Genomic DNA, 57,671 nt, shown 5'->3' with positions numbered 1-57,671 from the left:
AAGTTGGAACAGGTGGATGGCTGCCAGCATACCCATAAAACTCCCACTTTAGGTGTAGAAAATAGCCAGCGAAGGGCGGCGCTCAAATCCACAGCACGGGCGGCCTTGCCCGGGATAGCGGGTGCGAGCAGACTGGGCGGGCGCTGCTGGATCACAGAAGCAACGGCGCATCACCCATCGCGGCAGCCTTGCTGCATCGCGTTTCCGCGTAAATTGTTGCATCCATTCAGGCCTACGTGGTATCACATAACTCAGTTCAAGTTTGCTCCTCAGGAGCGAGCCTGGATTTCATGAAGAGTGGTTGAGGGACGGGCCCTGTGACGCCACGACAACCGGCCGGTGCAATTCCGGACAACGGTGTCAACTCTCTCCTAAAAGCCTTCGGGCTGGCGGGGAACATGAGATTCGGGGTGTTGAACGCCGCAGGCAGCACCGCCGCGTTCGCCATCTCGCTAATTTCCTAAGTGTGGTATCTGTTCGCCGGCAAAAACCGGGGAAGAGTTGTCGTCAGTCGTGCCCGTACCATCGGCTGCTCTCATTGCGAGGGCAAGGATGGCATTAGCTTACGAACTACGTTGTCGCGAATGCGGCAAGCGGTACGAGAACGCGCCGCTTTCGATCTGTGACGAGTGTTTTTCCCCGCTCGAAGTGTTCGTCGATCTGGATCTGGCGAAGGGGACTGTGACGCGCGACTCCATCGCGCAGGGTCCCACCTCGATGTGGCGCTACCAGTCGCTGCTCCCAGTTCCGGAAGACTACGTGCCGACCACGCCCTCCGGGTGGACTCCCCTGGTCAAAGCACCCAATCTCGGTGCGCGCATTGGCGCTAGCAATCTCTATATCAAGAATGATGCCGTGTGCATGCCGACCCTGTCCTTCAAGGACCGCGTGGTCGCGGTCGCCCTTGCCAATGCGCAGGCGTTCGGCTTCGACACTGTCGGTTGCTCCTCTACGGGCAACCTGGCGAATGCGGTCGCCGCGCACGCCGCCCGCCTCGGCCTCAAGACCTATATCCTCGTTCCCTCTGACCTGGAAGCTGCCAAGATCCTCAACACCGAGGTCTATGGCGCGAACCTCGTCCGGATCGATGGCAACTACGACCACGTGAACCGGCTGTGCTCGCAGATCGCGGATCGCTTTCACTGGGGCTTCGTCAACGTCAACCTGCGTCCGTACTACGCCGAGGGCTCCAAGACGGTCGGCTACGAGATCGCGGAACAGCTTGGCTGGCGCCTGCCCGACAACATCGTCTGTCCGATGGCCGGCGGATCCCTTATCACCAAGATCAAGAAGGCGTTCCGCGAACTGGTCGAACTCGGCCTGGTTGAGGATAAGCCGGTCCGGTTCTTCGGAGCACAGGCAACAGGCTGCTCGCCGATCTCGGTCGCGGTCAAAACAGGCGCGGACCATATCGACCCGCAGCGGCCAAACACAATTGCGCGCTCACTCGCAATCGGCAACCCGGCTGACGGCGTGTACGCAGTACGCGTGATCCGCCAGAGCGGAGGATGGGCCGAGGATGTTTCGGATGTGGAAATTGTTTCGGGTATCCGGGAGCTTGCCGAGACCGAGGGGATCTTCACAGAAACAGCAGGCGGGGTAACCACCGCCATCACGGCCCGCCTATACGCGCATGGCCGCATTCATCCGGACGAGGTAACTGTCTCCTGCATTACCGGCAACGGACTCAAGACTACCGATGCACTGGCTGGATGTTTCCCAGCGAAAGAAGCAGTGCGTCCCCGCCTCGTCGACTTCGAAGAGTATATCGATCGTAATCAGTTCGCTTCAGAATTAGTAACAGGGAGAAAGTAAATGGCTATTCGAGTTTTGTTACCAAATGCGTTTCAGAAGCACACCAACGGCGAACGCGAGCTGGCTTCCTCCGCAGCGCATTTGCCGCAGCTCATTGAAGATATCGAGACGAGCTTCCCCGCGTTGAAGAGCCACATCCGCGGCGAAGATGGACAGGTCCGTCGTTTCATCAACTTCTATGTAAACGAGGAAGATATACGCTTCCTAGGCAATGACAGCTACACCTTCAAGGATGGCGATGAGGTGCTGGTGATTCCGTCCATCGCCGGGGCCTGGATCGCGCGGAGTGCTGCTGTTCCTACTGCGGATGTGAAGAATGTCGATGTGGATAAAGAGGTAATGCCAAAAAGGAACCGGCGCCGAGGCGCCGGTTTTCTTTTGTGGCAATTTCTTGATCATAGTGAGTTACAAATTGCCGAGAACGGTGTTACAACAACGGTAACGCTTCGCGCATTCATTGGAATCGGTACCGCAGGTCTGCTGATGTCATCTGTCACCACGGCGATGGATGCGAAACTGTGTACGATGCAGCCACATGTAGCGTAGGGGCGAATATCGATGAAGGTTCTAATCCAATGACCCGTGAAGAGATGATTGCCGCCATTGAGGGTGAGATTACTCGCCTGGAGCAGGTACGCGAACTGCTGCGGAACTCCACCAGCGACAGGTTTACTGCTGCCGAGGGTGCAGCGCCAGGGGCCAAAAAACCACGCGTTCTGAGTGCGGACGCTCGGCGCCGCATCGCCCAGGCACAAAAGCGCCGTTGGGCCAAGCAGCGCAAAGAGACTGCGCAGGCAGCGGCCGAAGCTCGCTGAAGCACGCCTTCTGCTGTTAACGTTTTCTCATGATTAAAGTGAAGCTGCTGCACCCTGAAGCCCAGGTTCCTTCGGTGAACTACTCCGGACAGGACCTGGGTTTTGATCTTTATGCGATCGAGGACGTCCGCCTCGAGCCGGGCATTCCTGTAAAGGTGCGCACCGGCATCGCTGTAGAGGGACCAAGCGGCATGGGATTTGTGCTGGGTGACCGGTCCAGCATGGCAGCCAAGGGAATCACCTACGCCGGGGGCCGGATCGACGCCGGTTACCGCGGAGAAATCCTGGTCTGCCTGATCAATGTGAACCAGCCGCAATACACCTTGTCCCTGGAGCGGGGATCCGCAGGCCAGATCGAGGATGCGCGGTTGGTTCGGTCCGACGTGTCGGTCATGCTTCATGCCGGCGACAAGATCGTCCAGATGTCGCCGTTCCAGGCCATGACACACTTCGAACTGGTCGTGGTGGAAGAGCTGGGACAGACCTCGCGAGCCGCGCAGGGGTTCGGCTCAAGCGGCAGATAAGCAGGCGAGCAGCAAAAAGGGTGCCCTCAATGAGGGCACCCTTTTGTTCGCTGCAGCCTGTGACTAGAATGCAGCAGGTACGGATGGAACTAGTTCGCGACCAGAACCGGCTGCACCGCGATGTTCTCGGGGAGGTGCGTCACACCGGCTCCGCCGTTCGGACGGACCCGGAAACGCTTGATCTTGATGTTGAGCTGACGCTCGATCTTGCGCAGATCGCCGCGCTCGTTCGGCGTGGTGAAGGTGGAAGCGATACCTTTCGATGCCGCACGGCCTGTACGGCCGACACGGTGAACGAAGTCTTCTGCTTCCTTGGGCATGTCGTAGTTCACAACATGCGCCACGTGCGCCACGTCGATACCGCGCGCTGCGACATCGGTCGCGACGAGCACGCGCTGCCGGCCCTGGGAGAAGGAGCGGAGTGCCGCGTTTCGCTGTGCCTGGGTACGGTCGCCATGGATGCGTGCTGCCTCGATGCCGGCACGCTCCAGTCGCATCGCGATCCGGTCTGCACCGTGCTTGGTACGCACGAACACGATGAAGGAACCAGTCTCCGAGCGAAGCAGGTGCTGCAGCAGCTCGAGCTTGGAGTCGGCATCCACTTCAAACGCCTGCAGTTCGACATTCTCAGAGGGCTTGAGCACTGAACCGATCTCGATACGAACCGGGTTCTTGAGGTAGTCGCGAACGACTTCCTTGATCTGGTTGTCGAGAGTTGCGGAGTAGCACAGGGTCTGGCGATCCTGGGGGAGACAATCGGCGATGCGGCGAATCGCGGGCTTGAAGCCCATGTCCAGCATGCGGTCGACTTCGTCCAGAACCAGGATGCGGATGCCTTCAAGCTTCACCAGACGGCGGCCGATGTAGTCTTCCAGGCGGCCGGGGGTCGCCACGATCAGGCGGGCTCCACGACGGAGCGCCTCGATCTGAGGACCTTCCGCAACGCCGCCCACAACCAGCGCAACGCTGATGCCGGTGGTGAGCTGGCGGAACGCCTTCTCGACCTGCATCGCGAGCTCGCGGGTCGGCAGCAGGATCAGGGCGGCTGCACCACGGGTGGCCTTTACTTCTTCGAGCTTTTCGATGATCGGCAGCAGGAAGGACAGCGTCTTGCCGGTACCCGTCTGTGCGGTGGCGAGAATGTCCTTACCCTCCAAGGCCGGAGGAATAGCGCCCGCCTGAACAGGCGTAGGGGTAATAAAATTGCAGGCAGTAATGCGCTTCTTCAGTGTTTCAGAGATAGCAAAATCAACAAACTGTGTGACCGCTGCGGTCACGGGGGGTGTCATGGAATCAGTCATGAAAAGGTAGTTTCCTTTGAGAAACTGCGCTCATCGCTCGAGCCCGCGGGTGCACACGCACTTCCTGCGTGGCGGCTGGCGTCGTCCGATGTTTGCTGCAAGTTTTCGCACGCGCTTAATAGCGGAGGGCGAGAACAAAATAGATGTGCGTAGGGAAGTACCCAGGATCGGGATGAGCTGGAGTTGAATCCTGCTCGCTCTGCCACACGCAGCCACAAGCTAAGCGACACGTTGTCGCTGCTTCGACCACACCTCTTGAACCTGTGCAAGGTGCTGCAAGACCAAGGGGGGTACGCTTTAGGGCTTGGTGGAAGACATGTCCAGAATGTCTGGCTTTTCGGGCGAGAACCACTGACAACCAATCACTTGAGCGCAAGCTAAGAGTAGCACAGATCGATCACAGAACAATTGTTTTGCCTGCCTTTCCTGTGCAGATGGGCGTGTAGTCTCGTTCTGGACGCTCTCGCTGTGCCGAACATAACCGACTCATCCATGGAGTCACGGCGATCATTCGGCGCTCTCGCATGTCTGCCGAGGAAGTCCCGACCCGCAGCTCAACCTGCTCCGCCTCGATCTTCATGGCCTGTGAGGCTTCGCCCCCGGTACGCCAGCAGGCATCAGGGATCCGCATCATGACGGTGCGTGTCTCGCCGGCGTTCAGGTGAACCCGCGAGAACTCCTCAAGTTCCTCCACTGTGCGCAACACCTTGGATCCAGGACGGCCCGCGTACTACTGGACGACCTCATCGCCAGCCATCGTGGCTGTATTGGTCACCTCTACAGAAGCCTTGCTTGCCGCGGTCAGCGTGGATGTGTTCTCGCGAGGTGTGCGTGGGCGAAAGCTGGGGTAGCTCAGGCCAAATCTAAACGGGCACAAAGGAGCGGTGTTCACATAAAGGTAGGTGCGGCCACTGCGGATGCCGTAGTCCATCGCGGCGGCAGATCGCTCATGCTCGCGACCTAAGTTCTGCGGCTGGCGGCCCGTAGGGTTGTAGTCACCCAACAGAACGTCGGCAAGGCCGTTGCCCTGCTCCTCGCTGTTGTGTGTGATCTCGAGGATCGCCAGCACATGCTCCTGCGACCGGGTCGTAGTGTTCGAAAGGTGGCCTGCAGCACGACGACCGTGCGGGGGTTGACCGCATACACGCCCCTGGCGAGGTCCTCCTGCCCAAGCGTCATGGAAAGCCGGTCGATCGCCTCCTTGCCGTCGTCGATCACCGGGCACTGGAACCAGCCTGCATGGCAGGTAGGGTGGTTGCCGATAATCACGATGGCCACGTCTGCGTCCCGCGCGGCCGCGGCCGCTTACTGCGGTACCTCGCCCATGTAAGGCTGCACCGTCGCCCTGCGCCGAGCCGCTTCGTGATGCCGACCAGCGTCGCCACCGTACAGGGTGGCGACGCTGTACCAGTCCAGTGCGACGGCTTCTGACAGCAAGCCAAGCACTGCGACTTTCTTGACCTTGGTCGCGCCGAGCGGCCGCAGGTGCTGCTCGTTTCTGCAACGGCACGATGGACTCGTCCCTCACCTTACGTGCAAGCGCCTTGTGTTCGGGCCAGTTCCACGGGTGCTTTGACCAAGGGCTGCGGCGTCGAGCGCGAGAGATACTACGAAGGGCAAAAACAGGAACGAAGAGGCATGGAGGGATCCAGCGGAGCTGTGATGGCGTGTAAACACGAGCCGCCACAATCTGAGGCGTAGATTGTTCGACCCCGACGAGGGGAGCGGCGCCGCGCGACCCGCGCCCTTGCTCCAGCCGCAGCGCCCTTGTCTGAAGCGATGTCGAGGTCGATGACCGTGCACCTCGGCACGCCAGGCAGTTGCTCGAGTCGGAGGTCATGATAGCCGCGTGCTTCGATGAAAGCGTCGGGCTATCTTGCCCATCGTTGCGTAAAGACAGCAACGCGGCCACGCCGTTCCCACTCCACACATACAAAGAGGCCCCTTCGCGAGGGACCTCTTTGCACACAAGCGCGAACTTTGATTGCGACGCTGCGTCTGGCGGGTTGAAAGCAGGCACACAACGCGTGCGCAGGCGAAAGCTTACTTTGCCGCCTTCTTCAGCTTCTTGTGTGCAGCCCATCGTGCTTTTTGCGCCGCTGCGATACGAGCGCGGCCTTCTGGACTCATCAGGCGCTTCTGCGGGTTTACCTCCGCGGCCGGACTCTTTTCTTTCTTCTTGCCTGTCTCTTTCACTATGGTCTTCGACCGTACAGGGTCCACCTCTGAAAGGATGGTGCGTACTTGCTGCAGTCGTTCAATTTCCTGGTCTAGCAATTCAACAATGCTCGCTATCTTCATACATCTCCTCGTTCCTAAGACTACATCGCATGCTCTGCATTTTCCCACTTAGTCGCTTGCTCACACGCCTCATTGCTGCAGTCACAACCTGATAGTCACCTGGAGTGGCAAAGCGAGACAGTCATCAGTGTTTTAACCTGCAGAAACACGGCCGCAGCGTAGACGAAACGCGTCGGTCTCCCCGTCAGATGCATGCCTTCTCCTGATATTTGTCACCGGGGCGTGTCATAGCAGACAGGTCGAGCATTTTGCGTTCAGCCATAATGAAGCCATGTCGAAGGCTCCAGTACTGACCCATCCAGCGGCGGAGTATGCGCGCCGTGCAGGGCTGTTCCAGCGGACAGAGGACGATCTTTCGCGGCGCCACCGATCGCTGGGCTATGTGCGCCTGCTGCTTGTGCTGGTCGTGCTGGCGCTCCTATGGCATCTATGGGGCACGGGTTGGAGTCGTGCTTGGCTGTGGCTGCTTGTGCCGCTCGCGTCGTTCGTAGCGGTGGCCATGTACCACGAGCGCGTGCTGCGTGCTTCCCGCAGGGCTCGTCGTGCGGTCGAGTTCTACAACGACGGACTTGCCCGTATTGAAGACCGCTGGATCGGCAGGCACGAGCGCTCGACCCATGCGGACCTCACAGGCCCCAGCCTGTATGCCGCGGATCTCGACCTGGTGGGACGAGGAAGCCTCTTCGAGCTTCTCTGCACGGCGCAGACCAGCATGGGCGAACGCGTTCTATTGCAGTGGCTGCTTGCACCCGCCTCAACCCCGGAGGTGCTGCGCCGGCAGGCAGCCGTGGCTGAGCTCAGAGACCACCTCGACCTGCGGGAAGCCCTGGTGCTTGCCAATGAGCAGGGAAGCATTGCGCCTGCTGCCGAGCCATTGCTGCAGTGGGCTGAAGGGCCCGACACGTTGCCGCAGCAGTGGCCTCGCATCATGGCACTGGCACTGGCCGCGGTCGCGCTTGCCGCAATCGTACTCTGGTATACGCGCGGGCCGATCCTGCCGCTTGTCGGTGTGCTCGCAGTGGAATGGCTCTTTGCTCGATCTCTCAACCGACGCCTGCGCGCCAACCTTGCTGGGGTAGAGGCTGCTGGAAACTACCTGCAACTGTATGCGAAGCTGTTACGCCTTGTGGAAGCCGAGACATTGGACGCCCCGCTGTTGCGCACCTTGCAGCAGAAGCTTGGGCGGCAAAGCGCGAGCGCGTCGCAGGCGATCGCACGCCTCGCAACGCTGGTGCAATTGCAGGACTCGCTCGATAACCTCTTCATGCGGCTGCTCAACCTGCCCTTGCTCTACTCTGTGCAACTGGCCTATGCGGTACAGCGATGGCGCAGCCTGCACGGCGCGCACGTACGCGACTGGCTCAACGCACTCAGCGAGATGGAAGCACTGCTCTCGCTCGCGACATACAGCTATGAGCATCCCGACGATCCCTTTCCCACAATTGAGGAAGGCAAGCCCAGCTTCGCGGTGGAGGAGATGGGCCACCCACTCATCCCCGCGAACAAGTGCGTTCGCAACAGCGTGGCTCTTGGCAGCAACGAAGCCGACACACGCGTCCTGCTGATCAGCGGTTCCAACATGTCTGGCAAGAGCACGCTGATGCGCACGGCCGGCGTAAACCTGGTGCTCGCCCTGTGTGGTGCACCGGTGCGTTGCCGCAGCATGCGACTTACCCCGCTGCGCCTGGCAGCGAGCCTGCTGGTGAATGACTCCTTGCAGGCGGGGCACTCTCGCTTTTATGCGGAGGTGGAGCGTCTGCAACGCATCTGCGCCATGGCCGAAAACGCAACGGGCCCGCGTGTGCTGTTCCTGCTGGATGAGCTGTTGCAGGGAACCAATTCAAAAGACAGGTTGACCGGTGCGCAGGGCATCACGCGTGCACTGCACGCAGCCGGCGCGATCGGCATGATCACCACGCATGATCTTGCTCTTTCAGAGATGGCGGATGCGAAGCAGCTTGGCCTGCGGAATGTCCACTTTGAAGATCAGATTGTGGACGGACGGATGCAGTTCGACTTCGAACTGCGAGACGGTATCGTGACGCGCAGCAACGGGATTGAACTCATGCGCCTGATCGGGTTGAAGGTCTGAGAGCAAGAGGCGAGCGCACACGCCGACACCGGGACGCACAACGTCCCAGCCTGCATGGTTCAGCATGCAGGCCGGGCTGTTGCGCGTCCAAGGTCTGGCTTTTGACCAAGTGCGCCTGCTGATTTACTTAGCGGCGTCCTGGAACTCCGGGTAGTCCGCGCCCAGGGTCGTCTCGCGCCAGTCTTCAATAACAGACCGCAGTTGCTCCAGCTTCTTCATGCCCATGTCGAAGGCCGGCTTACCGAGCAGCAGGTGCAAAGGCGGATCCTCGGATTGTGCTGCATCGATGATGGCCTGCGCTCCGCGTACTGGATCTCCCGCCTGCTTTCCGCTACGCTCCCGGCTTTGCCGCCGGCGTTCGCCTGCGGTGGCGTCGTAATCCGCAATGGTCGTCTTGGATTCCAGCAGCGACCTGCCTGCCCAGTCTGTGCGGAACGGTCCCGGTTCCACGATCATGACCTGGATGCCCAGCGGCGCAAGTTCGAGCGCGAGCGACTCCGAGATACCTTCCACCGCGTACTTGGTGGCGTGGTAGTAGCCGGTCGCTGCAAAGCTCACGAGGCCGCCGATGGACGAGATGTTTACGATGCGGCCGCTGCGGCGTGCGCGCATACCGGGCAGCACCGCGTTGGTCATGGCGACCAGTCCAAAGAAGTTCGTTTCGAACATGGCCCGGACCTGGTCGTCTTCGCCTTCCTCCACCGCTGCGAGATAGCCGTACCCTGCGTTGTTGACCAGCACATCGATGCGTCCGAACCGCTCTTCAGCCTGCTGCACGGCAGCCGCTACCTGCGCCTTGCTCGTGACATCGAGCGCCAATGCGAGCGCGGTGTCGGGATAGTCGGCCACCACATCCTGCAGCTGCTCCGGCTTGCGTGCCGTCACCACCGCGCGGCCTCCCTGCGCGAGTACGAGCTTCGCCAGTTCCTTGCCAAACCCTGTGGAGCAGCCCGTGATCAGCCAGACGCGGGAATCCTGTTGTGGCATTGCAATCTCCTTGTATGTGGTTGGATGTTGCTGCCGCTCCGTGCGCATGCCGATCATCTGCGAATCCAGTGTTTGTTTAGCCTGAATGAAGACCCGCTACTCAATTGGGAGTGTCGCAGGCTCTGTCTCCGAGAGCTGCGCGTGTGCCATGCGGGTACGTACCTGGTAAAAGCAGATGCCAGCCAGGTTGCTGCCAACCACCACGCCAATGATCTTGCCCGCGTACAGCCTCGCATTCACAACGTCGACAAACGGGTAAGCAGAGATGAGAAGGCTGAAGAGCGTCGCCACGAAGCCGACCAGGGAGCTCCAGCGCAGCCACCCTGGAAGAGCAGTGCGCAGCGCGCGACTACCAAGGAATGGCACCGCGAACATGAATAGGTACGCTACCTCGTAATGGGTCAGGCTCGCATTCGACAACAGCTGAAACGCCTCCTGCGCATGCACGCCGATGCTTGCCATCAGCACCAGCAGGCAGACCAGCGCGGACGTAAAAAGGATCGAGTTCGATGGCGTTTTCCAGCGCGGGTGCATGCGTGTAAACCACCGGGGAACCAGGCTGTCCCAGCCCGCGACCATCGGCAGGCGCGTGACGCCCGTGAACAGAAAGCTGGCCGCGCCCAGCAGGCGGATCTGCAGCAGCAGGATTGCCGCGGCAGCGAAAACACTGCCCGCACCAGTGCTTCCAAGCGCCAGGCGCAGCGTCTGCGGAATAGGTGCAATGTAGTCGATGGAACCGCGCGTGAACGCCTCGATGGAGCCCGTACCCAGGATGAACATGGCACAGATCACCGGCGAGCTGATCCACACGGATTGCCCGATCGTGCGCGCAGGGTTGCTGCTTTCTCCCGCCAGGATCGCGATGTACTCGAGCCCGCAAAGCGCTCCAAACAGCATCTGCCCAAAAAGCGCCAGCGAGTGAAGAGAAAGCGGCGGCAGCGCCATTGTGAGCGGACTCCAGCGCACGGGCTCGTGGTGCACATGCGCCCATAGCGGCAGCAGAATCAACGTGGCAAATACAACAAGAATGGCGAAGCCGCCCGCATTGTGGAGCCACTTACTGACTTCCAGTCCGCGCAGCGCCATCCCCGTAACGACAAGAATGGTGCAGCCTACAACGGCAAGCGAAGCACCGTGATTCTCCGGCAGCCACGCCGCTTTCGGACCGATCAGGTAAGCCAGCTCCGTGGGGATCGCGTACAGAATCGTCGCTGTGACGGCGATGCCGTAGACCCACAGGTTCCAGGCGGTGAGGAAACCAGCAAGCTCTCCAAAGGCAATGCGGCTCCAGGCATATAGGCCGCCTTCAAGCGGCATGTTGCGGTTCAGCGCAATCACCGAGCCGGCCAGCGGCGCATAGAACAGGATCATCGCTGCCGCCCACATCAGCAGCTCCGCTCGACCCAGACCGGCGGCTATCCCCACCCATGAGCTGCCGACCACGCACAGGATCTGCGTCAGCACCAGGTCGCGCAGCCTGAGCTGGCGCTTCAGCGAGTGTTCAGGAGAGGAACTCGTCTGCATACTTGCATGCCATGCTCGCACACAAAGGAGCTTCTGGCGCGGTATGCCGCTTGCTTTATAGAAGCCGCTGCTACTGCTTGACCGGCTCCTCGATGCTGTGGCCAGCGAACTCGCTTGTTGCTTCGACTGGCTCCATGTCCACGGCCACCTGCAGAGTATGGCCGCCGCCGCCCAGGATCAGCCCGCGAAGAGGACTGACGTCGCTGTAGTCGCGACCCCAGGCAAGCGTCACATGGCCATCCGTCGGAGCCACGTTGTTCGTAGGGTCCACATCCAGCCAGCCAAGCTCACGGCTGTATGCCGACACCCACGCATGCGACGCGTCAGCACCGATCAGGCGCGGCCTGCCCGGCGGAGGATATGTCCGCAGGTAGCCGCTCACATACCTTGCTGCGATGTTGAGAGAGCGCAGGCACGCAATCTGCACATGCGCAAAGTCCTGGCACACGCCGCGACGCTTGTTGAAGACCTCTTCCATGGTGGTGCTGACGGTGGTCACCTTGGAGTCGAAGCGAAAGTCCGCATGAATGCGCGCCGTGAGATCGAGCAGCGCTTCCCGCATGGGCCGTTCGGGCAAAAATGAGGCACGTGCATAGTCGGCGAAGTCGGCCCGCAGGCGAATCCGCGGCGACTCGAACTGGTACTGGTATGCCTCGAGCGCATCCGTGGATCGATCCTCCGCAAGCGATCGTGCCGAGTCCTCCCAGGGCATGGAGTCTCGCTGGCTGCGGGGTTTTCGGCCGGTGCTTTCTATCTGGCTCTTGGCCTCCACCACAAGCTCTTCGTGCGACTCCTGCACCGTGAAAAAAGATAGGGTATTGCCGAAGTAATCCACCCGCTCGCTGAATACCCTGGGAGTCGGGCTGATGTGCAGCTCACTATGCAGCAGGTGATTGCCCGGAAAGGAACGCGGTCTCAGGCACGCCACATGGTCCCCGACGGAGACAGGGTATTTGTACAGATACGTGGTTCGATGGCTGATCTTATAAAGCATTCACAGGTCGCTGCCAATGGTCACAGGTTGAGTGCGTGCATGGCTGAAGTATCTGCTCGAAAGGTGATTCGACCAGGAGAGCAGAAGATTCTCCAGGGTCCCAAGGTAACGGTGCAGCCCTGTGAGGGCATGGGAGGCTCGCGTTCTCGTGGGGCGCTTCGCTGCGCCACCTCCCTCGGCCACCCCACTCGTAGCGGGTGCTGCCATCTTGGGATAGATCAGCGCCTGCAGGTCCATGCCACGCAGGGTCGCAAGCGCTTCGCGCATCGACTCGAGCTCCACCTCTTCGCGCCGCGGAAGCTTCTCGTACAGCTCCACAAGGTGTTCCAGTTGAAAATCCAGCGACCTGGGATTCGTTTCATCCGCCAGCAGCACGTCCAGCACCGGCATGGGCTGCAAGGTCGTGTAGTACCGCGAGCGATACGTCATGGAGCTGTCGGCGACCTCGAGCAGCCTTTCCAGGAATGACCAGTCTTCCGCCGCCAGCGGGGTTGTGATCTCCCGAAGTTGACGTGTGATGTAGATCGCGCGCTCCAACCGGCGGCCAATGCTCATGAACAACCATCCGGCGCCGCGATTGATATTCTCTCGCTCCAGTCCGGAGAAAGCGGAAAGCAGCGCGAGACATGCTGTAAGAGCGCCCTGGTAGTCCAGCAGTTGCATGGTTGCTTCAGGCTGCATGGCACTTCGTAGTTGTCCTATCAGCAGCATCATGTCGGCTGATAGCCGTTCCCGGATCGAACCGCCGATCCTGGCCACCTCGGCGAGCGTGCTCGGCAGGCTGTCCGGACGCTCGGGATCGCTCAGCATCGAGAGCAACTCGTTCTCGAGCGCGACAAAGGTCAGAGGCCTGCGGTTGCGCTTGGGCAGCTTGCTGTGGCGCGATCGCAGGCAGCCATGCAGACGCAGCAGGCTGGGCAGGTCTGCTTCCTGCGCACTGCGCACATGCGGCACCATGGACCGCAGGATGCGGGCGATATTTTCACTGCGCTCGACGTAGCGGCCAAGCCAGAATGCATTGTCAGCAACGCGGCTCGGCACCCCGCGCGGAATGCGGCGCAGCAGTACCGGTTCGTCCCGCGAGCGCAGCATGCTGAAGGTGTCCACCCGGCCCGGGTCATCCGCCAGCACCCAGGCATCCTTGCTGTGACCACCGCGCTGCATTGAAACCACAGAGCCACTTGCCTCGGCCACGCGCACCAGGCCACCCGGTATTACCGCCCAGCCATTGCCGGTGTTGAGCGCATAGGTGCGCAGCACCACGCTGCGCGAGTTCAGCACGCCGCTTTCCCATACCGGCGCCGTGGACAGAGCGACCTGCTCCTGCGCCACATAGCGGTGCGGTTGTGCCTGCAGGCGCGCGATAAAGGCCTTGCGTTCGGCGTCCGGCAGTTGCGACCCAAAAACAGGCTCCATGCCAAGTGTCGGGAACGCAGGCTTCACGACCACGCGCTCCAGGTTCGCCAGCACCCACTCTCTGGCACTCTCCTGTCCGCACCACCAGGTGGCGACGGACGGAAGCTTGAGCTCTTCGCCCAACAGGTGCCGGGCCAGCCCAGGCAGAAACGGCATGATGGCCGCAGTCTCGATCAGGCCGCTGCCGAGTGCGTTGGCTACCTGCACATTGCCGGCGGCGATAGCGTCCACCAGCCCGGACACGCCCAGCAGCGAGTCCCCGCGCAGCTCCAGTGGATCGCAGAAGTTGTCATCCACCCTGCGCAGGATGACGTCAACCCGTTCGAGCCCGTCCACTGTCTTGAGAAACACGCAGCGGTCCCGCACCGTAAGGTCGGCGCCCTCCACCAAGGCAAAGCCGAGGTACTTCGCAAGATAGGAGTGCTCAAAGTAGGTTTCATTGTGCGGCCCCGGGGTCAGCAGCACGACCCGGGGATTCTCGCGCTTGCTCAGGCTGGTGAGCGCATCGCGCTGCGCCCGAAAGAACGGGGCCAGCCGCATCACGTTGGACGTGCGAAAAAGCTCCGGCAGAAGGTCCGAGACAATCGTGCGATTCTCAAGCGCGTACCCGCTGCCCGAAGGCGCCTGGGTGCGATCCGCCAACACCCACCATTTGCCGTCGGGCGATCTCGCCAGATCCACGGCCAGCATGTGCAGGTAGCTGTGCTCGGGCACCTTTACCCCTACGAGCGGACGCAGAAAGGCGGTGTTGCCGTACAGCAGCGCCGCCGGAAAACGTCCCTCGCGCACCAGGTCCTGCGGGCCGTAGAGGTCCTGCAAAAGGCGGCTGAGCAGCGTCGCCCGCTGAATTACCCCGGACTCGATGAATCGCCACTCCGCCGCCGGAATGAGCATCGGCACGATATCGATACGCCATGGACGGTTCGCACCGAGCGGGTCGCCGTAGATGTTGTAGGTAATGCCGTTCTCGCGGATGCGGCGTTCCGCGCGGGTCCAGCGTCGCCCCAGCTCGTCGGCTCCGACCGAGCGCAGCCAGTCAATGGTGTGCGCCCAATGCGGACGGGGGCTGGCACCATCTTCCGACCATTCTTCGTAGCTAGCGCCGTAGCGAAGGGAAGACTGGTAAAGATCACCAATCATGCGTCGGAGCCTGCTTTCGCGTTGCCTGCTGCCTGACCTCCCGGCGCGGGCCAGCGCAGGTCAAGCGTCATGGGGAAGCTCGGGTTCTTCTCAACGGGCGGTATGCGCACCGGGTCGCGCAAAGGCTTGAACGAAGGAGCGTCGATAACGAAACGCTCGAGCCGGCGTGCCCGGGCTTCATCCGCGTCCGCGGGCCGATCCGCATGCATGCGGCCATCCGGCGGACCAGCGTAGTACGTGCAGCGGCCCATGCGCTGATGGGTCCGCGTGTCGATCAATTCGAAGGTGAGTGGGGTGTGCACTGGGATAGTAGGATGCAAAGCTGCGGAGAGCTTCCGGGCCCGGTAGCGGATCCCGGCGATGGCTTCCCCCGGAACGTCTGTGGGAGTCATGGGTACGTACCGACCGTTGCAGGCCACCACGTAGTGCGAAGGGTCCGCGAAGCCCGAAAGCTTCACCTGCATCCGCTCAAGAGACGAGTCCACGCTACGGCCGGTACCGCCCGCGGTGGTCTCTTCAGCCAGCACGTTCCAGGGCTCCAGCGCCTGGCGCAGTTCCAGCACCACGCGGTCATTCCCGTTGACTGTCTGGATCGAGCCGATCTTCGGGAAGCGAAACTCCAGGTGGGGCTCAAACCAGTCGTCCTGCACCGGGATGCCAGCAAGGCGCACGTGTTCCAGCACCTCCAGCAGGTCGCGCTCCACAAAGTGCGGCAGCATAAAGCGGTCGTGCAGTGCGGTTCCCCAGCGCAGCAGTCTGCCGTCGAACGGCTCTTTCCAGAAGATGCAGACCAGTGCACGCACCAGCAGCATCTCCACCAGACCCATGCGGAAGTGCGGAGCCATCTCGAACGCACGCAGCTCCAGCAGTCCCAGCCGAAGGCCCGCGCCCACCGGCGGGTACAGCTTGTCGATGCAGAACTCGGCACGGTGCGTGTTGCCGGTCACATCGACCAGCAGGTTACGGAACAGGCCGTCGAGGATTTCGGGCTTGCCGATGCTTTCCGCAAGCTGGCTGAACGACACTTCGAGCTCATACAGTGCATCGGGACGTGCCTCATCTACCCTCGGGTACTGGCTCGTGGGCCCTACGTACATGCCTGAGAACAGGTACGACAGGGCAGGGTGGTTCTGCCAAAAACCAACCATGCTGCGCAGCAGGTCCGGGCGCCGAAGGATCGGGCTGTCCAGCACGGTCGCGCCGCCCAGCGCGATGTGGCAGCCTCCGCCGGTCGCCAGGTGGGTGCCGTCATAGGCGAACTTGGCAGCGAGCAGGCGCGTTGCCAGCGCTTCCTCAAACAGCAGGGCGTTCAGCGTTTCCAGTTCATCCCAGTCACTGGTAGGTGGCAGGTTGACCTCGAGCACTCCAGGATCAGGCGTGAGGCTGAAAGCGCGCAGACGCGGGTCGTTTGGAGCCGTGTAGCCCTCGATCCAGATGGCTCGCCCGAGGTACTGGCAAGTGTCTTCGATCGCGGCCACCAGGTCGAGATAGTCCGCCGCGACCGACACGTACGGGAGAAACACGTGCAGCCGCCCGTCGCGGGCTTCCACGCAAAGCGACGGTCGGATCAGCTCGGTTGCTGTCTCCGCAGTATCGGAAAGTGGCGGGAGTGGATCGGGCACAGGATCGGTCGTGAACAGCTGCGGCTGGCGCAAGGGCCTCGCTGGCAGCTTGATGCGGTCCGAAAACGGCTCCGCGTCGTGCTCGTGCTGCAGTTCATCGGGCGCTACCCAGGGCATCGCGGCTACGGGGATACGGTAGCCAATCGGGGAAGTGCCACCCGAGAGCAGAAGCCGGTCCGGACGGTCGAACCATAGCTGGCTCGACCAGAATAGGTTCCCGTCAGCCTGACGCCGGCGCAGCGGCAACACATATCCCGCGGGCTCGCTCGCATCGTCATCCATATCGTCGCCAAGGGTGTTGTAGCCAGCGAGGACATTGTCAGGGGTTACGCCCAGCCGGTGACACAGCGCATCCAGGAACTCCAGCGCTTCTTTCGGCCCGAAGCCGTGTTCTTCATCTTCCCGCGCAAACCACGCCGGGTTCTCCCACACTGGCGTTCCGTCGAGACGGGACACGCAGTGGAACGCCCACCGGGGTAGCGCTTCTCCGGGATACCACTTGCCCTGCCCGAAATGCAGCAGGCCCCCCGGCGCCGTGCGCGCGCGCAGGCGGCGGATCAATTCCAGCCCGCGGGTGCGCTTGATCGCGCCCAGTGCTTCCACGTGCCATTGCGGGCTTTCCGGCTCATCAATGCCTACAAAGGTCGGCTCGCCACCCATGGTCAGCCGTACGTCCTGTTCCACGAGCCTGCGGTCCACCGCGTGCGCAACCTCGCGGATCGCGCTCCACTCCGGATCGCTGAAGGGCTGTGCGAGCGTGCGTGACTCTTGTGCTGTCTCGGGAACTGTCTGCGGCTCTTCCGTTTCCACCACAGTGCCTGGCGCTTCCTCAAGCCGCCGTACCGACATCACGAAATCAAAGGTGGTGCCCGCCGGTTCGACCGTGCCACCGATGGGTGCAGCCTGCGCAGCGGTGGGTGTGCAGACCAGGGGAATGTGGCCTTCAGCGGTGAAGAGGCCCGAGGTCGGATCCATGCCGATCCAACCGGCACCCGGCAGAAATACCTCCGCCCAGGCATGCAGATCCGCCGAGTCCTGCAGGGGACCGCCCGTGGAAGCGAGCTGGATCAAGTAGCCCGAGACGAAGCGCGCGGCAAAACCCAGCTGCCGGCAGAGCTGCACCAGGAGCCAGGACGAGTCCCGGCAGGAGCCGCTGCCCAGCGAAAGAGTCTCCTCGGCGCTCTGCACCCCATGCTCGAGGCGCACGGTGTAACGCACCGCCTGGCGCACGCGTTGGTTCAAGTCCACCAGAAAGGAAACCGTGCTTTGCGGCGTGCTTGGCAGCAGCCGCAGAAAGGCGCTGACCTCGGGGCTGGTGGTCGTCACGCGCGAGAAAGGCTCGAGGTCCCGCGCAAGCTCCGCCGAGTAGCGGAAAGGGAAGTTCTCGTAGCCCGGCTCCAGGAAGAAATCGAACGGGTTTACGGGGGTGAGATCTGCCACGAGGTCCACATCCACGCAGAACTCTGTCGTCTTCTCAGGGAAGATCAGGCGCGCCAGGTAGTTGGCATGTGGGTCGAGCTGCCACCGCAGGATGTGTCCGGAGGGGTGCACCGTGAGCGAGTAATTCAGAATCGGCGTTCGGCAATGGGGAGTGGGGCGCAGTTGAACCACCTGTGGACCAAGCGAAACAGCCTTGTCATAGCGGTACTGCGTTCGATGGTGCAGAGCTACCTGTGTACCCATTCCACCTCATACGTGTGAGCGATCGAGCTCTTCACCGACAGTCACGCCTATACCCGGAGCGGCGGCTGCTCAAGGTTTCGTACGCCGGCTTCGTTGAAGCGATTGTATGCATGGGATGCCAAACGACGAATGCGAAATCGAGCAGGGCGAGCCTGCGTGGCCGCGTGCAGTCGTGAAGTATAAACCCCGGGGGAAAGGCGCCGGGCGGCAACAGCAACGGACCGACTCATGGATAAGGAGCCTTGCTCCAACAGTAGCGGTGACAAAGCATTCCTGTTAGGGCAGGCTCAACGGTGCACCCGCGATTCGCAGGTGTGCCTGGCGCGAAGTTGCGCGCGCGCTGGGGAAAGCAGGGGTGGGGTTATCAAGAAAGATGGTGGAGGCGGCGGGAGTCGAACCCGCGTCCGAAACTGCCGGTAACAAAGAGAGGCTCCATGCTCAGTCTCGTTCCAGTGCCTTCGCTCCTGACCCTCAGAACGGACAAGGTGAGTCAGGCGCTAGTCCGATGATCTCGCCGCACCCCTACGGACCGAAGGTGTGAAGCCAGCCTGCTGTATGACGTCTGATCTGGGCCCACAGGCGAAGCTCAGGCAGACGGCAGATTAATTAATTAAGCTGCGAGTGCGAATTCAGTGTTGGCAATTCTGTTTTTGCAAGCGATTACGGGTGCTCACACCCCGGCATGCCTCTTTGCCGCAAACAATCCCGTCGAAACCGTGACGCCCCCATCTACTGTGATCATCACCGTGCGGTGATGTCCTTATGGTACGCCATTGCCTGCCCCACAAAAAAAGGCGGCACGAACATTTCTGCTCGTGCCGGGAGGCCAGTGACGCAACTTGTGGAGCTAAACTCGAGACTGGCGGAGAGCTTCCTGCTCAAATCGACTACCAGCTCAGTACTGCTTGCTGCCTCGAAGTGATCCCAGAATACCAGTTTTCTGGATATTCGCAAGCGGGTTCCTACATAAATCAGGAGAAACGCGAAAAATTGTCGACGCATTCTGAGGATGTACTCTCGCCCGGAGCCCCCAGGCAGTCCGTGGAGACAGAATCACGAGCCGGAGTTATTGCGGAGGCCAGGGGTGTAGGGCGCTGGCGCGTTGCAGCGCTGGTGGCGAGTTCGGCCCTACTCGGCGGCATTGCCGTCGCGCTATGGAACCGCCGCGCGCTGGAAGCGATCCGGCGTAGTGAGCCAGGTACCACTTCCGGGCGTGCCGTACCCCAGCCCGACAGAGAAGATGAATTTATCTAGCGGGTGATCGTGCAGGACCGCTGCTTGCTGCTAAGCCCGATTGCAGCTAAATGCCTACCGCACGGGCCAGCGAGCCGGCCTGCCCGGTGATGGCATCACGCAGTTCTTCCCAGACTTCCGACGGCATGGAGAGAAAAGCGTCGACCACCCGCGGGTCGAACTGGCTGCCCGCGCAACGGGCGATTTCATTCCGCGCCGAGGAGAATGGAGAGCCGCGACGGTACGGGCGGTCAGAGGTGATGGCGTCGAGCGTGTCGGCCACGGCAAAAATCCGGGCCCCCAGCGGAATCTCCTCACCCCGGAGCTGGCGCGGATAGCCGCCGCCGTCGTAATGCTCTTGGTGGCTGTAGACAATATCCGCGGCTTCCTTGAGGAACGGGATCTTGCGCACGATCTGGTACCCGGACAGGCAGTGGCGGCGCATCACCGAGACTTCATCATGATCCAGACGGCCCGGCTTCAGCAGAATGGCGTCAGGAATAGCCATCTTGCCGATGTCGTGCAGAAATGCCCCATGCTTGATGGTCTTCATCTCGGATGGATCGATGCCCATGCGGCGCGCCAGCGCAATGGTGTAGGCGGTGACCCGGCGCGAATGGCCCTCGGTTTCAGAATCCTTCAGGTCCAGCGCATCACCCAAGGCCTCCAGCGTGGTGTCGTAGGAGCGCTCAAGCTCAAACATCGCTTCACGCAAAAGGCTGGTGCGCGCTTCTACCAGGTGTTCAAGCCCGTTGCGGTAAGTCACGTCGCGGCGTGAGACCTTGCCATAGGTGACGCCCCGCGCGACGGCGGCCAGCATCACGTCGTTCTGAAAGGGGCGAAACACCACGTCATACGCGCCGTTACGCATGCCGGCGACGGCCTGCTCGGCCTCCTCCGCGCGCATGATCAGGATCACCGGAATCTGCAACTGGCGGGCGCGTATATGGTCCACCAGTCGAAGTGCCTGCTCCCCGCTCGTGGAGAGACTGACCACGATCAGGTCAAGCGGCTTCACGGCCAGGATGCGGAGTGCTTCCTCGGCATCCCGGGCGCTTTCAAGCCCGTACCCTTCGCGTCGCAGCAGCGAGACCAGGATGGTGCGCGTTAGCTGCTCGTCGTCAACAACCAAAACCTTTTCTGCCGCCATTGCTCTGTGTCTCCCTCGTGTTACCCCGGAAACGGGATAATGACCAGGCCATGCGAAACTGAGGCATTTCGAGCTTGCCACAAACAGAGAAGGTTATGGAAAAACTTTCGCGCGGAGTCCTGACCATCACAACACCCCATTCCCGAATGCAGGGCTGCAGGCGTAGGCATTTGATGACAGGGAGGTTATGTTGTTCCGCGGGACCTCACGTGTGAATGACCTTGTTAGTCTATGAGCAGTATGCTGGGCGGGCGAGGCTTTCGTGGAGCCTGCGCTTAAACGGCGACCAGCGCAGGCCCTGCGACGCGGCCACGAGGAGCAGCAAGTGTTTAATTTCGAACGGCAGGCGAACGGAACACAGGGGATTGTCGCCTCGGAGGCGCAGAAGCTTACCGCCGAGCAGCAGCAGCGCGATGCGTTCGAAACTCACCGCCACCGGGTGTTTTCCGTCTCCTATTACATGACCTCGAATGAAGTGGAAGCCGAGGCGATCCTGACCGGGACTTTTGTGCAGGCGTTCAAGGCAGCACCAAAGCCGGACGGCGACGACGTGGATAAGGCGCTGCTTGCCGAACTGGAGCAGCGATTCACCTTGTCGCACGCGCCGCATGCCACCCCGGATAGCGCCGTGCAAATGGAGCGCGGCCAGGTGCGCCGCACCGACCTGGAAGAAGCCGTGGCCATGCTGCCGGCACGGGAACGCTTGATCTTCCTGCTGCGCGACGTGGAAGGATATGCCGCGCTCAAGATCGCTGCCCTGCTGCGCTGCGATGACCTCGAGGTGCAGAAGACACTTATTTCGGCCCGAATCCGCATGCGCAACGAACTGGGACGGTTGCGAATGCTGGCGCAGGAACAGGCGGATACGCAGGAAGCCGACATCGAAGAAGCAACCGCCGCGAGCTAGTTTCCTCGCAGCGTTTCAACTGCGCCTCGATTTCGACCCGACCGCGAACGCCGCCCCAGCTGTCCACTAAAATGACCAGCACTCCCGATCTCACTCGAAGCTGCTGCGTGGGCTTTCCCGGCGCACTCTCCCGGTTTTTGCAAGAACCTGCTCGTCTCGCCCCGGGTAAGGCAGACCCGCCCCCGAGGCAGGCGTCAAGGTTTCATCATCGGCACCTTTCATCCTCTGAAACTTTGAAGAGCCCGACAAGTTCCTGCAAGCGCTCCTGTTGGCGCTGAGGCGGAAAGCGCCCGGTTCTTGTCAACTCGGCGATGCCGTGGAGGCTCGCCCAGAACAACTCCGACAACACCTCCGGCCTCGAACTCTGGGCCTGGAACAACTCCAGGAACTGGGCAAATGCAAAGCGCAGCTCCGGGGGCGTTGCCGCGCTATCGAACGGCACGCTCAGGCCGAGCGAAAACATTACCTCATACAGCGCCGGTGAGTTGGCAGCGAACTCCAGGTAGGCAGCCGCGACCGCGCCCACCGCATCTCCATGCTTCGCCTCGTCGCGCGCCTGCTCCATAGCAAGTCCCAGTTCCTGGAAGCCCTCCACCGCCACCGCGGCGAGGATCGCGTCGCGATTTTCAAAGTGAGCGTACAAGACGGGCTGACTGTAGGAAATTTCGTCGGCCAGTCGCCGCACCGTGACGTTAGGCCAGCCCTCAAGCTCCGCAACCTGCCTGGCTGCCTGGATGATCTGTGTACGGCGTGCCTGCTTGTCGCGCTGCTTTCGCTCAGCGATCCGTCCCCCTGCCGGTGTCGTTGCCATAGGGATGAGTATAGCTAGAAAGAATAGCGCCGCTACTTTTCTTAATGAAAAGGTGAATCTTCCTCAAGCTTGGTCACATCTTTGCTAGCGTTGCTAGATTTAATAGGAGTGATACAAGCCATGCACACTATCTTGCCTCTTTCCATCGCTGTTCTCGTTGCCGTCGGGGTCCTCGGCATCGGTATTGCCTACCTCGTGTCTCCAGCGGCAATCGTGGGCTCGTTCGGACTTAAACTGCCGGCGCTCGACCCTGACACCCGCGCCTGGCTTCGACTGAAAGGCGTACGTGACTCCGGATGTGGGCTGCTCGTGCTGATGCTGATGCTGTGCGCGGAAAGGCGCACGCTGGGTGCAGCGCTGCTTGTGCTCGCCCTGATCCCCTTCGGCGACATGTGCGTCGTTCTCAGCTCGGGCGGCTCGAAGCAGAAAGCGCTCTCGATCCACGGCCTCACCTGCGTGGTGCTGCTGATCGCCGGCCTCCTGTTCACCCACATCCTTTGAAGGTGGCGAGTGCTCTTTTTCATCGACCATGCGAGCCGGAGCGCGAGCTGCCGTACAAGGCTTCGCTCCGACCGCCTGGGTGTCCTGCATCCGGTTCCGCGAAGCAACGGGTACGCCGCTTTGTTAGACTGGGCGGCCATGCGTCCCTGGTGTAGTCTGCTCCTCGCCCTTTTTTCGCTTCCAGCGCAAGCGCCGCTTGGCAGTTGGACGATCGGCCCGTTCACCCGGCCGATGACTGCCCCGGTGATTTCGCCCGATCCAAGGTCTACCTTCTTCGACCCGAACCAGCGCGCCACCGTGCACTGGGAAGCACTCCACACGTTCAACCCGGCGGCAGTGGTGCGCAACGGTGAGGTGATGGTGCTGTACCGCGCCGAAGACGACTCGGGCAGCATGCAGATCGGCATGCACACCTCGCGGCTGGGATTTGCAGCCTCCAGCGACGGCCTGCACTTCCGGCGCATGCCGCAGCCCGTGTTCTTCGCCGCGCAGGATCAGCAGAACGCCCGCGAGTGGCCCGGCGGTGTGGAAGATCCGCGCCTCGTGCAGGCACCCGACGGCAGCTATGTGCTGACCTACACGCAGTGGAACCGCGCGACCTACTCGATCGGCATCGCCACCTCGACGGACCTGGTGCACTGGAGCAAGGCTGGCCCCGCCTTTCTTGGCGCGGCCGGAGGAAAGTACGACCACCTGCAGTACAAATCGGGCGGCATCGTCACCGCGCTGCATGGCGATCATCTCGAAGCAAAGCGCATCGACGGAAAGTACTGGATGTACTGGGGCGAGGGCGCCATCCATCTCGCCACCTCTGCTGACCTTGTGCACTGGGTGCCGGTCGAGGATGCCGCCGGCAGGCCCGTCGAGGTACTGGAGAAACGTGCCGGGCGCTTCGACAGCGGCTTCCCCGAAGTGGGACCGCCACCTGTCTGGACAAGCGATGGCATCGTGGTGATCTACAACGGCAAGAACGATGCAGTGCAGGGCGACCATGCGCTGGGCGCGAACGCTTACGCCGCGGGCGAAGCCCTGTTTGACCCGGCAGCGCCAGCGCACCTGCTGGACCGAACCAGCAAGCCGGTCCTCGAACCCGAGCAGCCATACGAGAAAACCGGGCAGTACGTGGCCGGAACCACGTTCGCCGAGGGGCTGGTGCGGTTTCACGATCGCTGGCTGCTGTATTACGGGTGCGCTGACTCCAGCGTTGCCGTTGCGGAGAGCGCCGGCAAGCAGTGGGGCGCCGGCAAGCCTTAGTACGCTGCGGCTGTTCGCCCGCGCTTAGTTATGGGGTTCGGCGTCCCATGCCTTGATTTCGCGCACCCAGATGTTGCGGAAAGAGATGGGCTCGCTGGAGTCGCCGTGGGCCTGCAGCTTGATTGGCGCCGAGTCAAAGGCCTTGTAGAAGGGCTGGCCGACGTACAGCGTCTCGCCCTTGAGTTGGAAGTGGTTTTCCACCAGCACTCCGTTCTCGAGCACGGTGGCGAAGGCCGGGGTTTTCACCGTGCCATCGGCGTTGAAGCGCGGCGCGGTCCAGATCACATCGTAGCTTGACCACTCGCCGGGCTTGCGGGCCGCATTGGCCAGGGGCGTGGCCTGTTTGTACAGGCTGCCCAGCATGCCATTGGTGTACGTGGGGTTGTTGTAGTTATCCAGGATCTGCAACTCGTAGCCCGCATCACCCGGCCCGGTGGAGGCGAGAAAGAGTCCGCTGTTGCCGCGTGCCTGTCCCTGCCCCTGGATGCTGGTGGGAATCTTCCACTCGAGATGGACCTGGTAGTCGCGAAACCGCTGCCGGGTCTGGATGTTGCCGACGCCGCCCTTCTTGACCGTCATGACGCCGTCATGCACATCCCAGTCGGCGGGCATGGTGGCATCGGCCGCGGCGACCCACTGCCGGGTATCAGTGCCGTTGAAGAGCACCACGGCATCCGAAGGTGGCATGCCGACCGTCGCTGCCGGGGTAACGACTGGAGGCACCGGCTGGTAGAACTCGGTGTCTTCGTGCTTCGGATGGCTGTCGCCGGGAGCCTGTGCGCCTGCCGTGAGGCTGACGGTGAGGGCAACGGTGGCGAGCAGAAAGGACGTGGTTCGAAACAACAGGGCGACCGGCTTCATGGTGCCATGAGAATACACCGGCGCGGGAGCAGGCGCAGCAGTGCGCGGGCAGGCAGGGCCGATGTTTCGGCGCCGCGCTGGTTGCAATTCACCAGGGCTGCGCCCCCTTCAATCGCGATCAGCATGGGCACTGTTCCATGACATGCTTAGGGTTCATGTTGTCCAGTTCAGGTCTGGGAGCCGAGCTTGCGTCGAGTGTTGTGGTGTGTGCTGGTACTGGCTACGTTTACGTGTACGGCTGCACACGCGCAGCAACGCTGGACCGCCGCACAGGCGACCGCCTGGTACGACGCGCAGCCGTGGCCCGTGGGCGCCGACTACTTGCCGGCGGATGCCGAGAACCAGTTGGAGATGTGGCAGGCCGCAACCTTTGACCCGGCAGCGATCGATCGCGAACTTGGCTGGGCCCAGGCTAGCGGGATGAACACCATGCGCGTGTTTCTGCACGACCTGCTGTGGGAGCAGGATGCGCAGGGACTGATCCGGCGCATGCAGGTGTTCCTGGATATCGCGGCGAAGCATCATATCCGGCCCATGTTTGTGTTCTTTGACTCGTGCGGCGATCCTTTCCCCCGGCTGGGACCGCAGAACCCGCCGATCCCGGGCGTGCATAACTCGCGCTGGGTTGAGTCACCCGGTTCGCCGGCGCTGGCGGACCCGGCGCAGATCCCAAGGCTGCGGGCGTACGTCGAAGGCGTGGTGGGGGCCTTCGCCAACGACAAGCGCGTGCTGGCATGGGATCTTTGGAACGAGCCCAATAACGGCAACCCGGCGGCCGTGCTCCGCGGCGACCCGGCCAACAAGGATGCGCTGGTGCTGAAGCTGCTGCCGCAGGTGTACACGTGGGCGCGCAGCGCCAAGCCGGTGCAGCCGCTCACCAGCGGCATATGGACCGGCAATTGGAGTTCGCTTGAAACCATGACGCCGGTGGCGCGGGTGCAGGCGGAGCAGAGCGACATCCTGAGCTTCCATAACTACAGCTGGCCCGAGGACTTCGAGGCGCGGGTCAAACAACTGCAGCAGTTCGGGCGCCCGGTGATCTGCACGGAGTACATGGCGCGGTCCATCGGTTCGACCTTTGACACCATCCTGCCCATTGCAAAGAAGTACCGGGTGGGCGCGATCAACTGGGGTCTCGTGGAAGGCCGGAGCCAGACATATCTTCCGTGGGAGTCAAACGAGCACCCCTACGTGCATGAGCAGCCGCTGATCTGGTTTCACGACGTGTTTCATGCGGACGGCACCCCGTACCGTCAGCACGAGATTGACCTGATGCGCGCACTTACCAGCGAAAAGTAGCCAGCTGATCAGGATCTTCGTAAGTTGGGCGGCGCAGATAACTCGCGAGCAGCAATGCGGACCTGGCCTCGCGGGGTAAACAGTTGCTCCAATACCCGTTTACAGGCACGTGTCTGTTTGCTGCGAAGCACTTGCGCGCGCGCCACGGCACCTTGTTATCACGGCACACAGTGGTTTGACTTATCTCGCCTATCTTGGGCGAACTGTCCACGCAGGACGGCACTGGCACCTTAGTCATGGTCTAATCAGCCCCGACCGGTAGCTCTCACCGACACATAGTCGGCGCTCCGCTTCGCGTACAGAGCAGAAGGACAGAGACGATGGCGGATCAGAACTCGCCTTGGAACAACGTTACCCAAAAGCTGCTGCAAGGCATAGACTACGTCCCGGACGGCATCATCCTGGTGGACACGCGGGGCGCCATCCTGTTCTTGAATCCTGCTGCGAGCCGCATGACGGGATGGGAGCAGTCGGAAGCCATTGGAAAAGACGCGCGTTCCGTGTTCAACGTGGTAAACGCGGTGACGCGGGAAGCGGCATGGGATGTGCTCGGACAGGTTCTGCTGGATCGGCAGAGCTACACGCTGTTGCCTAACAGCGTGCTGATTTCGAAGAACGGGACCGAGGTGCCGATCGAGGACGCGATCTCGCCTTTCAACGATGACCAGGGTGAGTTTGCCGGGGCCGTGATCATCTTCAAAGACATGAGTCTGACCCGCTGGCAACTGGCCAAGGCCCTGCACCGCGCAAACCATGATCCACTTACCTCGCTGCCCAACCGCACCACCCTGCACGAACGCATGCTTTCGGGCATGGCGAGGCTCGGCTCCGCGTCGCACGCGCTATGCCTGATGGCCATTGACGTCGACCACTTTAAGAGCGTGAATGACAAGCTCGGGCATGCCATCGGTGACTTTGTGCTGCAGGTGCTGGCAACGCGCATCGCCGGCTGCCTCCGGGCGTCGGACCTGGTGTGCCGGGTAGGCGGTGATGAGTTCGTGGTGTTGCTGCCGCTCTCCGGTGGCGTGGATGACCTGGAAATACTGGTGCAGAGTCTGCTCGAGGCAGGACGTGCGCCCATCGAGGTGCTGGGCGTCGGGATCTCGGTCTCGCTCTCCATCGGCATCGCGCTTCGGCATGAGCAGAGCGGGGACGTCGCGGGATTCCTGGGGGATGCGGATAAGGCCGCCTACCGGGCAAAGGCAGCAGGCGGAGACCGCGCGCAGCTGTTCGAACTGGACTTCCGCAAGGATGCCGGGGCGGAGCGCACGCTGCAGTATCAGATTGTGGAAGCGCTGCGTACCGACCAGTTCCTGCTGCAGTATCAACCCGTGGTGGACTGCCGCACCGGAAGAATGGTGGGTGCGGAAGCGCTGGTACGCTGGCGCCATCCAGACGGCGGCCTCCTGCTGCCGATCAGTTTCGTGGAGGCGGCGGAGCGATCGGGGTTGATCGTGCCCTTGGGCCAGATGGTGCTGCAGCAGGCACTCGCCCAGCGCAAGGAATGGCTCGAGCGCGGCTTGCCCCTGTTTACCCTGTTCGCCAACGTTTCGGCGGTGGAACTGGTATCGGGTGAATACGTCGAGAGGCTGCGTGAACTGCTGGCCGCGAACGACTATGTGCCCTACAGCCTTACGCTGGAGCTGACCGAGTCGTCGCTGCTCGGCGTGCACCATCAGCGCCTGCTGATCCCCGCGATTCGCGCCTTGAAGGTCCAGGTGGCGATGGACGACTTTGGCGTCGGCTACTCCAACATCGAGTACCTGCGGAACTGCGCGGTGGATTGCGTCAAGATCGACGGCTCGTTTGTTGCAGGCATTCCCCAGCGAAGCCAGGACATGGCCCTGGTCAAGGCGATGATTGCCATGGCGGCAAGTGTTCGCGCGAACTCGATTGCCGAAGGCGTGGAAACGGCGGAGCAGGCGTGGCTGCTGGCGGAGGCCGGGTGCATGCAGGTGCAGGGGAACTACTACAGCCCGCCTGTCTTTCCGGAGGAGATCGAGCAGCTGCTCCTGCACCAGTGGACAGTGCCCGTGCCTGAGCTGGCGCAACCCACGTGTGCGCGGTGAGGCATTTGCGGGTGAGCGCTCCGGCCTGCCCGGAACGCGGAGCGGCCAGCAGGTAAGTGGATCCGGGCACATCTGCTACCGCGACAAGTTCAGGCAAGGTTGTCGCGCAGCGGCACACGGGTCTTGCGAGTGCGGGCCCAGCCTGGCTTGTTGGTCTGCCGGGCGCGGCCGAGCGCGAGCGCCTCCGCCGGCACATCCTCCGTAATGCACGAAGCAGCCGCCACGTAGGCTCCATCGCCGATGGTGAGCGGCGCAACCAGCACCGAGTCGCTGCCGATAAAGGCATTGGCGCCGATGATGGTCTTGTGCTTATCCACACCGTCATAGTTGCAGATGATGGTGCCCGCGCCGACGTTGGACGCTTCGCCGATCTCGGCATCGCCAAGGTAGGAAAGGTGATTAGCCTTGGCTCCGCGGCGCATATGGGTCTTCTTCAGTTCCACAAAGTTGCCGATGTGCACGCCTTCTTCCACCAGGCTCTCGGGCCGCAGGTGCGCGTAAGGGCCAATCAGCGCGCCGTCGCGCACCTCGGAGCTTTCCAGGATAGATCCCTGGCGGATCTGCACGTGATCGCCCACGATCATGTCTTCCAGCACCGAGTAGGAGCGAATGCGCGAGTGCGAACCGATGCGCGTGGTGCCCAGCAGCTGCACAAACGGCTCGATCACGGTATCTGGGCCGATCTCGACCCCGGCATCGATGAGTACGGAGTGCGGCTGGAAGATGGTGACGCCGGCAGCCATGTGCCGGGCCGTGGTGGCCTGGCGAAGATGCGCATCCAGCTCCATGATCTCGGCGATGGTGTTCGCGCCCAGGATTTCGGAGGCAGAGGGGGCTTCCAGCGCGAGAACGCGTTCGCCCGCTTTGCCCATGAGGGCGGCGACGTCGGTGAGGTAGAGCTCGCCCTGTGCGTTGTTGGCCTCGAGCCGATCAATATGCGCCCGGAGCGGATCCAGCGCAAACGCGTAAATACCGGAGTTGATCTCGCGGATCGGCTGATCTTCCGGCGCGAGATCGCGCTGCTCGACTATGCGGCTGACCTCGGGCCCGTTTGCCGTGGTGCGCACAATGCGGCCGTAGCCAAACGGCTTTTCCACCTCGGCCGAAAGGATCGTCATGGCCGCGCGCTGGCGCAGGTGGAAGTCGCGCAGGGCAGAGACGGTCTCGGTGCGCAGCAGCGGGACATCGCCCGAGAGAACCAGCACGTGCTCGTAATCGCGCAGGGCCGGGATGGCGAGCTGGATGGCATGGCCGGTGCCGCGCTGTTCAGCCTGCTCAATGAAATGGACGCCCGTGTGCGCGACGGCGGCCTGCACGGTCTCCGACTGGTGGCCGGTGATGACGAAGATGTCACTGGACGGAACAACCTGCAGGGCTGCGTCGATGACATGAAGCAGCAGGGGCTTGCCGCCGATGCTGTGCAGCACCTTGGGACGGCTCGACCGGAGACGCGTTCCTTTGCCGGCGGCGAGAATAACGATTGCAAGTACCATGCGTTTCCGTCCTCTTCGTGGTGCGGTTGAGCGTCGCGCCGAAGCTTTTGTATGCCCCGTTCAGTGCATAGTGCTAGGTTACGCGCTGTTACCAGTAGATGCGATACAGCTAGGTCGTGCTCCCGGCAGCGATGCGCACCCGGGTACCAAGGAACAAGAAGACGAGAAGGACGAAAGAACGGAAAGGTCGATCAGGTCAGGGGTACCCGGGTGCGTGTTGCAAGGTGCGTATCGCAGCGCAGACAGCCGCGGGCGTGTCGCCGTTATTGCGGCGGCGCTCCGGGACCATCCGCACCGCCGCCGCCCATCTGCTTGCGCAGGGCTTCCGGCACCTGGATGGTGATATCCACAGGTTGCGCCGGCCCAAGCTTCAACTGCGAAAGCGGCTCGCCAAACTCCGCCTGGTTGCCCACAACGAGCACGGCCAGCTTGGACGGGTCAATGCGGGTCTTTGCGACGCGCTCGAGGTCTGCAACAGTCACCTTTTCGACGCCGGCCCGGTACCGCTCGAGATAGTCATCAGGGTAACCGTAGAACGCCAGCCGGGCAGTCGCGGAAAGGACCTTCTCGCGGGTGTCGTAGTTGAAGATGAAGCCGTTGAGCACCTGGTCCTTTGCGAGCTTGAGTTCGTCTTCGGTAAAGGGCTCGGTGCGCAGCGCGGCCGTGTCCTTGAGCATCTCCGCGCTGGCCTCGATGGTGCTGGCGCTCTTGGTGGAGGCCTCGACTCGCAGCATCCCGGGGTGATCAAAGGATGCACCCACGCCGCCGCCGACGCTGTAGGCGAGGCCGAGCCGCGTGCGAACGTCCTGGAACAGCCGCGAGCCGAAGCCGCCGCCGAAGATCTCGTTCAGCACCGAGAGCGTGTAGAAGTCAGGGTCGTCGCGCCGAATGCCAAGCCCCACGATCCAGACATTGCTCTGGTTCACGTCCTTCTTGTCGACCAGGTACAGCCCAGGCTTCGGACCGGCAAAGGTGTCAGCAGGTTTTGGCAGTGCCGTGCCCTTGGGAAGCGCCCCGATCGCCGCGCGGAGCTTCGCCTCCATCGCGACGGCGTCGAAGTCGCCCTCGATGCCAATGATCATGTTGTTGGGCGCGACGGTGCGGGCATGGAACGCCTCGAAGTCGGCAACCGAGACGCCAAGCACGCTGGCCACCGTGGCCGAACGGCCATAAGCGCTGGCACCGCCATAGACAAGCTTGGCAGCTTCACGCGCGGCGATGCCGCCGGGGTCGTCGTTCTGGCGAAGGATGCCGGCGATGTTCTCCTGCTGCGCCAGCTCAAGCTTGGCGGCGTCCCACTTGGGGTGCAGGAGCAGGTCAGTGACTAGTGCAAGCACCTGGTCATGGTCGCCCTTGAGGCAGGACCAGGAGATGCTCGAGGAGTCAACGTCGGCGCTGGTTTCGATCTTGGCAGCCTTGGCTTCGAGCAGGTCGTCGAGCGCATCGCCGCTCTGGGTGGCCGTGCCGCTGGTGCGCCACACCTCGCCGTAGAGCTCCATCATGCCGGCCTTCGCCGCGGGCACGTCGCGGCTGCCGCCGTGCATCTCGATGAAGCCGCTGATAAAGGGCAGTTCGTGATCTTCCTGCAGCAGGATCAGCGCGCCGTTCGGCAGTTCGATGCGGCGCGGCTTGTGCGGCACAAAGGGCGCCAGCGGGTGGAGGTTGAGCTGCTGCCAGGCGCCGGGTAGTGCGGCGTTGCGTGCGTCCGGCGGCACCACGGGGTGGGTGGTCTGCTGGGCGTGGGCCGTGCCGAGCAGGGAAGCGGCGAGCAGGAGGGCGAGGCGCGGCTGGCGGTTCATCGTGCACCGCCCGTTGCCGGTGCGGCGGATGGCGGTCCGGAGGGTCCCGGCTCGTTGCCCGTGTTGGGCGCGGCCGTGGCACTGGGCGCATCGGGCGCATCAATCTGGGCGTAGGTACGGTTCGCCGTCGTAAAGACAGTGTTGGCGACACGGCGGATATCGGCTTTGCTCACCTGGTTGACCCTGTCGAGCTCGAGAAAGAGCTGTTTCCAGTCGCCGTAGCGAAGTTGATAAGTGGCCAGCTGCTCGGCCAGACCCTGGTTCTCATCAAGGCCGCGCAGCAGGCTGGCGCGGGCGCGGGTCTTGAACATGGCCAGCTCGGCATCGGTAACGTCGGTGGTTTTCAGGCGATCAATTTCCTTGTGGATCGCGGTGCGCAGCTCGGCGTTGGTGTGGCCGGGCGCAGGCACGGCGAAGAACCCGAACAACCCCGCATACTTGTCGCCGGGAAAGCCGGTGAAGCCCTCTGCCTCGGCCGAGATGCGCTGGTCGCGGACCAGCGAGCGGTACAGCCGCGAAGTCCGGCCATTCGAGAAGATGTCCTGCAGCGCGTCGTACACCGAATCGTCCGGGCTGCGGTAGTCGGGGCGGTGGTAGCCCTCGAGGTACATCGGCTGCGAGGCCATCTGCAGGTGCACAGCCCGCTCGCCGGCCTGCGGAGGCTCTACCGTGATCACTCCCTGAGGCTTGGGGCCACCATCAGGAATGGCGCCGAAGTAGCGCTCCAGCATGGGCAGCGCGTCGGTATTCTTGAAGTCGCCGACCACGGCCACCGTGATGTTGGAAGGCGCATAGTAGCGCGCGTGAAAGGCCGCGGCTTCGGTCGCCGTGATGTGGTCGAGTTCACTCTGGTAGCCGACGTTGGGCCGGTGGTACGGGTGGGCCGAGTAGGCGGCTTCGAGGAAGTTCTCGATCAGCCTGCCGACAGGGCTGGAGTCAACGCGCATACGCCGTTCTTCTTCCACCACGGAGCGCTCACGGTAGAACTGGCGAGGCACCGGGTGCGCGATACGGTCGCTTTCGAGATAAGCCCAGAGCTCCAGGCGGTTCTCGGGCATGGACCAGAAATAGCGGGTGTCGTCGAGCGAGGTCTGCGCGTTCAGCCCGGAGGCGCCATTGGCCTCGGCGATCTCGGTGAACTCGTTAGGGATCACGTACTGGTTGGCGTCCTTCTCGGCAGCCTCGTAGGCGGCCTTGAGCTGCTGCAGCTTCGCGGGGTCCCGGTCGACACGCTTGACCTGCTCGGCGTCATATGCGGCATAGGCGACTTCCAGCCTGGCCAGAGCCACCTTCTCGGCCGGGTAGTCGCGGGTGCCGATGTCCTCGGTACCCTTAAAGGCCAGGTGCTCAAACATGTGCGCGAGGCCGGACTGCTGGCCGGGATCATTGGCATCACCGGCGTCGACGATGGTGGTGTAGGAGAAGACTGGCGCATCGGTGCGTTCGCAGAGCACGAGGGTCAGGCCGTTGGGCAGTACCTTGACCACGGTGCGGCTCTGGAAGTCGGCCAAGGCCCGGGCGGCGTCCGGATCCTTGAGCGTAGCTGCGACGGCAGCCGGGGTGCTTTGCGCCGGGGCGCTGAGCGCGACGAACAGGATCGGAAACGCGGCCAGCAGGATGCGCCGTGTACGGGAAGACAGGCGAGCGTGGGAGCGGGACGAGCGATGCGGCAGAACACCGGACTGGAAAGGCGCCATGGAACCTCGGGCGTGTGTGGGGCCAACGAGCAACGCAAAGATGGCAGTGCTGCACTGCGCACTCGCTCCCAGGGATCACGCGTTCTTTGAAACTAGAGGCGCGTTCCTGCGGTGTCAATGCAGAGGCAGTTGCCCAGCACGCCGAATCAGCAACCGCGGGGAAGCCGGATCTCCTGGAAGAAGCAGTACTTCTGTCGCTGTGCGTCGTGCGGGGAGCACCTGCGAGGCCGAATGCATTGCGTGCGCTTCGTTCAAGGTGGCTGGCTCGCATGACTCAGCCAATCCATGGATCAAGAGGGCGCAGCCAGGAGCACTCCCTGCGTGGTTGTGCCCGGGTGAAAACGAGTCATGCTTTTAAAGGTAGCCCGGCGCGTCCCGGCGACAGTACCTTGCGTCTTGCTACAGGCCGGTGCTCAAGAGCGCGCCCCTTCCGGAAGAAAGAAATGGGGAGCCGCGCAACTTCTCTCCACGATTGCTGTTTAAGAGGGCAACCGACAGTCCGTTTACCGGTTGTGCTGTTCCGCAGCAATCGGTACCGCTGTACCTGCACGTTTCGCTTTTACTCTGTCGCGCGTAGGTCCGAACCAGGACACTGGTCGAGGCAATGGCTCGCGATCATTCTCCTGCCGCTGTAGACTGCCGTCCGAATCCGGCCGTCTGTACTGGTTTACATAACCGATAGAGTGGGTCTCGCATGCGTCTGTGGTTTGCTTCTGTATTTGCCTCCTGCTCGGCGATCGCCGCTGCCGCGCTGCTAGCTGTGCCCTGTGCCGATGCGCAGACGGCTCTGCTGGCCACGCCGGTAGCCCGCGTCGGCGCCGTTGTTTCGAATGACTCGTTGGTGACGCTCAAGGGCAACATGCACCCGCTGGCGCAGGCACGCTACGACAGCGGTGCCGTGTCCTCCAGCCTGGCGACGGGCCGCATGACCATGCTGCTGAAGCGCTCCGCCGCGCAGCAGTCCACACTGCGCGAGTACCTTGGCAGCCTGCAGGATCCGCACTCGGCCAACTACCACAAGTGGTTGACCCCCGCGAGCTACGGAGCTTCGTTCGGCATCGCCGACGCGGACCTGGCAGCGGTGCAGACCTGGCTGGAAAGCCAGGGCTTCAAGATCGAGTCCGTCCCGGCGAGCCGTAACTTCATCCAGTTCTCGGGAACGACGGGCCAGGTCGCGCAGGCGTTCCACACCTCGATCCACACCTACGTGGTGAACGGAGTCACCCACCACGCCAATGCGAGCGATCCGCAGATCCCGGCCGCGCTGGCGCCGGTGATCGCGGGGCTGTCCCCGATGAACGATTTTCGTGCAAAGCCCCTGCACCAGTTGAGCAGCCACGCGCAGGCGACCGCTGCTAACGGCAAGCTGCAATTGAGCAACATGGTGACCACCGGGGTGAAGCCTGACCTGACGGTCACCGACGACGGCACCAACTTCCTGCTGGTGACGCCTTCGGATGCGGCGACGATCTACGGAGCGGGCAACGCGTTGAACCGCAACTACACCGGGGGTACCGGCAACCAGGGTGCGGGCGTCAACATCGGGTTTGCCGAGGTCTCCGACCTGCAAACGGCGGACTACCTGCGCTACCGAGAGCTTTTCCTGGGTGATCAGACAGCGCCAACCGCGGTGATCGACGGCACTGACCCGGGCGTTCTCGACGAGGGTGACGGCGATGAGGCCCTGCTGGACGCGGAGGTGGGTGCGGCGCTGGCACCTCAGGCCGGCATCTATGTCTACTCCTCCGGATCGGATCTGGTCAACGATGGGCTCGCCAACGCGGTGCTCCGCGCGATCCAAGACAACGTCGTCTCGGTACTGAGCGTGAGCTATGGCGAATGCGAACTGGGGCTCGGCATCAGCGGCAACGAGGAGTGGTCGGAGCTGTGGCAACAGGCAGCGGCCCAGGGCATCACGCCCGTAGTGGCGACCGGCGACAGCGGGTCGGCCGGCTGTGACGACCCCGACAGCGAAACGCAGGCGCAATATGGCCTCGCGGTGAACGGCATTGCCTCCACGCCGTACAACGTGGCCGTGGGCGGCACGGACTTCGATGTGCTCTCCACCAGCTTTTCGAACTACGTGCTGGGTTCGACGTCCACTTCAACCACGGCGCTGTATGGATCGGCAATCCAATATATTCCGGAAAATCCCTGGAATGATTCGATCTCAAACGCAACCCCGGGGAACTACTCGGCAAATACAGCGGCGACCTATAACGGCGCGACCACGATTGCGGCTGGCAGCGGCGGCGCCAGCAGTGAAGCGTATTGCGCGGGCACGGTGGACGAGGCCGGCAACTGCTCGGCAGCGCTGGCCGGCTATCCCACGCCGCCTTTCCAGACAGGGCTGACCGCGGGCTCGCTGGGCGCCGTGTCGGTGCGGGCGATCCCGGATGTGGCGATGTTTGCCGCACCGGGCAGTCAACACCCCGCGGCCTGGGCCTTCTGCTCGGACAATGTGCTGGACGGCGAAGCCACCGCACGCACGGACTGCGCGCCGGCCTCCACGGGCGCGACGTTTAATATCAGCGGCATCGGTGGCACATCCGCTTCGACTCCGGCCTTTGCCGGCAGCCTGGCCCAGGTAATTGCCTCGCTCGGCACCGCAACGCGCCTCGGTCAGGCCAATAACGTGCTGTACAACCTGTTCAACAAGGGCACGGGCAGCGTGTTCAACGACATCACGGCCGGAAACAACTCTGTCCCCTGCACCGCCGGCTCTCCTAACTGCGGCACCAATGGCTTCCTCGACGGCTACAACGCCAACGCTGGATTCGACCTCGCCAGCGGCCTCGGCAGTGTCAACATCGCCAACCTGGTCACGGCGTGGCCGACGGCAACATTCACCCAAACGAGCACCACGCTGCTGGCCAATAACAGCACGGCTGCTGTCACTATCGCGCATGGTTCCCCGCTGATGCTCACTTCCGCGGTCAGCCCCTCGACGGCGACCGGCGCCGTGTCCATCGTCGGGCCGACCAACCAGCAGGGTGCGGCGGTCACTGAGCTGATTCCGCTCTCCGGCGGCACCGGCACGATCAACCCCGTCGATCTGCCTGGCGGTTCGTACACTATTCACGCGTACTACCCGGGTGACATCACCGATGGGCCGAGTACGTCAGCGTCGATCCCGGTGACGGTGACGCCCGAAGCAAGCACTGCTTTTTTCCAGATCCAGATTGAAGACGTTGACACCGAGAAAGCCATTGGCTCCCCGGCGCCTTACGGTGAATATGGCTTTGCCTACGTGACCCCTGCCAACACTGATGCCAGCAGCGCAGGTTCGCATGGTCCGGCCACTGGTACCGTCACGCTGCTCAACAATGGCGCGACGCTGGCCACCCAGACCCTCAACTCCGTTGGCACCGCAACATTTCCACTGGACACCCTTGCTCCTGGCACCTATGCGCTGGGCGCAAGCTACGGCGGCGACGCCAGCTACAACGCAAGCTCCACCACCAGCAATGAAACCCTTACGATCAGCAAGGCGCCAACCCAGCTCCTGATCTCGGCAGCCTCGACTACGATCGCGGCCTCGGCCTCGACCACGGTCTCGGTACAGCTCAATACGGACAGTGTGGGCGCTTACCCGACGGGTCCGCTGACGCTTACCAGTGGCACGACCAGCTTCACCGGCACGCTGCAGCAGGGCACGCTCAGCTCCGGCGCCGTGGCGGAACTGGAAGTCTTCACGGTACCCGGTTCGGCCCTGGCGAGCGGCGCCAACACGCTTACCGCGAGCTATGCCGGCGACACCAACTACGCGGCAGCAGGCTCGATGACAATCCCGATCACGGTGACCGGCGGCAGCAGCACCGGCGCGGGCTTCTCGCTGACCGGCCCCACGGGCGGCATCACGATCGCCAGCTCGGGCGCCTCCGGAAGCGGCACGGTCTCGATCGCTGCCACCAACGGATTCTCCGGCGCGGTCAACCTGTCCTGTGCGGTTACGGCTGTGACAGGCAGCGTGACACCCACCTGCACGGTTACGCCTTCCGTGACGCTGAGCGGCACCACGGCTCAGGCTGCGACGCTGACGATCAACACCACCGCACTCAGCGCCTCCCTCCTGCGGCCAAACACGGGCGCTCCGGCAGGCCTGGAGCGGCTGCTGGCAGCGGGCGGCGGCACCGCGTTGTGCGGGCTGGTTCTGTTCGGCATCCCGGCGCGCCGTCGTGGATGGCGGCAGATGCGGAGCGGCGTGCGCGCCGCGATGCTGGCTCTGCTTGCACTCGGTGTTGTGGGCGGCTTCGGGCTAATCGGTTGCGGTGGCGGCAGCGGCTCCACGGTTTCGCGTGGCACGCAGGCTGGCACATACACGGCAACCGTAACCGGCACGAGCGGTACCACGACGGCTAACACGCAGGTGTCGGTCACCGTGCAGTAGCGGCGAACGCGCAGCTGTACACAAACAACAGGCCCGGCAGAGATGCCGGGCCTGTTGTTTTGCGGCAAAAGGCTCCAGCGAGAGAGTTCTGCGGGCGTGGTGCTGTGATTGCCCGACCCGCATCCTCGAGTGATGCGCAAAGCGCACGCGCCATCAGCACTGGACATCGCTCCGGGTGTGCCAGCCCGCGCTTATCTGTCGATGCAGCAAACGGACAAGCTCAGCGCGGGATCGTAAGCCCGCGCGGGTCATCGTACCGCATCATCAACGCCCAGCCGTACGCGGTGCGGGCGCGGCTGTCGTCGTGCACGGAGCTGTACATGGCGACCGTGATCTCGTTGCGCCCGCGGCGGAGGGGGATCGAGAAGGAACCATTTTCGAGCGACAGCCGGCCATCGGGATCGCGTCGTTCAGCGTCCGGATAGTAGAAGTTTTTGCCGGATGTGATCAGGGTGCCGTTCACGAAGACCCATGCCTGCCCGATCCACCCCAGCGACACCTGCTTGTTTTGGTCGCGGTCCGACTCCACAGAAGAACGAAGCCAGGTGAGCGACGGCGGTGCGTCGGACGCGCTGAACTGCCGGTTGAGATTGACGATGCCGAATCGCTCGGAGCGCACAGGCTTCCAGTCCGCGGTGGCTGGGGGCGCCTCCGCGTACCGGGGCGCGATCCCGTAATGCAGCGGCGCCAGCGGTGCCAGCAGCCACTGGTGCACGATGCCCGGCTCCTTGCCGTGCTCGTCGGCAAGAGGAGCCGTCGGTAGGCTGTCGGTCTTGCCCGGTGTAACCACAAGGTTGGCGAAGGCTGCAGGACCGTGCAGCTCGAGTCCACCATCGGGGGCATTGGCCAGCAGCTCCCCGACCACAAGGGTCGGTTGGACCGCATCGTTGATGAAAACGTTCATGCGCCTGCCCGAGACCACGAGGCGCACGTGGTTCCACCCGTCTGGAAAGACCGGGGCGCGCCGCTGGTACTCGGGGTAGACGTTCCAGAGCATGAAGCCGTTGATCACCGGGCTGTACTGGATGCAATCGTTCTCGGCCCGGCAGTCTGCAAGGCTGCGGATGTAGAACTCCTCGGCATTGTGCGCGTCGTGCTGGCGGAATCGAATGCCGGGTATGTCCTCGGCGAGCGGCTTGATGTCGAACTCGATCGTTCCATCGCGGAACCAGAGGCCATTGAGCGCAAGGTCGCCTGACTTGAGCACAGCAATGCCCTGCGGAAATCCTTCCCTGCGGATGTACTGCACCTCTGATTTCGCTTTCCCTACCGGGTGCCAACGGGCATTGGTCATTGGGATAGTCATCGGTTGAACAGCAACATGACGCGCGCCTGCAGCAACAGGCGGCTGCAACGCGTGTGTGGGGTTTGCCAGTGCAAGGCAAAGTGCCGGAAGAAGATAGCCGATTGGAACCCTATGCATCATGCCTGCTTGTCTGTTTTCAGAACCTGTTGTGCAAGGTTCAGGGTAAAGCGCCAACCGTGCCACCGTTACAGTCACGGTTGTGGAAGCCCCGCTCTGGACCCACGCATGCTGCCTGCCGCGATGGTGTTGCCTCCTTGCACGGCCCGGGCAGGTTGTGCCGGTGTTGGCTCGGAGCGCAGGGTACAGCGTTCCAAGGCCTGCGTGCATCTATTCCCGGGACAACTGCTTATTGCTGTTCCGGGCAAAGCGCCCGGCGAAAGCCTACAAGGAGATCATGATGTCTGAAGATACACGCGGTGGAAGTGCATTCAGCTGGTTTTTGGCAGGCCTGGGCCTCGGCTCTTTGATCGGCGTGCTGTATGCGCCCAAGGCAGGGCAGGAGACGCGCGAGGAACTGGTAGCCAATGCGCTCGGTTCGACCGAGTACGTAAAGCAGCGTTCGCGCCAGGTGTCACAGCAGGCCGGCGAGTACGTGGAGCGTGGCCGTGGCCAGGTGAACCAGTACGTCGAGCGGGGCAAAGGCCAGGTCAACGAATATGTTGCACGCGGTAAGGATCAGGCCACTGGCTATGTAGCCACTGGAAAGGATCAACTGCAGCAGGCTGTGAGCAAGGGCAAGGATGTGCTCGAGACCGGCCGCCAGAAGATCAACGAAGTCTACAGCCAGGGCGTACAGTCCGTGGCCGAGCAGAAGGAAAAGATCGCTGCTTCGTACGAGGCGGGCAAGCAGGCTTACGTTGAAAAGACGGTGCCCCCGGTTGCGCACGAAGACTTGATCCCCAGCAGCGAAAAGCCCAGCTAATGCGCGTAGGTGGCAGGCGCATTTCGTCTGCCACCGGTTCGGCGGCCGGGTAGGAGCGACCCGGAAACCCGTCAGGTCTGCTCAGTAGTGCTTGCACTTGAAGGTTGGAGATCATGCCCGTCGCACAGCCGCCGTATACCCTTTTTCTGATCTTTACGATCGTGGTCGTGGTCAGCATTGTGGTGCAGATGATCGTATTCGCGGTGCTGGCGCTGGGCCTGCTCAAGGCAGTGCGGGAGCTCACAGCACTGGCGAAAACGATCTCTGCCAAGGCCCTGCCGCTGGTCGGTACGGTGGGCGGCATCGTGGAAGATGTTCGCCCCAAGGTGAGCAGCATAGCCACCTCGGTCTCGGGCATCATGAGCGACGCCAAGCCGAAGATCAGCACCATCACGGGTCACATCGTCGACATTACCGGCACGGTGCGGGACCAGACCGTGCACGTCAACACCACGGTGGACGACGTCGTGGATAAGACCAAGGCGCAGGCAGCCAAGGTGGATGACATGGTGTCGGCAGTGCTGGGCAGCATCGCCCACGCTGGCACAGCCGTGCAGGCCGGTGTCACCAAGCCGGTGCGGCAGGTTGGTGGCGTGCTCAGCGGCATTGCCAATGTGGTAGAGACACTGTTCCAGCGGCGCAACAGCGGACGCCAGACGCGGACCGCCTCGAGCGAGACCTACGTCTACGACCCGTCTGTTCCACTGGATGAAGACCGGCACGTGGAGCGGGTCGAACTGTAATCGGAACTCGGTAGCAGATGAATAGAAAAGCGGGCGCGTACCGGTAAGCAGTTACACCGATACGCGCCCGTTCTGTTTCCATCGCACGCATCGGCTGTGCTGCTGTATGCGGGCTCATCGCCCGGCGCCTGAAGCTGCGAACAAAACTACTGAATCCAGCCGCCACCGACAACCTCGTCGCCCTGGTAGAACACTGCGGACTGCCCCGGTGTAACGGCACGCTGGGGCTCGTCAAATGTGACCTCGACAATTTCATCCTCGACGAGACAGATCGAAGCCGCGGCAGGCTCGTGTCGGTGGCGGATCTTGGCTTCCACCCGCAACGTACCTTCCGGCCGGTCCACGCTGATCCAGTTGAGGCGATTGGCGCGGAACGTCCTGCGGTACAGTTCGGGTTCAGTGCCCACCGTCACTTGGTGCGAGTCGGGATGGATAGCGAGCACATACAGCGGGTTGGGCCCGGAAAGCCCGAGACCCTTGCGCTGGCCCACCGTGAAGTTGTGAATCCCGGCATGCTGACCCACGGTCTCACCTCTCGTGGTGACAAGCGCACCGGCGGATTCGGGCAACGCTTCATCCTGCTCCTCGAGATACGCATCAAGAAACTGTTTGTAGTCGCCGCCCGGGATGAAGCAGATCTCCTGCGAATCAGGCTTCTGCGCGAGGGCAAGGCCGTGCTCGGCCGCCAGCGCCCGCACCTCGGGCTTGGTGTGGTTGCCCAGCGGGAACAGGGTGCGGCTCAACTGCTCCTGCGTCAGGCCGAACAGGAAGTAGGTCTGGTCCTTGGAGCGATCGGCCGGCCGTTTCAGGATCCAGCGGCCGCGCGCCGGGTCGTACTCGTTGCGTGCATAGTGTCCGGTTGCGATGCGGTCGGCGCCGATCTGCCGGGCGGTCAGCAGCAGCTGGTCGAACTTGAGGTGGTTGTTGCACAGCGAGCAGGGAATCGGCGTCCGCCCGGCAAGGTACTCGTCCACAAAGGGCCGCACCACGTCGCGCTCGAACCGCGCCTGCTCGTTGACCACGTAGTAGGGCAGGCCGAGCGCTTCGGCCACGCGACGCGCGTCGTACACGTCGTCAATGGAGCAGCAGCGCCCCTGCACCTGCTCGGGCATGCCCTCTTTGCCGGCAAGTCGCCGCTGGTTCCAAAGCTGCAGGGTCAGGCCGATAAGGTCCAGGCCCTGGTCCTTGAGCATGGCCGCGACCGTGGAGGAGTCGACCCCGCCGGACATGGCCACGGCTACCGTGTTGTTGTGCGCAGAAGGCATCACGTACCAGTATCGCTCATGCGTCGCCCGGCAGGGGCGCGCGCCATCGACTTGCCTGCGCCACCGATGGTTCGCCCGCCCAGGGCCAGGACGCGGCACAACCGGAGCAGGCAGGGCGCTGAGCCTGCGATGATGTGTGAGCAGACGCGAAAGCAGGAAGAGGGTGCAGAATGGCGACGTTTCGAATCGTAATGGAGACGCTTGGTTTTGTGGTGTTTCTGGGGATGCTGACCATCGCCTGCCTGCCGTCGGCAGCGATCCGGCAGCTGGTAAAGCGGATCACGCGTAAACCGTAGCTGGGCGAGGCAGAAGACCCTGCCGGAGTGTGGCGAGCCGGTAGTATGGTGCCCACAGGGTTGGTCTCAGCAAGCCGGCGCGCATAGCTGATGGGTGCCGCGCGGGCGTGGTGGCGCAGCGCCAGGTCCATTAGTACGTCGAACAGCAACGACAGGTTTGGGGGATCAGTATGGGTAGCAACGTGGTTCTGGAAAAGCTGAAAGAAGGCGTGCGTCGGTTTCAGTCCGAGGTACACGCAGAGAAGGCGGAGGAGTATCGACAGGCCGCGTCGACCCCGCAGCAGCCGCACACACTGATCGTGGCCTGTGCCGACTCGCGCGTGGACGTGGAGTCGATCACGAGTTCGGGACCGGGCGAGGTGTTTATCGCACGCAACATCGGCAACATGGTGCCGGCCTATGGCGTGATGATGGGCGGCGTAAGCGCGGTGATCGAGTATGCGGTTTCGGCGCTCAAGGTGCAGCACGTGGTGATCTGCGGCCACTCGGACTGCGGCGCAATGAAGGCCCTGCTGAAGCCGGAAAGCACCGACGCCATGCCTACCGTACGGGCATGGCTGAACAACGGGCATGCCGCTCTGCAGGTAGCCGATGCCCTGGAAGGCACCGACGTGGGACCGACGGAACGGCTGCCTCGTTTGACCGAGCAGAACGTGCTGATGCAGATGCGCCACCTGAAAACACACCCCAGCATCGCAGGCGCCCTGGCGCGCAACGAGCTGACCATCTCCGGATGGGTCTACGAGATCGGAACCGGGCAGGTTCGCATCGCGGAGGATGGTGACCGGGCGTTCGTGCCGGTGTCGACTCAGACGGCAGCCGACTCGGTTGCCGTCGCCGCAGCCGGTTCGGGCGCCGCTATTCTGGCCTCGAATCCGGACGCTTCCCGCGCATGATCGTTCCCAAGGGGCCGCAGCTCTCACGCATGATCCGGTACGTGGGCAAGCCCGCGCTGGCGTTGGTGGCGTGGGATGTACTGGTGGTGGTGGCCTACAAGCTGCTGCACTGGCAATGGATTGGGCTCAAGGAGGTGCCGCTGGCCTTTTACGGTTCAGCGATCGGCATCATCGTGGGCTTCCGGAACAACTCGGCCTACGGGCGCTGGTGGGAGGCGCGCACGCTGTGGGGCCGGATCGTCAACGACAGCCGCAGCCTCGCCCGGCAGGTGTGCACGACCATGCGCTCAAGCGAGCATCCCGAGGCCCAGGCAGCTGACCTCGATGCCATGGACCGGGAGCGCAACCGGATCGTGCACTACCAGATCGCGTTTGTGCACGCGCTGCGTCAGCAGCTGCGCGGACTGGACGCGGTGACGGTGATCCAGCCATTCGTCTCACCTGAGGACTACGAAGCACTCCGCGACGAGAAGAACGTGCCGCTGGCCCTGCAGCGCCGGCTGGGTACCATGCTGCGCGACGCCCGCCGCCACGGCTGGATCGACACCATCGAGTGGCAGGCCATGGACCGCAACCTTGACGATCTCGCCGACGCGCAGGGTGGCACCGAGCGCATCAAGAACACGCCGCTGCCCAAGCAGTACGACTACTTCCCGATGCTGTTTGTGCAGATTTACTGCGTGTTGCTGCCGATCGGGATGGTCAAGGACCTGGAGTGGTTTACGCCTCTCGGCTCCACGCTGGTAGGCTTCATGTTCCTGGCGCTGGACAAGATCGGGCGCGACCTGGAAGACCCGTTCGACAACGAAATCTACGACGTGCCGCTTACGGCGATCACCACCACCATTGAGATCAACCTGCGGCAGTTGTTGGGCGAGACTGACCTGCCCAAGCCGGAAACCCCGGTGCGCGGAGTGCTCTGGTAGGAGCAGGGCTGCATCGTCTCCAGCGACTCGGGACTATAGAGTGGGCTGCGGGAACGGCTCGATCTGCAATCCGTCCTGCGGTTGTGCGGGCGAGCCGGCCTTGTAGACAGGGCTCAGTTCGCGCAGACGGGCGACTGCCGCGGGCACCAGTTCGCAGGCGCGATCGATTTCCTGCTCAGTGGTCGCGCGCGTAAGCGAAAAACGCAGCGAGGCGCGCGCGCGGTGAGCGCCCAGCCCCATGGCGGTCAGCACGTGCGAGGGCTCGGTCGCACCGGAGGCGCAGGCGGATCCGCCCGACAGCGCAAGCCCCTTAAGATCGAGCGCGATCACCAGCGCTTCGCCTTCCAGATGGTCGAACCAGAGGTTGGTCGTATTGGGCAGGCGCGTGCCGGGCGCGGTAGGGCCGTTCACGCCACACTCGTCGATCTCGGCCAGCAGCGTGGCTTCGAGCCGATCCCGCAGTGCGGCGATGCGCGCAATCGTGCCGTCGGAAACTGCCTGCAGGGCGAACCGGATTGCCGCCCCAAGCCCCACGATGCCCGCGAGGTTCTCCGTGCCGGCGCGCCGCTGCCGCTCGTGCGCGCCTCCGTAAAACAGCGGCTGCAAAGGGGTGCCGCGACGCAGCCAGAGCGCGCCCACGCCCTGTGGCCCGTGGAGCTTGTGGCCGGACAGGCTGAGCAGGTCGATTCCGAGCGTCTTAACGTTGACAGGAAGCTTGCCAATGGCCTGCACCGCATCCGTGTGCATCCACACGTCAGCCTCGGCGGCGATGCGGGCAATCTCTTCCACGGGCTGCAGGGCCCCGGTCTCGTTGTTGGCAAGCATCACGCTGACCAGCGTGGCTGGCGGTGCATTGGCGAGTGCTTCGCGCACCGCTGGCGGGTCTACCACGCCAAGCGGCGAGACCGGCAGGAAGCGCACGTCGCCCCCGCGCACAGCCAGCGCTTCGGCCGCATGGAGGATGGCATGGTGCTCAATCGAAGTCGTGACGAGACGGGCGGGTTCACCGGCGTCGAGCGCCTTGCCAAGCATGCCGAACAGCGCGAGATTGTCGCTCTCGGTGGCGCCGGAGGTGAAAACGATCTCGCTCGAGCGTGCGCCCAGCGCGGCGGCTACGTCTTCACGCGCCTGCTCAACGGCCATGCGCGCCTGCTGCCCGTAATGGTGAATGGAGGACGCATTGCCGAAGCTGTTCATCAAGAACGGGCGCATCGCCTCGAAGACCTCGGGAAGCAGAGGCGTGGTGGCGTTTGCGTCCATGTAAATGCGCTGCATCACTGCGTCAAGTTTACGCCTCGGGGCACGCCGGTCCTTGGAGCGAGACCAGCGAACCACCCGCAGCGTGTGACGGACGGGTGCGCGGCTCGGCCTGCTTCTGCGAGCGGAAGCAGGCCGAGATACCGTATCAAGCTGCCTAGCGCTGGTCGAGCGGAACGTACGGCGCGGGGTACGCGGGGCCGCTGTACTCCGCGCGCGGGCGGATCAGGCGGTTGTCGTCGAGCTGCTCGATGATGTGCGCGGCCCAGCCGGCTACGCGGCTCACGGCAAAGATCGGCGTAAACAGGTCGAGCGGGATGCCGAGCGTGGTGTACGTGGAAGCCGAGTAGAAATCAACATTGGCATTGAGCTTCTTCTCGGCCTTGATGTACAGCTCGATGGCACGCGACATGTCGAACCACTTGGAGTTGCCATCGGCCTTGCCGAGCTGCTCGGACATGCGGCGGAGGTGCGTCGCGCGCGGGTCTTCGGTGTGGTACACGCGGTGGCCGAATCCGGAAACCTTCTTCTTGTCAGCCAGCATCTGGCGGACGAACTCGACCGGCTCGGCGCCTGCCTTGTCGATCGCAAACAGCATGTGCATGACCGCCTCGTTGGCGCCGCCATGCAGCGGCCCTTTGAGTGCGCCGATCGCGCCCGTAACGGCGGAGTGCATGTCGGCCAGGGTTGCGGCGATGACGCGCGCGGCGAACGTGGAGGCGTTGAGCTCGTGATCGGCATGCAAGATCAGCGCGACGTCGAATGTGCGCGCGGCGGTTTCCGAAGGCTTTTCGCCCAGCAGCATGTACACGAAGTTCGCCGCGTGGGAGAGCGACTTATCAGCCGCGACCGGCTCCTTGCCATTGCGGATGCGGTCCCAGGCGGCCACGATCATGGGGACCTGCGAGGTCAGCGCGAATGCCTTGCGCAGGTTGGAGGCATGGTCCACGGCCCGCTCATCAGGATCGTAAAAGCTCAGCGCCGATACGGTGGTGCGCAGCACCTCCATCGTCGAGGCCTTGCGCGGAAATGCGGCGAGCATTTCCAGGATGGGCGCGGGCAACTCGCGCGCGTCTGCAAGCGAGCGGGTGAACTCATCGAGTTGCTGTTTGGAAGGCAGGTTGCCAAGCCACAGGAGGTAGGTCGTCTCTTCAAACGTGGAGCACTGGGCGAGTTCGTGAATGTCGATGCCGCGATACGCCAGCACCCCGGCTTCTCCGTCGATCCAGCAGATGCGCGAGTTCGCAGCGACAATGCCTTCGAGGCCTTTTCCTGCCACAGCAGTGGACATACATCTCCCTTTTGATCGACCGAATGACGGACTGACTCAGCTACGCGTACACAGACGCAGCGCCAGAGAAGCCTGCTGCCCGTGCGCGAGCAGAAACCTCCTTGGCTGAACCCAGAACTAGGTTATAGCGCAGCGGCGAAAGGCTTGTCACCGTTGCGTATGGGCGGGGAAGCAGGTGCGCCGCCGGGCGGAAGCTGTGGTCCTGCATGCGCTCATGATTCGATCTTGAAGCGATCTGGCGAGAACGCCGTGAGATCGACCGAGGTTGCCTCGCCCTGGACCAGTTCGCGCAGAACACGTGCTGTGCCGGGGGCCAGCAGGATTCCATTGCGGAAGTGCGCAGTGGCGACCCAGGTATTGGCAGCGAGCCTGCCCAGCACGGGCAGCGCGTCGAGGATGCCCGCAGAAAAGCCTGGCCGTAGACCGGTCCAGCGGGCCGAGATGCGGCCCTTCAGGATAGGCGGCCACAGGGCTGCGGCCTGTTGCCACAACCGGTCGCCGGCCGCGATGTCGATCGAGCGGTCAAAGCCGGCGTGCTCCACGGTGGCCCCGATCACGACGCGGCCGTCGCCGCGCGGCACCAGGTAGAGCTCCGGCGTGCGGATCACCATGGGCAGCATGGTGGTTTGCTCGAGCGTGACCTCGATCATCTGACCCTTGCGCGGCGCTACCGGCAGGTGGATGCCCGGGCGATTGCCTCCTGCTGCCGGCAGCAGTCTGGGATCGGGGCTTGCGGAGATTGCAGAGGTCCCAAAGGTCCCGGTCGTCCAGGCGCCCATGCATAGCAAAAGGTGGTCGGCCTCGAGCGTTTCGCCGTCTTCAAGCAGCAATGCCGGGGCCGCGGCACCGTCGCTCGACGCGCCGCCCAGCACACGGGCAATGGGAGCATGCTCCCGCAGAGTGACGCCCGCGGCCACAACAGCGCGCGGCAGCGCTGCACACAGGTCGCGCGGGTCCAGGCTGGCTTCCTGCACGCGTGTGAAGCGGTAACCATTGCGGTACAGGCCCGGCAGATCGGCAGGGGATGCTGCAATGGATGGTGCCTCGCTGGATGGTGTCTCGACGGGCGGCAAGGCGGAAACGTCAGGGACACCCTCGCAGCGCTCACCCTGCAGCGCCGTGGTGGTGCGCAGAGGCACCCGGCAGCCGCTGAGCGACTCGACCCGCTCCAGCCACGCCGGGTACAGCGAGCGGCTCAAGCGCGACAGCGGCAGCAGCTCCGGCGCGTTCTCCGGGTCGTCCACGGCAAGCATGCCGGCAGCAGCCCAGGAGCTTTGCTCCATGGCGCGGCCCCGCTCCAGCACCGTCACGCGGTAGCCATGCTGCTGGAACTCGAGCGCCGCGGCGAGGCCCATGATGCCGGCACCGGCGATGAGGATATGCTCGGTGGTGCTCTTCACCTGTTCATTGTAGGTTGCGGCACAGCCCCCGCCTGCGTGCGCAGGGCAGCGTCAGGGCTGCGCGGTCTTTTCCTTGATCGCCAGGTCGCGCTGGTACTGGAACGACATGGCCACAGAAAACTCGCGGCGCGCGTCCCACTGCTGCTTCGTGACTGGGAACACAAACAATGCCATTCCTTTGACCGACTGCTTGGGCGAGATCGTCATCGTGCGCGGTAGGATCGAGCCCTGCATGCGGCTTGCCGGCGAGTAACGGGCAAGCTTCTCGATCTGGTCGGGCGGCGCAGCATAAGCAAACAACTGCTGCCCGTCCTGAAAGGAAAGCGTGGCTCGTTGCGCGGTTTCAAACAGCGGCACCTCGAGCGTCAGATTGGTCATGTCGAGCACTACCCAAACCAGCAGCTGGTCTGTCTTGACCGTGCCGCCGCCGTAGCCCTCGGCCATGGTGCCGCCCACGTGTTCCTCGGTATGCATCGAAATCACGCGGATCGATTCGATCGCGCCGTCAGCGACACGCGGCTTCTGCTTGAAAAAGACGTAGGCCCAGACACTGGCGAACAGGACGCAGACGATCGCGATCAGCACCACAACGCGACGGCTCTGGCCCTGGTCGTATGCCGGCGTGGGGCGGCCGGAGAAGGTGGGCTCGCCCGGGAGCGGCGTGGTGGATCGGTTGGAGGAGTGTTGCGTGGGCATGCGAGTCACCTTGGCAGTGCGTGGGAGAGAAGCGCTTCAGGGACGCGGGCGCAGTCCACTCAGGAAAGCGTCAAAGGAGCGGGTGTTGAGCACGTCAGCAGCGGTAAGCCCGGCGCGGCGCAGCTGGCGGATGCCGTACTGCAGCTTGCCCAGCGTGGAGCACTGGTGCGCGTCGGTGTTGATCACGATGGGGCAGCCCAGCTCGTGGGCCAGGCGCAGGTGGTTGTCGGAAAGGTCGAGCCGCTCCGCCGAGGCATTGTGCTCGACGGCGCAGCCGACCTCCGCCGCTCGCCGGAGCACGGCGGTGATGTCGAAACGCATGGGCTCCCGCCGAAGCAGCAGTCGCCCGGTGAGATGCCCGAGGATGCGCACATACGGGTTCTCGACCGCGCGGAGCAAGCGCTCGGTCAGCTCCTGCTCGGGCTGCGCGAAGTGCGAGTGGGTGCTTGCGACCACGATGTCCATCTGGGCGAGCACGTCGTCCGAAAGATCGAGCGAACCGTCCGCGAGGATATCGACCTCGATGCCGGGCAGCACGCGGATGCGGCCTTCCATGGCGCGGTCCACCTCGTGGATGCGCGCGATGTGCAGCAGCGCGCGCTCGTCATCGAGACCGTTCGTCATGGCGAGCTGCTTGGAATGATCCGTAATCGCGATGTACGCATAGCCGATCGCCGCGGCCGCCTCGGCCATCTCGCGGATGGTGTTCTTTCCGTCGGTAGCGTCGGTGTGCATGTGGAGGTCGCCACGAATATCGCTGAGTTCGATCAGCCTGGGCAGGTTGTTGTTCTCGGCAAGTTCAATTTCGCCATTGTTCTCGCGCAGCTCGGGCGGAATCCACGCCAGTCCGAGCGCGGAGTAAATCTCCTCTTCGCCGGCGCCGGCCACAAACGAGCCGTCCTCAACACGCGCCAGGGCGTACTCGCTCAGCGTGTAGCCGCGCCGCAGAGCGCGCTGGCGAATCGAAACATTGTGCGTCTTGGAGCCGGTGAAGTATTGCAGCGCCGCACCGAACGAGCCCTCGGGCAACAGGCGCACATCCACCTGCAGGCCCGAGCGCATGCGGAACGAAACCTTGTTGGCGCCCTTTGCGAGGATCGTGCCAGCCAGCGGGTAGGCCGCGGTGTAGTCGACAGCAGCGGCAACCGCCTCTTCCGCGCAGGCCGGGCCGGTCACCAGGATGTCGAGATCGCCGGCGGTCTCGCGGCCACGGCGCAGCGACCCGGCCGGCGTAATACGGGTCAGGCCAGGGAACGCGGCGAGATACTCGATCAGCTTGTCGGCGGCCTGCTCGACGTGATTGATCTGGAAGCGGCCGTTGTTGCGCTTGTAGTCGGCGATGCCCTGCAGGAGCTTATCGACACCCTTCTGGCCGAAGCGCGGCAGCGCAAGCGCGCGACCATCTGCCAGCGCAGCTTCGAGCTCTTCAATCGAGCCGACCTGCAGCGCGTCCCAAAATAGCGCGACGGACTTGGGCCCCATGCCGGGCAGGCGCAAAAGCTCCAGCATCGTGGGCTTGTAGCGCAGCAGCAACTCTTCGCGCAGCGGAAAGGTGCCGGCCTTCTCGATCTCGAGAATGTTGGCCACCATGCCCTTGCCAATGCCGGGGATGGCGAGCAGCTTTTTGGGCTCCTCGACCAGCGTATGCAACTGCACGGTGCTTGCTTCCACGGCCTCGGCAGCGCGGCGGTACGAGCGGATGCGGAACGGGTCGGCCGAGGAGATCTCGAGGAGATCCGCCGTTTCCTCGAGCATGGCGGCGATCAAGCGGTTTTCCATCGCTTTCTACTGTACTGAGAAAGGCAGCGCGCCGGTCATGGCTGGGTGCAATCCGGATGGGTGTGTTGGACAAAACTCTTTACGGGCGGCCAGTCTCCGCGGTACCACCGGAAGCGGGCTGGTGCATACATCTTTACGCCGGACACCGTGTCGGCTATGGAGCGCATCGGCGATCTGCCGGAAGACGGCCTGCTTCTGCTCCCTGGTGTCGCCGACGGTTAAACAGGTGCGAGGGTGGGGCGCGTTCAGCAATTCCAGCATGGCGCCCGGAGTGACTCCCACGTCTCAGACACGAGACATGGGGCACCCGGTTCTGCTTCAGGCTAGCAAGGCGGAAGGAAGTGCTGCGCCCGGCCTGAAAGTGCATTGCGGTACGGTGCGCTCGATAGCGTCAGGCGATCTCGCGATGCCGGACGACCTGGTCGGCCTGCGGACCCTTCTGACCCTGAATTACGTCGAACTCAACCTCGTCGCCTTCTTTCAGGCTCTTGTAGCCCTCGATCTGGATCGCGGAAAAGTGTACGAACACATCCGGCCCATCGTCCCTGCCGATGAAGCCGAAACCCTTGGCGTTGTTGAACCACTTCACTTTGCCCTTGAACTGTGCCACCTGAGGAGCCTTCCTGTGCGCAGATTGCGGTTGGGGGGAGCCCAGCCTGCCTGCAGAGTTCAGACGGGCCGGCAGCGCGGATGGTTTCGCGTGCCGGCTGCGACACCGCAGGGCTGTCCGCTTGGACGAAGCTCAGTGTTTTTTGCTGTGGTGTTTGCCGTTCTTTTTTGCGGCCTGTTTGCGTGTGGCGCGTAGCTGGCGGTACCCGCTGATCGCAATCAGGGTCTTGCCGTCGAGCACCTGGCCGGCGGCAATCAGGTCCTCCACCTCCGAGAGGGGAAGCGGATAGATGTCGAGGGTCTCATCGGCTTCCGGCCGGGCGGTACCGGCGGTCAAGTCCTCGGCAAGGTAGATCTGCATCCACTCGCCCAGGAAGCCGGGGCTCGCGTAGTAGCGCACCAGCTCGGTCCAGGTCTCGGCGGCGTAGCCTGTTTCCTCTTCGAGTTCGCGCTTGGCCCCGGCAAGCCGCTCCTCGTTGGGCTCGATCTTGCCCGCGGGCAGCTCCCACAGGTACTGGCCGGCCGCATGGCGGTACTGCCGCTCCATGATGACAACCGGATCCTTCTTGCCCTTCTTGCCAGACGAATCCACCGCGAGGATCACCACCGATCCGTTGTGGCGGATCACGTCCCGGTTGGTGACATGGCCGTTGGGCTCGCGAATCTCTTCCTTGTAGACCTTGAACAAGGGTCCTTCGTAGGCAACATGGGAGGAGAGGATCTCTGCCTTGCCCTCGGCCCGGAGCTGCAACGCGGTGGGCGCTCCGGCTGCCGCCTGTTCTGGCTGTTGCTTGGGTTGCTGCTGTTGCTGCTCTGCGTGCTTCAGTTTCTTTGCCATGCCTGCTCCTCGATTGTTCCTATTCTCTGCCACGGTAGCCGATGTATGGGATGAGATGACGGGGCAGGGCGCCGGAGCGGTCGTGAGAAACTGGGACGGAGTAGATGGAGGAAGCCCTGTGGCCGGTGCCTGTTATCCCCTTGCTGTGCTGCCGGGGCTTTCCCGCTTGTTTGCAGAGTTTGTTGAAGGTCGCGCCGGGGCGTTTTACCCGGCTTCTCCCGTAGGCCGGGGATGGATGCACCAGGACGCGCCCGTGTCCGTACCAAGGCCGGAACTGGCCGCCCTTCTGTCTGCCCAGAACGATGCCTGCCACGCGGGCTCGCCAGCGATGGCCAACATTGAAAAGCTGCGCCACGGTGCGCGGGCGGTGGTCACAGGCCAGCAGGTAGCGCTGTTCGGCGGCCCGCTCTACACCCTGCACAAGGCCGCCACGGCCGTACGCCTGGCACAGGATGCCACCGCCGCAACGGGTATTCCCCACGTGCCGGTGTTCTGGCTGGCGACCGAAGACCATGATTTTGCCGAGATTGACCACGTGGTGCTGCCCGCGCAGGACGGCACCCTGCACACCGTGCGACTTACGGAGCACCCGGACCGTGCCTCCGGCGCGCCCGTGGGCGCCCTGCGGCTGGGTGCGAGCATAGACGCGGCTCTCAACGAGGCCGCGGCGCTGCTGGGCCATGGTGCGGAGATCGAACTGCTCCGCCGATGTTACCGGCCCGAAGCAACCTTCGCTGGGGCATTCGCGCAGTGGCTGGCTGCTACATTTCGTGAGCAGGGCCTGGTCGTTATGGACGCGGCGGGACGTGCCGCGCATGCGCTGGGTGCCCCGGTGTTGCGTCGGGCCATTACCGAGGCTGCCGAGCTGGAAACGCTGCTGCTCGAGCGCGGCCAGCTGCTGGAGCAACAGGGCTACCACCAGCAGGTGCTGGTCAAGCCGGGCGCCAGCCTGCTGTTTCTGCTGGCGGGCGGTGCTGAAAATGCACCCCATACCCGTCTTCCCCTGAAGCGCACCGGCAACGGAAGCTGGACCGCCGGAAGCACGAGCTACTCCACCGAAGAACTGCTGGAGATCCTGGGCACCGAGCCGGAGCGGCTGAGCCCCAACGCACTGTTGCGGCCGGTGTTCCAGGATGCGATCCTGCCCACCGCCGCCTACATCGGCGGCCCGGCGGAGATCGCCTACTTTGCCCAGAATGGCGTGCTGCATGAGCGCCTGCTGGGTCGTTCCACGGTGGTGCTGCCCCGTTTGAGTGCCACCTTGATCAGCGCCAGGCAGGCCGAGGTGCTGGAGCATGACGGCATTGACCTGCCGGAGCTCTTCCGGATGCCGAAGGACGAGCTCACCCAGCGCGTCGGCGCGCGCGCCATGCCGCTCGAAGCCAAGCAGCGGCTCCACGCGGTGGGCAGCAGCATGTCGGTCGAGCTGGACGCACTCACGGCCTGGATGACCGGGCTCGATGAAGCGCTGGGCCGCTCTGCCGCAGTGGCTGCGAGCAAGATGCGCTACCAGCTCAACCGCCTGCGCCGCCTGGCCGCGCAGCGTGAGCTGGAGCGGGATGGCAGCATCCGGCGCCGGGTCAGCGCGCTGTATGCTGCGGTGTACCCCGGTGGCCACCTGCAGGAGCGCGCCGTCGGCGCCTCCGCGGAGCTGGCGCGACATGGCAGCGCCCTGGTGTCGCTGCTGGTGGACTCCGCCGGTGGCGATTGCCCGGGGCACAAGCTCCTCACCATCTAAGCGTCCGGCTCGCGCAGGTGCTGCGCAGTCGGATCGCGGCGCAGTCGCTCGAAGGCGATAGACGCGTTCGCCAATGCAAACAGCGGCGACACGGCTCCCCGGCAGCCGGCCGCATCTCAACCGGAACCAGCGCGTGAATGCATCCAGGGAAGTGAGGATCGAGCAACATGGCAGACAAGATGCGGAGCGGGACGGAGCCTTTTGATGTGAGCTGCCCGGAGTGCGGAGGCATGCTGCGCATCGATCCCGCGACCCGGGCGGTGATCGCGCACACCCCCGCCCCGCGCAAGCGTACGTTCGAGGATTTCGAAACGGCGGCGCGAGCCATGCGGGAAGGCGACGAGCGCAAGGAGTCGTTGTTCCGGCAGGCAGTGGATGCTGAAAAGAACAAGGAAGACGTGATGGCCAAGCGGTTTGCCGAGGCGCTTCGCAAGGCGAAGGAGTCGCCCGTGACGGACCGGCCCTTGCGCGACTTTGACCTGGATTGAGTTGCACGAATCGGGATTGACCCGCATAAATGCAGATGGGTGGGCCCGCGGGGCAAAGCTCTGCACCCGCATTCGCACCGAAACGCAGCATCGCGCATCCCACAGGGTGACTGGAGGAGCTAACAGAGATGAAATCAACGAACCTTTCGACACACACCGACGGCGACACCCTGGCAGCTGTGAAGCAGGTGCATTGGTCGCACCAGGTGGCCGCGGCCTCGCTGGTTGCGGGAGCGGTTCTGCTGATCACGGGACGCAAGCAGGCGGCGCTGATCGTGGCCGCCACGGGCGCGGCGACGACGCTGCTGGAAGAGCCGGAAGAAGCGCGTGAGCTGTGGAGCAAGCTGCCCGCCTACATTCGCCAGGGGCAGGACTTCCTGGTCAAGGCGGAGGGCATGATCGAGCGGGTAGGTGAGCAGGCCGCCCGTCTGCGCGAGACGATGGGTCGCCAGGGATAGCCTGGCGCGGTCAAGTGGGGCAAGTGAGTCGAGTGCGTTGAGCAGTCGATCGGGAAACAGAAAGCGGCTGGTGAGGCGGCACGGATCGTGCCCCTCACCAGCCGCTTTCGCTTGCTCCGGAGATTCTACGAAGCGATGCCCAGCTTGCGTTGCGCCTCGGGACTGATCCGGTCCGGCGTCCAGGCCGGCTCCCACACCAGCTCCACGTCGCAGAGGCTGATCTCCTGGATGCCGCCAAGCCGATTGCGCACCTGCTCGATGATCATCGCGTGCGCCGGGCAGCCCTGCGTGGTCATCGACATCACGACGTGCACCTTCTGCCGCGGCAGCATGCCTGGCGCATCCGGGTCGGGCTCGACCGTGACGTTGTAGACCAGCCCGAGATCCACGATGTTGACCGGGAGTTCCGGGTCGTTCACGTCCCGGAGGGCGGTGCGTACGTCGTCTTCAGTGAGAGGCATGGACAGGTTCTCCCATTTTCATTGCAAAGTTCTTGGCTGGTTCGGCCGGCAGCGGGTTCGGAGTGGGCGCAGGGTAGATTTGTAACACCCGGCGCCGTCTTTCTTGATTCCCGCGTCTCAGGAGCGAGACATGGGGCACCCGTTCTGACGGCACGGCCCGCGCTTGCCACGTGCATGGATCGCTGTGTCTATTGTTGCACCTGCCGACACAGGCGTTGAACGATTGGGCGCGCTAGTGCTGTCGCTCCACCAGGTAGCTGGCCACGGCCTTGAGGCTGTCCGCATGCGGGCCGAAGGTCGACAACGCGGCAAAAGCCTCCTCAACCAGGCGTTCCGCGTCTTTATGTGCCTGCTCCAGACCATGCACGGCAGGCCAGGTCGCCTTCTCGGTAGCCACATCCTTGCCGGCGGTCTTGCCCAGTTGTTCCGAGGTCTGCGTCATATCCAGGATGTCGTCCACGATCTGGAACGCAAGCCCGGCCTTGGTGCCAAAGGTGGTCAGCAGCGCGCATTGCTCGGCATTGGCGCCGGCATAGAGCCCGCCTGCCACCACGCTGACGCGGATCAGGGCGCCGGTCTTGGCGCGGTGGATTGCTTCCACCGAAGCCGCGGTAGCGGCAGTGTTTTCACCCTCAAGATCGAGCACCTGGCCGCCGATCATGCCGTCCTCGGTGCCGGTTGCCTCGGCAACACGGCGGATGATCTCGATGCGCGCTTCTGGCGGGCAGGCGATGCCGGCCAGCACGCGGTAGGCGTGGGTCTGCAATGCGTCACCCGCGAGGATGGCGATGGCTTCGCCAAAGACCACGTGGCAGGTGGGCTTGCCGCGGCGCAGGTCGTCGTTGTCGAGCGCAGGCAGGTCGTCGTGCACCAGCGAGTAGGTGTGCAGCATCTCAAGCGCGGCGCCCAGCTCTTCAACGCCCGCGGGGACGACGCCCGCGACGGCGCGGGCTGCCTCGATGGCCAGCACCGGCCGCAGGCGTTTGCCCCCGGCAAAGGTGCTGTGGCGCATTGCTGCATGGATGGATTGCGGAATGGCGGTGGCTGGGGGAAGAAGGCGCTCCAGCGCGGCATCGGTCGCCGCGGCACCAGCGCGCAGCAGGCTTTGCACATCAGGGGTCATTTCCGTCTCATCATAGCTGACTTGGCCCCGACGTCTGGCAGTGTCAGGCCGCCGGCTTACGCAAACAGGAACGGCGCATGCCAGCCGGCAATTCGTTTCCCCGAGTTGCCATCTCGGTGCCGTCAGGCTCCCGAAAGACGCAACCGGGGCACGCGCCCGACGCAGCGGCGGCGCGCCAGCACACACAGCAGCACGGCAGCCGCGAGGGCGCTCAGAGCGCGTGCAAGCCAAACGTCGGGGGTGGCCCGGTAGCTGCCGGTGATCGTGGCCGGCTGCGAGAGCGGCAGCTCCACGGCGAGCAGTCCGTCCTCGCGCGGCACGCATCTGGCAGCGCAGGGCGCCCCATTAAGCAGGATGGACCACGCAGGGTAGCGCTCCAGGCGGAGCACGGCGTAACGCTGCGGGGTCGTTGTTCCGAACGGTGCCGCCGGACCCGACGCGGGCGTGATGCGCACGGTGAACTGTTCCGGCTTCCACCGGAGTATGTCGACTCGGGGAGCCGGCTGCGGGGCCGGGGTGAGTGGCGCGGGCGCAGTCCACGCCGGGTTGGCCGTGGCGGTGTCATCGCCTTCGTCGGCATCGGCCTGCGGGAGCAGGCGCACCACAGGCAGTCCTTGCTGGATTTCGCCATTGTCGCTATGCGTGGGCGTGTACTCGTCTGTGCCTTCAAAGCCGGCGCCGGTGCGGACCAGTTGTTGTTGTGCGGCAACGTTGTCTTCGTCGTCACAGGGCTGGTAGCGGGTGTGCGCAGCCCACGCAACGCTGCCCGCAACGTAGACCACGGCGAGCAACGCGCATGCAAGGGTGGGAGCGTGGCCCGGGAGCCAGGCGCGGCGACGATCGCCCGGGTTTGCTGGAAAAGCAGGGATCGCCGCGCCGCGCCACTCGCTCGCTCTTGCGCCAACGTGAGCGCCCAGCAACACGGTGGCCGCACTTGCCGGCAGCAGCAGCCGCCAGGGAAACTGCAGAAAGCGCAACTGCGGCAGCAGGTGCCACAGCGGCGCGCTCCAGCGCAATTGCAGCAGTGCGCAGGCAGCAATCAGCGAGGCCAGAAAGGTGGTTGGCGTGTGCAGTGCAGCGGGACTGAACGTGATGCCCCGGCCGATGCCAGCGGCCGCAAGAGACGGCTTCAATCGTGCGAGTTCCCCGAGTCGGCCTCCTCGGCTGCGAAGAAAGCGGCGACCCAGCAGCGCGGCAGCTACAAGCGCAGCGGCGGCAAAGGTCGCGACGCCGATCACCGAGGCGGTGTGCAGTACCTGGTCGTGAAAGGCTTCGCCGGTGCGTTCAAACCAGAAGCTGTCTTCCACGCGCATGCCGGAGCCCACGGCGCGCTGGATCTCCACAAAACGCTGTTCGTACCAGGCGGGCACAAGGTAGTCAGCGGCCAGCGCGCAGCCCAGTGCAAGCGCGGCAATGCCCTGCAGCAAGCAGCGGCCTGCACGCTTCCACGGCGGTGGATTGCGGCGCATCGATGGGCTGCAGGGTACGTTGAGTGTCCAGA

The 57,671-nt window shown here is 63.4% G+C and carries 47 protein-coding genes, 1 other RNA gene, 2 pseudogenes and 1 riboswitch (1 of these 51 cut by a window edge); of the genes and pseudogenes, 20 read left to right on the top strand and 30 right to left on the bottom strand.

From position 1 onward, the window contains the following. Positions 1-285 precede the first annotated feature (285 nt). Positions 286-405, top strand: a riboswitch (SAM riboswitch). Positions 406-552: 147 nt separating this feature from the next. From thrC to D1Y84_RS03035, 4 genes are read left to right on the top strand one after another with little or no spacing between them, the layout of a single operon-like run. Then, positions 553-1,815: a threonine synthase gene (gene thrC, locus D1Y84_RS03050; protein ID WP_124847211.1), complete on the top strand. Its 1,263-nt coding sequence runs from the start codon at positions 553-555 to the stop codon at positions 1,813-1,815. Next, entirely contained in the window at positions 1,816-2,361 is a 546-nt protein-coding gene (locus tag D1Y84_RS03045; RefSeq protein ID WP_124847210.1) for a MoaD/ThiS family protein, read from the top strand. Between the two features lie 29 nt (positions 2,362-2,390). Then, positions 2,391-2,630, top strand: a complete 240-nt coding sequence (locus tag D1Y84_RS03040) for a hypothetical protein (protein WP_124847209.1) — start codon at positions 2,391-2,393, stop codon at positions 2,628-2,630. Positions 2,631-2,659: 29 nt separating this feature from the next. Further along, positions 2,660-3,154 (top strand): dUTP diphosphatase, encoded by a 495-nt coding sequence (locus D1Y84_RS03035; RefSeq protein ID WP_124847208.1) that lies wholly within the window; start codon positions 2,660-2,662, stop codon positions 3,152-3,154. A gap of 89 nt (positions 3,155-3,243) precedes the next feature. Here D1Y84_RS03035 and D1Y84_RS03030 read toward each other — a convergent pair whose 3' ends face one another. The 6 genes and pseudogenes from D1Y84_RS03030 to D1Y84_RS03015 form a co-directional block, all read right to left on the bottom strand. Further along, entirely contained in the window at positions 3,244-4,455 is a 1,212-nt protein-coding gene (locus D1Y84_RS03030) for a DEAD/DEAH box helicase (RefSeq protein ID WP_124847207.1), read from the bottom strand. A 397-nt stretch (positions 4,456-4,852) separates the two neighbouring features. Beyond that, positions 4,853-5,173 (bottom strand): annotated as a pseudogene (locus D1Y84_RS18820) (fibronectin type III-like domain-contianing protein); the annotation flags it as partial. A 12-nt stretch (positions 5,174-5,185) separates the two neighbouring features. Next, a complete protein-coding gene (locus tag D1Y84_RS18610) occupies positions 5,186-5,524 on the bottom strand; it encodes a glycoside hydrolase family 3 C-terminal domain-containing protein (protein WP_158615284.1) in 339 nt (112 codons plus the stop codon). Further along, positions 5,416-5,748 (bottom strand): annotated as a pseudogene (locus D1Y84_RS18815) (hypothetical protein); the annotation flags it as partial. The gene D1Y84_RS18610 and the pseudogene D1Y84_RS18815, both read right to left, overlap by 109 nt. A 12-nt stretch (positions 5,749-5,760) precedes the next feature. Continuing rightward, a complete protein-coding gene (locus tag D1Y84_RS17825; RefSeq protein WP_158615283.1) occupies positions 5,761-5,901 on the bottom strand; it encodes a hypothetical protein in 141 nt (46 codons plus the stop codon). A gap of 597 nt (positions 5,902-6,498) precedes the next feature. Continuing rightward, positions 6,499-6,756, bottom strand: a complete 258-nt coding sequence (locus D1Y84_RS03015) for a hypothetical protein (RefSeq protein ID WP_124847204.1) — start codon at positions 6,754-6,756, stop codon at positions 6,499-6,501. Between the two features lie 271 nt (positions 6,757-7,027). Here D1Y84_RS03015 and D1Y84_RS03010 point away from each other — a divergent pair, with 271 nt between their 5' ends. Next, complete coding sequence (locus D1Y84_RS03010) at positions 7,028-8,848, top strand: mismatch repair protein (protein ID WP_124847203.1); 1,821 nt, start codon at positions 7,028-7,030, stop codon at positions 8,846-8,848. Between the two features lie 123 nt (positions 8,849-8,971). Here D1Y84_RS03010 and D1Y84_RS03005 read toward each other — a convergent pair whose 3' ends face one another. The 7 genes from D1Y84_RS03005 to D1Y84_RS02975 form a co-directional block, all read right to left on the bottom strand. Continuing rightward, positions 8,972-9,835 carry an oxidoreductase gene (locus D1Y84_RS03005; RefSeq protein ID WP_124847202.1) on the bottom strand — a complete coding sequence of 288 codons (864 nt, stop codon included), beginning with the start codon at positions 9,833-9,835 and terminating at the stop codon, positions 8,972-8,974. 96 nt (positions 9,836-9,931) lie between these two features. Beyond that, the gene (locus D1Y84_RS03000) at positions 9,932-11,359 is read right to left on the bottom strand and encodes an APC family permease (protein ID WP_124847201.1); all 1,428 of its coding nucleotides are present in this window, start codon (positions 11,357-11,359) and stop codon (positions 9,932-9,934) included. 70 nt (positions 11,360-11,429) lie between these two features. Further along, positions 11,430-12,353: a transglutaminase family protein gene (locus tag D1Y84_RS02995; RefSeq protein ID WP_124847200.1), complete on the bottom strand. Its 924-nt coding sequence runs from the start codon at positions 12,351-12,353 to the stop codon at positions 11,430-11,432. Next, positions 12,354-14,909 carry a circularly permuted type 2 ATP-grasp protein gene (locus D1Y84_RS02990; protein WP_124847199.1) on the bottom strand — a complete coding sequence of 852 codons (2,556 nt, stop codon included), beginning with the start codon at positions 14,907-14,909 and terminating at the stop codon, positions 12,354-12,356. Then, entirely contained in the window at positions 14,906-18,214 is a 3,309-nt protein-coding gene (locus tag D1Y84_RS02985) for a transglutaminase family protein (RefSeq protein WP_124847198.1), read from the bottom strand. Before D1Y84_RS02985 ends, D1Y84_RS02990 begins: the two co-directional genes overlap by 4 nt. A 374-nt stretch (positions 18,215-18,588) precedes the next feature. Continuing rightward, positions 18,589-18,941: a transfer-messenger RNA gene (gene ssrA, locus D1Y84_RS02980) on the bottom strand. A 573-nt stretch (positions 18,942-19,514) separates the two neighbouring features. After that, positions 19,515-20,597, bottom strand: a complete 1,083-nt coding sequence (locus D1Y84_RS02975; RefSeq protein WP_124847197.1) for an HD domain-containing phosphohydrolase — start codon at positions 20,595-20,597, stop codon at positions 19,515-19,517. Positions 20,598-20,922: 325 nt separating this feature from the next. Here D1Y84_RS02975 and D1Y84_RS02970 point away from each other — a divergent pair, with 325 nt between their 5' ends. Beyond that, entirely contained in the window at positions 20,923-21,504 is a 582-nt protein-coding gene (locus D1Y84_RS02970) for an RNA polymerase sigma factor (RefSeq protein WP_124847196.1), read from the top strand. A 205-nt stretch (positions 21,505-21,709) separates the two neighbouring features. Here D1Y84_RS02970 and D1Y84_RS02965 read toward each other — a convergent pair whose 3' ends face one another. Beyond that, on the bottom strand, positions 21,710-22,315 hold the full coding sequence (locus D1Y84_RS02965) for a TetR/AcrR family transcriptional regulator (RefSeq protein ID WP_124847195.1): 606 nt from the start codon (positions 22,313-22,315) through the stop codon (positions 21,710-21,712). 120 nt (positions 22,316-22,435) lie between these two features. Between D1Y84_RS02965 and D1Y84_RS02960 the strand changes: the two genes are divergently transcribed. After that, entirely contained in the window at positions 22,436-22,816 is a 381-nt protein-coding gene (locus tag D1Y84_RS02960; protein ID WP_124847194.1) for a DUF4267 domain-containing protein, read from the top strand. 138 nt (positions 22,817-22,954) lie between these two features. Continuing rightward, positions 22,955-24,070, top strand: coding sequence for a glycoside hydrolase family 130 protein (locus D1Y84_RS02955; RefSeq protein WP_124847193.1), 1,116 nt, complete (start codon positions 22,955-22,957; stop codon positions 24,068-24,070). Positions 24,071-24,094: 24 nt separating this feature from the next. Here the strand turns inward: D1Y84_RS02955 and D1Y84_RS02950 are convergent, their stop codons facing one another. After that, positions 24,095-24,931, bottom strand: coding sequence for a DUF1080 domain-containing protein (locus D1Y84_RS02950; protein WP_124847192.1), 837 nt, complete (start codon positions 24,929-24,931; stop codon positions 24,095-24,097). 195 nt (positions 24,932-25,126) lie between these two features. On the opposite strand from D1Y84_RS02950, the gene D1Y84_RS02945 reads away from it, so the two are divergent. Beyond that, positions 25,127-26,230, top strand: a complete 1,104-nt coding sequence (locus D1Y84_RS02945; RefSeq protein ID WP_233581539.1) for a cellulase family glycosylhydrolase — start codon at positions 25,127-25,129, stop codon at positions 26,228-26,230. A 320-nt stretch (positions 26,231-26,550) separates the two neighbouring features. Then, positions 26,551-28,299, top strand: coding sequence for a GGDEF and EAL domain-containing protein (locus D1Y84_RS02940; RefSeq protein ID WP_124847190.1), 1,749 nt, complete (start codon positions 26,551-26,553; stop codon positions 28,297-28,299). 89 nt (positions 28,300-28,388) lie between these two features. On the opposite strand, the gene glmU is transcribed toward D1Y84_RS02940, so the two are convergent. The 3 genes from glmU to D1Y84_RS02925 form a co-directional block, all read right to left on the bottom strand. Beyond that, positions 28,389-29,792 (bottom strand): bifunctional UDP-N-acetylglucosamine diphosphorylase/glucosamine-1-phosphate N-acetyltransferase GlmU, encoded by a 1,404-nt coding sequence (gene glmU / locus D1Y84_RS02935; protein ID WP_124847189.1) that lies wholly within the window; start codon positions 29,790-29,792, stop codon positions 28,389-28,391. 263 nt (positions 29,793-30,055) lie between these two features. Next, positions 30,056-31,591, bottom strand: a complete 1,536-nt coding sequence (locus D1Y84_RS02930; protein WP_124847188.1) for a pitrilysin family protein — start codon at positions 31,589-31,591, stop codon at positions 30,056-30,058. After that, complete coding sequence (locus D1Y84_RS02925) at positions 31,588-33,288, bottom strand: pitrilysin family protein (RefSeq protein ID WP_124847187.1); 1,701 nt, start codon at positions 33,286-33,288, stop codon at positions 31,588-31,590. Before D1Y84_RS02925 ends, D1Y84_RS02930 begins: the two co-directional genes overlap by 4 nt. 694 nt (positions 33,289-33,982) lie before the next feature. Here D1Y84_RS02925 and D1Y84_RS02920 point away from each other — a divergent pair. After that, positions 33,983-37,678, top strand: coding sequence for a protease pro-enzyme activation domain-containing protein (locus D1Y84_RS02920; RefSeq protein WP_124847186.1), 3,696 nt, complete (start codon positions 33,983-33,985; stop codon positions 37,676-37,678). Positions 37,679-37,898: 220 nt separating this feature from the next. Here D1Y84_RS02920 and D1Y84_RS02915 read toward each other — a convergent pair whose 3' ends face one another. After that, positions 37,899-38,984 carry a hypothetical protein gene (locus D1Y84_RS02915; protein ID WP_199726344.1) on the bottom strand — a complete coding sequence of 362 codons (1,086 nt, stop codon included), beginning with the start codon at positions 38,982-38,984 and terminating at the stop codon, positions 37,899-37,901. Positions 38,985-39,381: 397 nt separating this feature from the next. On the opposite strand from D1Y84_RS02915, the gene D1Y84_RS02910 reads away from it, so the two are divergent. Together D1Y84_RS02910 and D1Y84_RS02905 are read left to right on the top strand one after the other, a co-directional pair. After that, positions 39,382-39,906: a YtxH domain-containing protein gene (locus D1Y84_RS02910; RefSeq protein ID WP_124847185.1), complete on the top strand. Its 525-nt coding sequence runs from the start codon at positions 39,382-39,384 to the stop codon at positions 39,904-39,906. Positions 39,907-40,019: 113 nt separating this feature from the next. Continuing rightward, complete coding sequence (locus D1Y84_RS02905) at positions 40,020-40,649, top strand: hypothetical protein (protein WP_124847184.1); 630 nt, start codon at positions 40,020-40,022, stop codon at positions 40,647-40,649. 146 nt (positions 40,650-40,795) lie between these two features. On the opposite strand, the gene mnmA is transcribed toward D1Y84_RS02905, so the two are convergent. Further along, positions 40,796-41,914 (bottom strand): tRNA 2-thiouridine(34) synthase MnmA, encoded by a 1,119-nt coding sequence (gene mnmA / locus D1Y84_RS02900; protein ID WP_124847183.1) that lies wholly within the window; start codon positions 41,912-41,914, stop codon positions 40,796-40,798. A gap of 170 nt (positions 41,915-42,084) precedes the next feature. Here mnmA and D1Y84_RS18605 point away from each other — a divergent pair, with 170 nt between their 5' ends. The 3 genes from D1Y84_RS18605 to D1Y84_RS02890 all read left to right on the top strand — a co-directional run bounded on the left by D1Y84_RS18605 (position 42,085) and on the right by D1Y84_RS02890 (position 44,032). Then, the gene (locus tag D1Y84_RS18605) at positions 42,085-42,210 is read left to right on the top strand and encodes a hypothetical protein (RefSeq protein WP_255424335.1); all 126 of its coding nucleotides are present in this window, start codon (positions 42,085-42,087) and stop codon (positions 42,208-42,210) included. Positions 42,211-42,380: 170 nt separating this feature from the next. Beyond that, a complete protein-coding gene (locus D1Y84_RS02895; RefSeq protein WP_124847182.1) occupies positions 42,381-43,106 on the top strand; it encodes a carbonic anhydrase in 726 nt (241 codons plus the stop codon). After that, positions 43,103-44,032 (top strand): bestrophin family protein, encoded by a 930-nt coding sequence (locus D1Y84_RS02890; protein ID WP_124847181.1) that lies wholly within the window; start codon positions 43,103-43,105, stop codon positions 44,030-44,032. The genes D1Y84_RS02895 and D1Y84_RS02890 overlap by 4 nt, the downstream gene beginning before the upstream one ends. 33 nt (positions 44,033-44,065) lie before the next feature. Here the strand turns inward: D1Y84_RS02890 and D1Y84_RS02885 are convergent, their stop codons facing one another. The 5 genes from D1Y84_RS02885 to polX form a co-directional block, all read right to left on the bottom strand. Continuing rightward, positions 44,066-45,292: a cysteine desulfurase family protein gene (locus D1Y84_RS02885; protein ID WP_233581042.1), complete on the bottom strand. Its 1,227-nt coding sequence runs from the start codon at positions 45,290-45,292 to the stop codon at positions 44,066-44,068. A 154-nt stretch (positions 45,293-45,446) separates the two neighbouring features. Further along, entirely contained in the window at positions 45,447-46,580 is a 1,134-nt protein-coding gene (locus tag D1Y84_RS02880) for a citrate synthase (RefSeq protein ID WP_124847179.1), read from the bottom strand. Positions 46,581-46,792: 212 nt separating this feature from the next. After that, on the bottom strand, positions 46,793-47,980 hold the full coding sequence (locus D1Y84_RS02875; protein WP_124847178.1) for an FAD-binding oxidoreductase: 1,188 nt from the start codon (positions 47,978-47,980) through the stop codon (positions 46,793-46,795). A gap of 51 nt (positions 47,981-48,031) precedes the next feature. Continuing rightward, the gene (locus tag D1Y84_RS02870) at positions 48,032-48,676 is read right to left on the bottom strand and encodes a hypothetical protein (RefSeq protein ID WP_124847177.1); all 645 of its coding nucleotides are present in this window, start codon (positions 48,674-48,676) and stop codon (positions 48,032-48,034) included. 36 nt (positions 48,677-48,712) lie between these two features. Further along, positions 48,713-50,455, bottom strand: coding sequence for a DNA polymerase/3'-5' exonuclease PolX (gene polX, locus D1Y84_RS02865; RefSeq protein WP_124847176.1), 1,743 nt, complete (start codon positions 50,453-50,455; stop codon positions 48,713-48,715). A gap of 60 nt (positions 50,456-50,515) precedes the next feature. Here polX and D1Y84_RS17820 point away from each other — a divergent pair, with 60 nt between their 5' ends. Further along, the gene (locus D1Y84_RS17820; RefSeq protein WP_158615282.1) at positions 50,516-50,677 is read left to right on the top strand and encodes a hypothetical protein; all 162 of its coding nucleotides are present in this window, start codon (positions 50,516-50,518) and stop codon (positions 50,675-50,677) included. Positions 50,678-50,846: 169 nt separating this feature from the next. Here D1Y84_RS17820 and D1Y84_RS02860 read toward each other — a convergent pair whose 3' ends face one another. Together D1Y84_RS02860 and D1Y84_RS02855 are read right to left on the bottom strand one after the other, a co-directional pair. After that, on the bottom strand, positions 50,847-51,065 hold the full coding sequence (locus D1Y84_RS02860; protein ID WP_124847175.1) for a cold shock domain-containing protein: 219 nt from the start codon (positions 51,063-51,065) through the stop codon (positions 50,847-50,849). A 132-nt stretch (positions 51,066-51,197) separates the two neighbouring features. Then, positions 51,198-51,902: an NUDIX hydrolase gene (locus tag D1Y84_RS02855; RefSeq protein WP_124847174.1), complete on the bottom strand. Its 705-nt coding sequence runs from the start codon at positions 51,900-51,902 to the stop codon at positions 51,198-51,200. A gap of 118 nt (positions 51,903-52,020) precedes the next feature. Here D1Y84_RS02855 and bshC point away from each other — a divergent pair, with 118 nt between their 5' ends. The 3 genes from bshC to D1Y84_RS02840 all read left to right on the top strand — a co-directional run bounded on the left by bshC (position 52,021) and on the right by D1Y84_RS02840 (position 54,586). Then, positions 52,021-53,640: a bacillithiol biosynthesis cysteine-adding enzyme BshC gene (gene bshC / locus D1Y84_RS02850; RefSeq protein ID WP_124847173.1), complete on the top strand. Its 1,620-nt coding sequence runs from the start codon at positions 52,021-52,023 to the stop codon at positions 53,638-53,640. Positions 53,641-53,807: 167 nt separating this feature from the next. Then, positions 53,808-54,128 (top strand): hypothetical protein, encoded by a 321-nt coding sequence (locus D1Y84_RS02845; RefSeq protein WP_233581040.1) that lies wholly within the window; start codon positions 53,808-53,810, stop codon positions 54,126-54,128. 128 nt (positions 54,129-54,256) lie between these two features. Next, on the top strand, positions 54,257-54,586 hold the full coding sequence (locus D1Y84_RS02840) for a hypothetical protein (protein ID WP_124847172.1): 330 nt from the start codon (positions 54,257-54,259) through the stop codon (positions 54,584-54,586). A 125-nt stretch (positions 54,587-54,711) separates the two neighbouring features. Here the strand turns inward: D1Y84_RS02840 and D1Y84_RS02835 are convergent, their stop codons facing one another. The 3 genes from D1Y84_RS02835 to D1Y84_RS02825 form a co-directional block, all read right to left on the bottom strand. Then, positions 54,712-55,047: a metal-sulfur cluster assembly factor gene (locus D1Y84_RS02835; protein ID WP_124847171.1), complete on the bottom strand. Its 336-nt coding sequence runs from the start codon at positions 55,045-55,047 to the stop codon at positions 54,712-54,714. Between the two features lie 232 nt (positions 55,048-55,279). After that, complete coding sequence (locus D1Y84_RS02830) at positions 55,280-56,170, bottom strand: polyprenyl synthetase family protein (protein ID WP_124847170.1); 891 nt, start codon at positions 56,168-56,170, stop codon at positions 55,280-55,282. A 122-nt stretch (positions 56,171-56,292) separates the two neighbouring features. After that, positions 56,293-57,671, bottom strand: the 3' portion of a protein-coding gene (locus D1Y84_RS02825; protein WP_124847169.1) for a hypothetical protein. Its footprint extends 691 nt past the window's final position; only the last 1,379 of its 2,070 coding nucleotides appear in the window; the start codon falls outside the window, past its right edge; its stop codon occupies positions 56,293-56,295.

This window comes from Acidipila sp. EB88, assembly GCF_003858395.1.
Lineage (GTDB): Bacteria > Acidobacteriota > Terriglobia > Terriglobales > Acidobacteriaceae > EB88.
Note: the sequence above shows the minus strand (reverse complement) of the source record. Positions and strands in the feature narration are given on the sequence as shown.

Coding starts and splice junctions, on each gene's coding strand:
- D1Y84_RS02920 (WP_124847186.1), top strand. CDS start 33,983: ATGCGTCTGTGGTTTGCTTCTGTATTTGCCTCCTGCTCGGCGATCGCC.
- D1Y84_RS02990 (WP_124847199.1), bottom strand. CDS start 14,909: ATGATTGGTGATCTTTACCAGTCTTCCCTTCGCTACGGCGCTAGCTAC.
- D1Y84_RS03005 (WP_124847202.1), bottom strand. CDS start 9,835: ATGCCACAACAGGATTCCCGCGTCTGGCTGATCACGGGCTGCTCCACA.
- D1Y84_RS02925 (WP_124847187.1), bottom strand. CDS start 33,288: ATGGCGCCTTTCCAGTCCGGTGTTCTGCCGCATCGCTCGTCCCGCTCC.
- D1Y84_RS02940 (WP_124847190.1), top strand. CDS start 26,551: ATGGCGGATCAGAACTCGCCTTGGAACAACGTTACCCAAAAGCTGCTG.
- D1Y84_RS02835 (WP_124847171.1), bottom strand. CDS start 55,047: ATGCCTCTCACTGAAGACGACGTACGCACCGCCCTCCGGGACGTGAAC.
- D1Y84_RS03030 (WP_124847207.1), bottom strand. CDS start 4,455: ATGACTGATTCCATGACACCCCCCGTGACCGCAGCGGTCACACAGTTT.
- D1Y84_RS03040 (WP_124847209.1), top strand. CDS start 2,391: ATGACCCGTGAAGAGATGATTGCCGCCATTGAGGGTGAGATTACTCGC.
- thrC (WP_124847211.1), top strand. CDS start 553: ATGGCATTAGCTTACGAACTACGTTGTCGCGAATGCGGCAAGCGGTAC.
- D1Y84_RS02960 (WP_124847194.1), top strand. CDS start 22,436: ATGCACACTATCTTGCCTCTTTCCATCGCTGTTCTCGTTGCCGTCGGG.
- D1Y84_RS03000 (WP_124847201.1), bottom strand. CDS start 11,359: ATGCAGACGAGTTCCTCTCCTGAACACTCGCTGAAGCGCCAGCTCAGG.
- D1Y84_RS02950 (WP_124847192.1), bottom strand. CDS start 24,931: ATGAAGCCGGTCGCCCTGTTGTTTCGAACCACGTCCTTTCTGCTCGCC.
- D1Y84_RS02910 (WP_124847185.1), top strand. CDS start 39,382: ATGTCTGAAGATACACGCGGTGGAAGTGCATTCAGCTGGTTTTTGGCA.
- D1Y84_RS02895 (WP_124847182.1), top strand. CDS start 42,381: ATGGGTAGCAACGTGGTTCTGGAAAAGCTGAAAGAAGGCGTGCGTCGG.
- D1Y84_RS03045 (WP_124847210.1), top strand. CDS start 1,816: ATGGCTATTCGAGTTTTGTTACCAAATGCGTTTCAGAAGCACACCAAC.
- D1Y84_RS02955 (WP_124847193.1), top strand. CDS start 22,955: ATGCGTCCCTGGTGTAGTCTGCTCCTCGCCCTTTTTTCGCTTCCAGCG.
- D1Y84_RS02975 (WP_124847197.1), bottom strand. CDS start 20,597: ATGGCGGCAGAAAAGGTTTTGGTTGTTGACGACGAGCAGCTAACGCGC.
- D1Y84_RS02965 (WP_124847195.1), bottom strand. CDS start 22,315: ATGGCAACGACACCGGCAGGGGGACGGATCGCTGAGCGAAAGCAGCGC.
- polX (WP_124847176.1), bottom strand. CDS start 50,455: ATGGAAAACCGCTTGATCGCCGCCATGCTCGAGGAAACGGCGGATCTC.
- D1Y84_RS02930 (WP_124847188.1), bottom strand. CDS start 31,591: ATGAACCGCCAGCCGCGCCTCGCCCTCCTGCTCGCCGCTTCCCTGCTC.
- D1Y84_RS03035 (WP_124847208.1), top strand. CDS start 2,660: ATGATTAAAGTGAAGCTGCTGCACCCTGAAGCCCAGGTTCCTTCGGTG.
- D1Y84_RS02995 (WP_124847200.1), bottom strand. CDS start 12,353: ATGCTTTATAAGATCAGCCATCGAACCACGTATCTGTACAAATACCCT.
- D1Y84_RS02885 (WP_233581042.1), bottom strand. CDS start 45,292: ATGGACGCAAACGCCACCACGCCTCTGCTTCCCGAGGTCTTCGAGGCG.
- D1Y84_RS02880 (WP_124847179.1), bottom strand. CDS start 46,580: ATGTCCACTGCTGTGGCAGGAAAAGGCCTCGAAGGCATTGTCGCTGCG.
- D1Y84_RS18605 (WP_255424335.1), top strand. CDS start 42,085: ATGGCGACGTTTCGAATCGTAATGGAGACGCTTGGTTTTGTGGTGTTT.
- D1Y84_RS02985 (WP_124847198.1), bottom strand. CDS start 18,214: ATGGGTACACAGGTAGCTCTGCACCATCGAACGCAGTACCGCTATGAC.
- D1Y84_RS03015 (WP_124847204.1), bottom strand. CDS start 6,756: ATGAAGATAGCGAGCATTGTTGAATTGCTAGACCAGGAAATTGAACGA.
- D1Y84_RS03010 (WP_124847203.1), top strand. CDS start 7,028: ATGTCGAAGGCTCCAGTACTGACCCATCCAGCGGCGGAGTATGCGCGC.
- D1Y84_RS02870 (WP_124847177.1), bottom strand. CDS start 48,676: ATGCCCACGCAACACTCCTCCAACCGATCCACCACGCCGCTCCCGGGC.
- D1Y84_RS02855 (WP_124847174.1), bottom strand. CDS start 51,902: ATGGCAAAGAAACTGAAGCACGCAGAGCAGCAACAGCAGCAACCCAAG.
- D1Y84_RS02905 (WP_124847184.1), top strand. CDS start 40,020: ATGCCCGTCGCACAGCCGCCGTATACCCTTTTTCTGATCTTTACGATC.
- D1Y84_RS02890 (WP_124847181.1), top strand. CDS start 43,103: ATGATCGTTCCCAAGGGGCCGCAGCTCTCACGCATGATCCGGTACGTG.
- glmU (WP_124847189.1), bottom strand. CDS start 29,792: ATGGTACTTGCAATCGTTATTCTCGCCGCCGGCAAAGGAACGCGTCTC.
- mnmA (WP_124847183.1), bottom strand. CDS start 41,914: ATGCCTTCTGCGCACAACAACACGGTAGCCGTGGCCATGTCCGGCGGG.
- D1Y84_RS02840 (WP_124847172.1), top strand. CDS start 54,257: ATGAAATCAACGAACCTTTCGACACACACCGACGGCGACACCCTGGCA.
- D1Y84_RS02845 (WP_233581040.1), top strand. CDS start 53,808: ATGGCAGACAAGATGCGGAGCGGGACGGAGCCTTTTGATGTGAGCTGC.
- D1Y84_RS02915 (WP_199726344.1), bottom strand. CDS start 38,984: ATGACTATCCCAATGACCAATGCCCGTTGGCACCCGGTAGGGAAAGCG.
- D1Y84_RS02830 (WP_124847170.1), bottom strand. CDS start 56,170: ATGACCCCTGATGTGCAAAGCCTGCTGCGCGCTGGTGCCGCGGCGACC.